At 63.7% G+C, this 57,671-nt stretch carries 52 protein-coding genes (1 of these 52 only partly in view); 16 read left to right on the forward strand and 36 right to left on the reverse strand.

Annotated features, from left to right (window positions below; all coding sequences use genetic code 11):
• On the reverse strand, positions 1-619 hold the 5' portion of the coding sequence (locus tag RN347_RS16165; protein WP_311958916.1) for a biotin--[acetyl-CoA-carboxylase] ligase. Its footprint begins 365 nt before the window's first position; the window shows 619 of its 984 coding nt (coding positions 1-619); its start codon is at positions 617-619; the stop codon falls past the left edge of the window.
• A 163-nt stretch (positions 620-782) separates the two neighbouring features.
• Between RN347_RS16165 and typA the strand changes: the two genes are divergently transcribed.
• From typA to RN347_RS16190, 5 genes are all read left to right on the forward strand, one after another.
• The gene (typA, locus tag RN347_RS16170) at positions 783-2,609 is read left to right on the forward strand and encodes a translational GTPase TypA (protein ID WP_263585827.1); all 1,827 of its coding nucleotides are present in this window, start codon (positions 783-785) and stop codon (positions 2,607-2,609) included.
• Positions 2,610-2,926: 317 nt separating this feature from the next.
• Positions 2,927-3,697 carry an ABC transporter ATP-binding protein gene (locus RN347_RS16175; protein WP_311958917.1) on the forward strand — a complete coding sequence of 257 codons (771 nt, stop codon included), beginning with the start codon at positions 2,927-2,929 and terminating at the stop codon, positions 3,695-3,697.
• 42 nt (positions 3,698-3,739) lie between these two features.
• Positions 3,740-4,486 carry an ABC transporter ATP-binding protein gene (locus RN347_RS16180; RefSeq protein WP_263585825.1) on the forward strand — a complete coding sequence of 249 codons (747 nt, stop codon included), beginning with the start codon at positions 3,740-3,742 and terminating at the stop codon, positions 4,484-4,486.
• Positions 4,487-4,502: 16 nt separating this feature from the next.
• Entirely contained in the window at positions 4,503-5,507 is a 1,005-nt protein-coding gene (locus RN347_RS16185) for a branched-chain amino acid ABC transporter permease (RefSeq protein ID WP_311958918.1), read from the forward strand.
• Positions 5,507-6,817, forward strand: coding sequence for a branched-chain amino acid ABC transporter permease (locus tag RN347_RS16190; protein WP_311958919.1), 1,311 nt, complete (start codon positions 5,507-5,509; stop codon positions 6,815-6,817). The genes RN347_RS16185 and RN347_RS16190 overlap by 1 nt, the downstream gene beginning before the upstream one ends.
• 75 nt (positions 6,818-6,892) lie before the next feature.
• Here RN347_RS16190 and RN347_RS16195 read toward each other — a convergent pair whose 3' ends face one another.
• The 3 genes from RN347_RS16195 to RN347_RS16205 form a co-directional block, all read right to left on the reverse strand.
• Positions 6,893-8,101 carry an ABC transporter substrate-binding protein gene (locus RN347_RS16195; protein WP_311958920.1) on the reverse strand — a complete coding sequence of 403 codons (1,209 nt, stop codon included), beginning with the start codon at positions 8,099-8,101 and terminating at the stop codon, positions 6,893-6,895.
• Positions 8,102-8,242: 141 nt separating this feature from the next.
• On the reverse strand, positions 8,243-9,790 hold the full coding sequence (locus tag RN347_RS16200; RefSeq protein ID WP_311958921.1) for a phospholipase D family protein: 1,548 nt from the start codon (positions 9,788-9,790) through the stop codon (positions 8,243-8,245).
• Positions 9,783-10,031: a hypothetical protein gene (locus tag RN347_RS16205; protein WP_311958922.1), complete on the reverse strand. Its 249-nt coding sequence runs from the start codon at positions 10,029-10,031 to the stop codon at positions 9,783-9,785. The genes RN347_RS16200 and RN347_RS16205 overlap by 8 nt, the downstream gene beginning before the upstream one ends.
• Before the next feature lie 66 nt (positions 10,032-10,097).
• On the opposite strand from RN347_RS16205, the gene RN347_RS16210 reads away from it, so the two are divergent.
• On the forward strand, positions 10,098-10,901 hold the full coding sequence (locus tag RN347_RS16210; protein ID WP_311958923.1) for a TlpA disulfide reductase family protein: 804 nt from the start codon (positions 10,098-10,100) through the stop codon (positions 10,899-10,901).
• A gap of 104 nt (positions 10,902-11,005) precedes the next feature.
• Positions 11,006-13,945: an RNA polymerase-associated protein RapA gene (gene rapA, locus RN347_RS16215; protein WP_311958924.1), complete on the forward strand. Its 2,940-nt coding sequence runs from the start codon at positions 11,006-11,008 to the stop codon at positions 13,943-13,945.
• 35 nt (positions 13,946-13,980) lie between these two features.
• Here rapA and RN347_RS16220 read toward each other — a convergent pair whose 3' ends face one another.
• Positions 13,981-14,889, reverse strand: a complete 909-nt coding sequence (locus RN347_RS16220; protein ID WP_263585817.1) for a TIGR01777 family oxidoreductase — start codon at positions 14,887-14,889, stop codon at positions 13,981-13,983.
• A gap of 198 nt (positions 14,890-15,087) precedes the next feature.
• On the opposite strand from RN347_RS16220, the gene RN347_RS16225 reads away from it, so the two are divergent.
• The 5 genes from RN347_RS16225 to fabB all read left to right on the forward strand — a co-directional run bounded on the left by RN347_RS16225 (position 15,088) and on the right by fabB (position 20,580).
• Positions 15,088-16,086, forward strand: coding sequence for an FAD-dependent oxidoreductase (locus RN347_RS16225; RefSeq protein ID WP_311960862.1), 999 nt, complete (start codon positions 15,088-15,090; stop codon positions 16,084-16,086).
• Positions 16,087-16,260: 174 nt separating this feature from the next.
• Positions 16,261-17,181 (forward strand): MerR family transcriptional regulator, encoded by a 921-nt coding sequence (locus RN347_RS16230; protein WP_263585815.1) that lies wholly within the window; start codon positions 16,261-16,263, stop codon positions 17,179-17,181.
• Positions 17,182-17,260: 79 nt separating this feature from the next.
• Positions 17,261-18,667 carry a deoxyribodipyrimidine photo-lyase gene (gene phrB, locus RN347_RS16235; protein ID WP_263585814.1) on the forward strand — a complete coding sequence of 469 codons (1,407 nt, stop codon included), beginning with the start codon at positions 17,261-17,263 and terminating at the stop codon, positions 18,665-18,667.
• A 167-nt stretch (positions 18,668-18,834) separates the two neighbouring features.
• The gene (gene fabA / locus RN347_RS16240; RefSeq protein ID WP_252105831.1) at positions 18,835-19,350 is read left to right on the forward strand and encodes a 3-hydroxyacyl-[acyl-carrier-protein] dehydratase FabA; all 516 of its coding nucleotides are present in this window, start codon (positions 18,835-18,837) and stop codon (positions 19,348-19,350) included.
• A 12-nt stretch (positions 19,351-19,362) separates the two neighbouring features.
• A complete protein-coding gene (fabB, locus tag RN347_RS16245; protein WP_263585813.1) occupies positions 19,363-20,580 on the forward strand; it encodes a beta-ketoacyl-ACP synthase I in 1,218 nt (405 codons plus the stop codon).
• 227 nt (positions 20,581-20,807) lie between these two features.
• Here fabB and RN347_RS16250 read toward each other — a convergent pair whose 3' ends face one another.
• The 4 genes from RN347_RS16250 to RN347_RS16265 all read right to left on the reverse strand — a co-directional run bounded on the left by RN347_RS16250 (position 20,808) and on the right by RN347_RS16265 (position 24,681).
• Entirely contained in the window at positions 20,808-21,569 is a 762-nt protein-coding gene (locus RN347_RS16250; protein ID WP_263585812.1) for a 1-acyl-sn-glycerol-3-phosphate acyltransferase, read from the reverse strand.
• Positions 21,566-22,465, reverse strand: coding sequence for a sugar nucleotide-binding protein (locus RN347_RS16255; RefSeq protein ID WP_311958925.1), 900 nt, complete (start codon positions 22,463-22,465; stop codon positions 21,566-21,568). Before RN347_RS16255 ends, RN347_RS16250 begins: the two co-directional genes overlap by 4 nt.
• Positions 22,466-22,520: 55 nt before the next feature.
• Complete coding sequence (locus RN347_RS16260; protein WP_311958926.1) at positions 22,521-23,141, reverse strand: single-stranded DNA-binding protein; 621 nt, start codon at positions 23,139-23,141, stop codon at positions 22,521-22,523.
• 157 nt (positions 23,142-23,298) lie between these two features.
• A complete protein-coding gene (locus RN347_RS16265) occupies positions 23,299-24,681 on the reverse strand; it encodes an MFS transporter (RefSeq protein WP_263585809.1) in 1,383 nt (460 codons plus the stop codon).
• A gap of 231 nt (positions 24,682-24,912) precedes the next feature.
• Here RN347_RS16265 and uvrA point away from each other — a divergent pair, with 231 nt between their 5' ends.
• From uvrA to RN347_RS16280, 3 genes are all read left to right on the forward strand, one after another.
• Positions 24,913-27,744, forward strand: a complete 2,832-nt coding sequence (gene uvrA, locus RN347_RS16270) for an excinuclease ABC subunit UvrA (RefSeq protein WP_311958927.1) — start codon at positions 24,913-24,915, stop codon at positions 27,742-27,744.
• Between the two features lie 123 nt (positions 27,745-27,867).
• Positions 27,868-28,611, forward strand: coding sequence for a Crp/Fnr family transcriptional regulator (locus tag RN347_RS16275; protein ID WP_311958928.1), 744 nt, complete (start codon positions 27,868-27,870; stop codon positions 28,609-28,611).
• Positions 28,612-28,652: 41 nt separating this feature from the next.
• Positions 28,653-29,201, forward strand: coding sequence for a hypothetical protein (locus RN347_RS16280; protein ID WP_311958929.1), 549 nt, complete (start codon positions 28,653-28,655; stop codon positions 29,199-29,201).
• On the opposite strand, the gene RN347_RS16285 is transcribed toward RN347_RS16280, so the two are convergent.
• The 26 genes from RN347_RS16285 to RN347_RS16410 all read right to left on the reverse strand — a co-directional run bounded on the left by RN347_RS16285 (position 29,198) and on the right by RN347_RS16410 (position 56,445).
• A complete protein-coding gene (locus RN347_RS16285) occupies positions 29,198-29,860 on the reverse strand; it encodes an OmpA family protein (RefSeq protein WP_311958930.1) in 663 nt (220 codons plus the stop codon). The two genes, RN347_RS16280 and RN347_RS16285, sit on opposite strands and share 4 nt — an antisense overlap.
• Before the next feature lie 4 nt (positions 29,861-29,864).
• Positions 29,865-30,680: a MotA/TolQ/ExbB proton channel family protein gene (locus tag RN347_RS16290; RefSeq protein WP_311958931.1), complete on the reverse strand. Its 816-nt coding sequence runs from the start codon at positions 30,678-30,680 to the stop codon at positions 29,865-29,867.
• A 40-nt stretch (positions 30,681-30,720) separates the two neighbouring features.
• A complete protein-coding gene (locus RN347_RS16295; protein WP_311958932.1) occupies positions 30,721-31,419 on the reverse strand; it encodes an RNA polymerase sigma factor FliA in 699 nt (232 codons plus the stop codon).
• A 25-nt stretch (positions 31,420-31,444) separates the two neighbouring features.
• Positions 31,445-31,849 carry a flagellar protein FlhE gene (locus RN347_RS16300; RefSeq protein WP_263585802.1) on the reverse strand — a complete coding sequence of 135 codons (405 nt, stop codon included), beginning with the start codon at positions 31,847-31,849 and terminating at the stop codon, positions 31,445-31,447.
• A gap of 37 nt (positions 31,850-31,886) precedes the next feature.
• Entirely contained in the window at positions 31,887-32,369 is a 483-nt protein-coding gene (locus tag RN347_RS16305) for a hypothetical protein (RefSeq protein WP_311958933.1), read from the reverse strand.
• Between the two features lie 83 nt (positions 32,370-32,452).
• Positions 32,453-34,690 (reverse strand): flagellar biosynthesis protein FlhF, encoded by a 2,238-nt coding sequence (flhF, locus tag RN347_RS16310; RefSeq protein ID WP_311958934.1) that lies wholly within the window; start codon positions 34,688-34,690, stop codon positions 32,453-32,455.
• Between the two features lie 40 nt (positions 34,691-34,730).
• Positions 34,731-36,815: a flagellar biosynthesis protein FlhA gene (gene flhA, locus RN347_RS16315; protein ID WP_311958935.1), complete on the reverse strand. Its 2,085-nt coding sequence runs from the start codon at positions 36,813-36,815 to the stop codon at positions 34,731-34,733.
• Positions 36,812-37,978, reverse strand: a complete 1,167-nt coding sequence (flhB, locus tag RN347_RS16320; RefSeq protein ID WP_311958936.1) for a flagellar biosynthesis protein FlhB — start codon at positions 37,976-37,978, stop codon at positions 36,812-36,814. The genes flhA and flhB overlap by 4 nt, the downstream gene beginning before the upstream one ends.
• A gap of 115 nt (positions 37,979-38,093) precedes the next feature.
• Positions 38,094-38,789 carry a protein phosphatase CheZ gene (gene cheZ / locus RN347_RS16325; RefSeq protein ID WP_311958937.1) on the reverse strand — a complete coding sequence of 232 codons (696 nt, stop codon included), beginning with the start codon at positions 38,787-38,789 and terminating at the stop codon, positions 38,094-38,096.
• A 39-nt stretch (positions 38,790-38,828) separates the two neighbouring features.
• A complete protein-coding gene (gene cheY / locus RN347_RS16330) occupies positions 38,829-39,218 on the reverse strand; it encodes a chemotaxis response regulator CheY (protein WP_263585796.1) in 390 nt (129 codons plus the stop codon).
• A gap of 57 nt (positions 39,219-39,275) precedes the next feature.
• The gene (locus RN347_RS16335; protein ID WP_311958938.1) at positions 39,276-40,976 is read right to left on the reverse strand and encodes a methyl-accepting chemotaxis protein; all 1,701 of its coding nucleotides are present in this window, start codon (positions 40,974-40,976) and stop codon (positions 39,276-39,278) included.
• Positions 40,977-41,001: 25 nt separating this feature from the next.
• The gene (locus tag RN347_RS16340) at positions 41,002-42,060 is read right to left on the reverse strand and encodes a chemotaxis response regulator protein-glutamate methylesterase (protein ID WP_263585794.1); all 1,059 of its coding nucleotides are present in this window, start codon (positions 42,058-42,060) and stop codon (positions 41,002-41,004) included.
• 63 nt (positions 42,061-42,123) lie between these two features.
• Positions 42,124-42,996: a CheR family methyltransferase gene (locus RN347_RS16345; RefSeq protein ID WP_311958939.1), complete on the reverse strand. Its 873-nt coding sequence runs from the start codon at positions 42,994-42,996 to the stop codon at positions 42,124-42,126.
• On the reverse strand, positions 42,993-45,155 hold the full coding sequence (locus RN347_RS16350; RefSeq protein WP_311958940.1) for a methyl-accepting chemotaxis protein: 2,163 nt from the start codon (positions 45,153-45,155) through the stop codon (positions 42,993-42,995). The genes RN347_RS16345 and RN347_RS16350 overlap by 4 nt, the downstream gene beginning before the upstream one ends.
• A 96-nt stretch (positions 45,156-45,251) precedes the next feature.
• Positions 45,252-46,535, reverse strand: a complete 1,284-nt coding sequence (locus tag RN347_RS16355; RefSeq protein ID WP_263585791.1) for a methyl-accepting chemotaxis protein — start codon at positions 46,533-46,535, stop codon at positions 45,252-45,254.
• Between the two features lie 90 nt (positions 46,536-46,625).
• A complete protein-coding gene (cheW, locus tag RN347_RS16360) occupies positions 46,626-47,126 on the reverse strand; it encodes a chemotaxis protein CheW (protein ID WP_263585790.1) in 501 nt (166 codons plus the stop codon).
• Complete coding sequence (cheA, locus tag RN347_RS16365) at positions 47,123-49,201, reverse strand: chemotaxis protein CheA (RefSeq protein ID WP_311958941.1); 2,079 nt, start codon at positions 49,199-49,201, stop codon at positions 47,123-47,125. The genes cheW and cheA overlap by 4 nt, the downstream gene beginning before the upstream one ends.
• 44 nt (positions 49,202-49,245) lie before the next feature.
• Complete coding sequence (motB, locus tag RN347_RS16370) at positions 49,246-50,163, reverse strand: flagellar motor protein MotB (RefSeq protein ID WP_263585788.1); 918 nt, start codon at positions 50,161-50,163, stop codon at positions 49,246-49,248.
• Positions 50,160-51,029 carry a flagellar motor stator protein MotA gene (gene motA, locus RN347_RS16375; RefSeq protein WP_263585787.1) on the reverse strand — a complete coding sequence of 290 codons (870 nt, stop codon included), beginning with the start codon at positions 51,027-51,029 and terminating at the stop codon, positions 50,160-50,162. Before motA ends, motB begins: the two co-directional genes overlap by 4 nt.
• 215 nt (positions 51,030-51,244) lie before the next feature.
• Entirely contained in the window at positions 51,245-51,769 is a 525-nt protein-coding gene (flhC, locus tag RN347_RS16380) for a flagellar transcriptional regulator FlhC (protein WP_263585786.1), read from the reverse strand.
• Positions 51,766-52,098, reverse strand: a complete 333-nt coding sequence (gene flhD, locus RN347_RS16385; protein WP_263587271.1) for a flagellar transcriptional regulator FlhD — start codon at positions 52,096-52,098, stop codon at positions 51,766-51,768. Before flhD ends, flhC begins: the two co-directional genes overlap by 4 nt.
• A gap of 102 nt (positions 52,099-52,200) precedes the next feature.
• Complete coding sequence (locus tag RN347_RS16390; RefSeq protein ID WP_263585785.1) at positions 52,201-52,494, reverse strand: EscU/YscU/HrcU family type III secretion system export apparatus switch protein; 294 nt, start codon at positions 52,492-52,494, stop codon at positions 52,201-52,203.
• A complete protein-coding gene (locus RN347_RS16395) occupies positions 52,494-53,798 on the reverse strand; it encodes a flagellar hook-length control protein FliK (protein WP_311958942.1) in 1,305 nt (434 codons plus the stop codon). Before RN347_RS16395 ends, RN347_RS16390 begins: the two co-directional genes overlap by 1 nt.
• A complete protein-coding gene (gene fliT / locus RN347_RS16400; protein ID WP_311958943.1) occupies positions 53,795-54,181 on the reverse strand; it encodes a flagellar protein FliT in 387 nt (128 codons plus the stop codon). Before fliT ends, RN347_RS16395 begins: the two co-directional genes overlap by 4 nt.
• A gap of 7 nt (positions 54,182-54,188) precedes the next feature.
• On the reverse strand, positions 54,189-54,605 hold the full coding sequence (gene fliS, locus RN347_RS16405; protein WP_263585782.1) for a flagellar export chaperone FliS: 417 nt from the start codon (positions 54,603-54,605) through the stop codon (positions 54,189-54,191).
• A gap of 145 nt (positions 54,606-54,750) precedes the next feature.
• Entirely contained in the window at positions 54,751-56,445 is a 1,695-nt protein-coding gene (locus tag RN347_RS16410; protein WP_311958944.1) for a PilZ domain-containing protein, read from the reverse strand.
• Between the two features lie 272 nt (positions 56,446-56,717).
• Between RN347_RS16410 and RN347_RS16415 the strand changes: the two genes are divergently transcribed.
• Positions 56,718-57,065 (forward strand): flagellar protein FlaG, encoded by a 348-nt coding sequence (locus RN347_RS16415; protein WP_311958945.1) that lies wholly within the window; start codon positions 56,718-56,720, stop codon positions 57,063-57,065.
• Between the two features lie 140 nt (positions 57,066-57,205).
• Here RN347_RS16415 and fliE read toward each other — a convergent pair whose 3' ends face one another.
• Positions 57,206-57,541, reverse strand: a complete 336-nt coding sequence (gene fliE, locus RN347_RS16420; RefSeq protein ID WP_263585779.1) for a flagellar hook-basal body complex protein FliE — start codon at positions 57,539-57,541, stop codon at positions 57,206-57,208.
• Between the last annotated feature and the right edge of the window lie 130 nt (positions 57,542-57,671).

Consider the following 57,671-nt stretch of genomic DNA (forward strand, 5'->3'; position numbering starts at 1 on the left):
CGCAGGGGCCGGCGGCGTCGCCGGTCACCTCGATCAGAATACCGGCGAGCTTACCGAGCTCGCCGCCTTTATCAGAAAGCAGGACGTCGTTGGGCCATTTGAGTTTGGGCGTTACCCCGTGGCGCTCGAGCACCTGAGCCACCACCACGCCCACCGCCAGGCTCAGCCCCTCAAGCGAGGCCACCCCGGCCTCGAAGCGCCAGCCAAGCGAGAGCATCAGACTCTGCCCCCAGGGCGTGGACCATACCCGCCCGCGCCGCCCACGCCCGGCGGTTTGCAGCTCGACCAGGCACACCTCGCCGTGGCCGGCACCCTGATCGAAGCGCGCGCGCAGATACTCGTTGCTCGAGGCAAGCTGGTCCTCGACGAACAGGCGCGCCAGCAGATGGCGCGCCTCGGCGGGAAGCTCCGATACCACCCGCTTGCCGTCCAGCGGCTCCAGCGGCTGGGCCAGGCGGTACCCGCGGCCTTTCACTGCGACCAGCTCTACCCCCATGGCGTCGAGCTTCTTGAGCTGTTTCCATACCGCGGCGCGGGAAACGCCCAGCGCCTGGCCGAGCGCCTCACCGGAATGGACGTCGCCATCGCTTAACAAACGCATCAGGTTACCGATGGTCATGTCCTTGCCCTGGTTGGGAAAACGCCTATCTTACCGGATGCGCCCAGGCAGCGAAAACTGCCGCCATTGGGTTATTGACTTGCCTCTTTATTTAAGACAGCGCTGGTAGTCGCCCCACCCCAGACCCTATAATGCCGCCCTATTTTTCCAGCAGGATCGCGTCGTGATCGAGAATCTTCGTAACATTGCCATTATCGCCCACGTTGACCACGGTAAGACTACCCTGGTCGACAAGCTGTTGAGTCAATCCGGTACGCTTGATCGTAAGGCCGAAGGCCAGGAGCGTATCATGGATTCGAACGACCAGGAGAAGGAGCGCGGTATCACCATCCTGGCCAAGAACACCGCTATCAAGTGGCAGGATGACAAGGGTACGGACTACCACATCAACATCGTCGACACCCCCGGGCACGCCGACTTCGGTGGCGAAGTCGAGCGCGTCATGTCGATGGTGGACTCGGTCCTGCTGCTGGTCGACGCCGTCGACGGCCCGATGCCGCAAACCCGCTTCGTGACCCAGAAGGCCTTCGCCCAGGGCCTGAAGCCGATCGTCGTGGTCAACAAGATCGACCGCCCCGGCGCGCGCCCGGACTGGGTCATCGACCAGATCTTCGATCTGTTCGACAACCTCGGCGCCTCGGACGAGCAGCTCGACTTCCCGATCATCTACTGCTCGGCGCTCAACGGCATCGCCGGCATGGAGCCGGACGCGCTCGAAGAGAGCATGGACCCGATGTTCAAGTCGATCGTCAACATCGTTGAGCCGCCCAAGGTCGAAATCGACGGTCCGTTCCAGATGCAGATCTCCGCGCTCGACTACAACAGCTACGTTGGCGTCATCGGTCTTGGCCGCATCAAGCGCGGTAGCGTCAAGCCCGGCCAGCAGATCAGCGTGATCACCAAGGAAGGCAATACCCGTAAGGGCAAGATCGGCCAGGTGATGACCCACATGGGTCTCGAGCGCGTGCAGACCGACGAAGCCACCGCTGGCGACATCGTCTGCATCACCGGTATCGAAAATCTGGCGATCTCCGATACGCTGTGCGACCAGAACGCCGTCGAAGCGCTGCCGCCGCTGACCGTCGACGAGCCGACCGTCTCCATGACCTTCCAGGTCAACGATTCGCCGTTTGCCGGCAAGGACGGCAAGTACGTTACCAGCCGCAACATTCGTGACCGCCTCGAGCAGGAGCTGATCCACAACGTGGCGCTGCGCGTCGAGCAGGGCGAAACCCCGGAGAAGTTCAAGGTCTCCGGTCGTGGCGAGCTGCACCTGTCGGTACTCATCGAGTCCATGCGCCGTGAAGGCTTCGAGCTGGCCGTTGGCCGCCCCGAGGTCATCATCAAGGAGATCGACGGCGAGAAGCAGGAGCCCTACGAAGAAGTCATCATCGACTGCGAAGAGCAGCATCAGGGCGCGATCATGGAAGAGCTCGGCTACCGCAAGGGCGAGCTCTCCAACATGAACCCGGACGGCAAGGGCCGTGTGCGCCTGGACTTCATCATCCCGGCGCGTGGCCTGATCGGCTTCCGCGGTCAGTTTCTGACCCTGACCTCCGGCACCGGCATCCTGACCAGCCGCTTCGATCACTACGGTCCGCTCAAGCCTGACGCGTCCATCGAGCGTCGCAACGGCGTGCTGGTCTCCATGGTCGGCGGCAAGGCGCTTTCTTATGCGCTTTACACCCTGCAGGAGCGCGGCAAGCTGATCATCGATCACGCCACCGAAGTTTACGAAGGCATGCTGATCGGTATCAACAACCGTGCCAACGACATGGTCGTGAACCCGACCAAGGGTAAGAAGCTCGACAACATGCGCTCTACCGGTAACGATGAAAACATCGTGCTGACGCCGCCGATCAAGTTCACCCTGGAGCAGGCGATCGAATTCCTCGACTCCGACGAGCTGGTGGAAGTGACCCCGTCGCATATCCGTCTGCGCAAGAAGCACCTGACCGAAAACGAGCGTAAGCGCGCCGGCAAGAAATAAGCCCGCCGCTCGTCTGAAAAGCCCGCCACCGCGCGGGCTTTTTTGTGCCCGGCGTTTGGGCTCGCGCGCATTTAACGCCCTGATTAACGCAGCCTAAACGCAAGGGGGCTGGAAAGCGGACCCGTTCTGTCGCAAAGTAGGATGCGAACCGCGCCCAAGAACGCGGCTATCCTACAATTCATACAGGTGTTTGGATCGCGATCCGAGCCGACACCCACAGGGACGCTCCCGCACACAAGCCGTGTCGCCGCGCCGGCGCCGCCCTTTCAAGGGCCAGGCAATGGCCGGGCAGCTGCCTTCCCTGGCAAGAGGACACCATGACCCCGATTATCGAAGTACAACACGTCAACAAGGCCTTCGGCGGGCTACACGTCATCAACGACTGCTCGATCAAGGTCGAAAAAGGCTCCATCACCGGCATGATCGGCCCCAACGGGGCGGGCAAATCGACGCTTTTCAACCTGATCGCGGGCTCTCTCGTCCCGGACAGTGGCCGTATCCTGCTCGACGGCGAAGAGATCACCCCGCTTCCCGCCGACGCCCGCTTTCACAAGGGATTACTGCGCACCTTCCAGATCGCCCACGAGTTCAGCCAGATGAGCGCGCTGGAGAACCTGATGATGGTGCCGCCGCGCCAGGCCGGCGAGCGTTTGTTCAACACCTGGTTCAAGCCGGGGCTGGTGCGCCACGAGGAGGACGAGGTGCGCCGCCGGGCGCTGGAGGTGATCGACTTCGTGGGCCTGCATCACGTGAGAAACGAGCTGGCGGGCAACCTTTCCGGCGGGCAGAAAAAGCTTCTCGAGCTTGGCCGCACCATGATGACCGACGCGAAAGTGGTGCTGCTCGACGAGATCGCCGCCGGGGTCAACCGCACGCTCCTGGGCGATCTGATGGGCAACATCGAGCGGCTCAACCGCGAAATGGGCTACACCTTTTTGGTCATCGAGCACGACATGGAGATGATCAGCCGGCTGTGCGACCCGGTCATCGTGCTGGCCCAGGGCAGCGTCATGGTCGAGGGTTCGATCGAGGCGATCCAGCAAAATCCCGAGGTGATCGAGGCCTATTTCGGCAGCGATGCCGCTTAGCGCGGTGCCAACAACAACACACTCTTTCGAGACTTTTCGATCATGTCCAACGATGCGTCACCCCCCTCGCCGGCGGCCAGCGCCGCGCCGCTTCTGGACGCGCGCGACGTGCACGGCGGCTACGGCAGTATGAACATCTTGAACGGGGTCGACATGACCCTCTACGCCGATGAGGTCGGCGTGATCGTCGGCCCCAACGGCGCCGGCAAGTCCACCATGTTGAAGGCGGTGTTCGGCCTTTTGAACGTCAACCAGGGCGAGATCCTGCTGGGCGGCGAGCCGATCCAGAATCTGGCGCCGAACCAGCTGGTCAAGCGCGGCATGGGCTTCGTCCCCCAGGAGAAGAACGTCTTCCCGAGCCTCTCGGTGCAGGAGAACCTGGAGATGGGCGCGTATTTGAAGCCGCACAACGTCAAGCGCATGCTCGAGCAGGTCTATGAGTTCTTCCCACCGCTCAAGGACAAGCGCCGCCAACCCGCCGGCGAGCTCTCCGGTGGCCAGCGCCAGATGGTCGCCATGGGCCGCGCGCTGATGGCCGAGCCCACACTCCTGCTGCTCGACGAGCCCACCGCCGGGCTCTCACCGCTCTACATGAACGAGATCTTCGATCGGGTAAAGAAGATCAACGCCGCCGGCGTCGGCATTTTGATGGTCGAGCAGAACGCCAAGCAGGCGCTCGCCATCGCCGACAAGGGCTTCGTGCTGGCCGCCGGCCAGAACCGCTTTACCGATACGGGGGCGGCGCTTTTGGCCGACCCGGATGTCGCCAAGAGCTTTTTGGGCGGCTAGCCCGGGGGAGATACTCGTGAACGAACTGGTCTTTTTCATCAATAACGTCCTGATCGCCGGCAGCGTCACCGGGTCGATCTACGCCATTGGGGCGATCGGCGTGACGCTGATTTTCAGCATCATGCGCTTCGCTCACTTCGCCCACGCCGACATGATGACCTTCGGCGCCTTCATGGTGCTGCTGCTCGCGTCGGCCTTTCCCGCCGCGGGCGCCAGCATCGGCGTGCCCACCGCGCTGATCATGCTGCCGCTGGCCATGGCGCTCACTGCCCTGCTCGCCGTCGGTATCGATAAGGCGTTCTACAAGCCACTGCGCGCTCACGGGGTCAAGCCTATCGTCATGGTCATCGGCTCCCTCGGGGTGACGCTGATGCTGCAGGGGTTGATTCGCCTGTTCGCCGGCACCGGCGGCCAGAGCCTTTATGTCGATGACCGTAAGGAGATTTTCCGGCTGGGGCTGCCTTTCGAAGGCGCCCGAGCCCCCATCGTGGTGACCGAACCGCAGCTCTATCTGTTCGTGATCACGGTGGTGGCGGTCGTGGCGCTGGCGGTGTTCTTGAACCGCTCGCGGCTGGGCAAGGCGATGCGCGCCATGTCGGACAACCCGGAACTCGCTCAGGCCTCGGGTATCAACACCAACACCATCGTGGCGGTCACCTGGATAATCGCCGGCGGCCTGGCCGCCATTGCGGGTACGCTTTTGTCACTGGATGTGACCTTCAAGCCGGATCTGAGCTTCTTTCTGCTGCTGCCGATCTTCGCCGCCGCCATCGTCGGCGGGGTGGGCCATCCCTACGGGGCGATCGCCGGCGGTTTCGTGGTGGGCTTTGCAGAGACCCTGGCGGTGTTCAATTGGAACGTGCTGCTGCGCCCGTTTCAGGAGCGCCTGCCCGAGTGGCTGGAGCTTCCGTCGAATCTCGCCTTCGTGGGCACTGAGTACAAGATCGTGGTGCCGTTTTTCATTCTCGTGGCGATTCTGATCTGGCGCCCCACGGGGCTCTTCAAGGGCAAGGTGATCTAATGAACGATAAAACCTCCTCCTATACGCCCCGCGATGCCACCGTCACGCGGCGCTTCCCGCTGCGCGAGGTGGTGCTGTTCGCCGCGCTTTTGGTCGCGGTGCTCGGCGTCTACGCGCTGATGGGCGCGGCCTACAGTACGCGCATGCTGGTCGAGGCGGCCTGCTACGCCATTCTGGCGCTCGGCCTGACCATTCAGTGGGGCTACGCCGGGCAGTTCAACGCCGGCGTCATGGGCTTCGTGGCCCTTGGCGGCTTTAGCGCCATGCTCTTTAGCGTACCGGTCAACGACGCTTTCTGGGGCACGGAGCTTCCCTTCGAGCTTGGCCGCGTGCTGCTTTACGGCATCGCCGCGGTGCTATTGGTGGTCGGCGTGAGCCGGCTCGACCGTTTCGGCATGCCCAAACGGCTGCGCACCGTGGTCACCGTGGTGGTGGCGGTAGTGCTTTATCTCACCGTGATCAGCATGCTTCGTGAGGTGACCGGCGAGATTCAGGCCCGCGCCGGCTTCGTCGGCGGTTTCGGCCTGCCGCCCTGGACGGGTTGGATCGTCGGCGGCGCGCTTGCCGGCGGCGTGGGCTACTTCATCGGCCATATTTGTCTCGGGCTTCGAAGCGACTACCTGGCGATCGCCACCCTCGGTATCGCCGAGATCATCAAGGCGTTTTTGAAAAACTCCGACTGGCTGACCCGCGGCACCGCCACGGTCTCGCCGCTGCCCTGGCCGACGCCGGGGCCTGCCGAGCTCGGCTTCACGCTGTCGCGGGCGATCTATCTATCGCTGACCGCGGTGATCATCGCGGCGATCTTCTTTTTGCTCCACCGCGCCTACCACGCCCCCTGGGGACGGATGATTCGCGCCATTCGTGACAACGAAGTCTCCGCGGCGGCCATGGGCAAGGACATCAACAAACGCCGCCTCGAAATCTTCGTGCTGGGCTGCATTCTGATGGGCCTGGGCGGCGGCGTGCTGGGCACCTTCAACAGCCTCTTCGACCCCCAGGGGTATCTGCCGCTGAATCACACCTTTCTGGTGCTGGTAATGGTGATTCTCGGCGGGCCCGGCAACAACCTGGGCACGATCTTCGGCGCCGTAGCGGTGTACATCATCTGGATCATGTCCGAGCCGCTGGCGCTCTACGTCATGGAGCTGGTGACGAGTATCGGCGAAGGTGCGGGTTGGGAGATGCCCAGCAACCTGGACAGCCGCGCGCTGCAGGCCCGCGTACTGGTGATTGGCATGCTGATCACGATCGTGCTGCGCTTCGCCCCCAAGGGGCTGCTGCCGGAGAACATCAAGACCCACGGCTAAGCACCGGCCACCACGAAAAACGCCCCGGACTTTCGGTCCGGGGCGTTTTTTTACAAGGCTTCCACGCCTTGCAGCTTACAAATCGAGCTGGCCCTTGGTCACGAAGCTACCGTCTTCCACCGCCATTTCGACCACCACGCCAGGGACGTCGCCGTTATCGTCGAACTCGTGCGAGCCGGAGGCGCCTTCGTAGTTGATCTCGGTGCCCGCGGCGATCAGCTCCACGGCCTTCTCCCACTCGCCGGGCAGGATGACCTCGCCAGGGGCGCTCGAGACGCTGCGCAGCGCCTCACTCAAACCTTCGCGCTCGGCGCTTCCGTTCTGCTCGATGGCCAGCGCCAGCAGGAAGGCGGCGTCGTAGGCCTGGGCGGCAAATACGGCGCTGGGGTCGAAGCCAGCATCATTAGCGGCGCTCTCGAAGATCTCGGTGCCGGGGAGATCCGGGCTGCCCGGGCGCGTGGCGATCATGCCATCCAGCACGTCGGCACCGATCGCTTCCACCAGACTATCGCCGACCATGCCGTCGGCGCCCACGTACTGGGTAAACATGCCGCTTTCATACGCCTGGCGCAGTACGGTCTGGCCCGAGGTATCGGCATAGGCCAGCACGACCAGCGTGTCGGCGCCGCCGGCGGAAAGCGCACCGAGCTCAGAGCGGTAGTCGGCGCGGTTGTCTTCGTGGGCGAGGTTGTCGGTGATCTCGCCGCCGCCAGCTTCGAACGCCGTGCTGAAGGCGTCGGACAGCCCCTGGCCGTAGTCGTTGTTGACGAAGGTGACCGCGACCACGTCGATGCCCTTGTCGAGCAGCAGCTTGGCGAGCATTTCACCCTGGAAGGCGTCCGAGGGCACGGTACGGAACACCAGATCGTTGTCGTCGAGCTCGGTGACCGCCGGCGCCGTGGAGGCCGGCGAGACCATCACCACCCCACCCGGGATCGCGGCGTTGTTGGCCGCGGCGATGGTCGCGCCGGTGCAAAGCGCGCCGACGATCGCCGTGACGTTTTCGGAGTTGACCATGCGGTCGGCGGCGTTGGAGGCCGCCGAGGCGTCAGAACAGGTGGTATCGCCGGACGGCATTGAAAGCGTTTCGCCATCCAGAATGCCGCCCTGCTCGTTGATCTGGGCCACGGCCAGCTGTGCGCCTTCGAAGATCGGCGGCGTCAGGCTTTCGATACCGCCGGTGAAACCGCCCAGAAAGCCGATTTTGACCTCGGCCTGAGCGGTGGCGGTCAAGGCAAGAGAGGACGCCGCGATGGCGGCGGCGAGTGTGCGTTTTTTGATCATGTTATTCGTCGCTCCCGGTATTTGAATCGCGCAGGCTGTCGCTCGCGCTGGTATCAATTTGAAACCGCCGGGTCGAAAATACAAGCTCCTTTTCTAACGCTTCTTAACGGCGCGGGCCTGGCGCATGTACAGGCGCTGGCGCTACAGCAAGGGTTCCAGATGGAAGGTTCGACTGAACCAGGCGTTGGCGTGACGCCACCAGCTGCCGGGCTCCTCCACAGCGCGCCGGCGTTCGCCTTCGTGCTCGTACGCCCACCCCAGCGCGCCATCCTCGAGGGTGACGCGGTAGCTGATCGTTGGCTGCTGCCCAATCTCGACCAGTTCGTCGAAAGCCTCTCGTAGCCCGTCGCTTTCGACCAGCACGCCCACCTCGGTATTCCAGAACACCGAGCGGGGGTCGACGTTGAACGAGCCGATAAACACCTGATCATCGAAACCCAGCGCCTTGATGTGCAGCGCCGAGGCGGAGGCGCCGGGTACGCGCATCTCCTCCGCGGTGGCATTGCCGCTCGCCTCCTGCTCCGGGCGCAGCTCGAAAAGGCGCACGCCGCTCTCGATGAGCCGCGCCCGCCAGGGCATGTAAGCGCCGTGCACCACGGCGGCATCCGTGGACGCAAGCGAATTGGTGATGATATCGATGGCCACGCCCTGGCCCGCCAGCGCCTCCAGCCGCTCAACGCCGGCCTCGGTGGGCACGAAGTAGGCCGAGATCATCACCAGCCGCTCGCGGCTTTCGGCGTGGCGCAAAAGCTCGCCCAAGAGCGTTGCCTGCCAGTGGGGCGCGCCGTCGGAGTGGATCTTGTCCGGGCTGTCCCAGAACGCCTGGGCGCTGCCCCAGAAAAGCGTGCGCCAGGGCGGCGCCTCGGAGGGCGACTCGCGCAGCCGGACGAGGTAGTCGGCCTCGGCGTTGTCGTCGAGCCAGCGGTCGAGCTCATCGGCGAAGGGCTGCCAGGCGCTCGCCTCAACCGAATGGTAGCGTGCGATCGGCTGGGCGAGAGCGTGATTCCAGTAGTCGTCGAAGCTTTGCGAAAGCTCGGGCACCACCTGGCCGATCGTGACCAGGTCCAGATCGGCGAAGTTGAGCGACTCGTTGGCGTCGAAGTATTCGTCGCCCAGGTTGCGCCCGCCGACGATGCCCACGGTGTTGTCGGCGATCCAGAGCTTGTTGTGCATGCGCCGGTGCTGGGTTTTGGGCGCGGTGAACGAGGCCAGCACCCGAGTGGCGAGATGGCCGCGGCCGAAGGCCACCGGGTTGAACACCCGCACCTCGATACGAGGATGGCTCGACAGTGCGGCCAGCCGCTCGCCCTGGCCGATCGCCCCCATGTCGTCGAGCAGCAGGCGCACCCGCACGCCGCGCTCGGCGGCCTCGATCAGCTCTTCCATGACCAGCCGCGTGGTCTGGCCGTCGCCGAACAGGTAGGTCTGGATATCCAGCGAGCGCTCGGCGCGGTGGATGAGTTCCACCCGGGTCTCGAACGCCTGCTGGCCGTTGGCCAGAAGCGCAAAGCCGTCCGGCGCGCTCTGCCCCTTTAGCGCGCGGGCGACCCGCTCGCCAAGCCAGGTATCCTCGGCCTGGGCGCGCTCGACCGCTACCTGCGCCTCGCGGGGAACGTCCTCGTCGACGCAGCCGGCAAGCGTCAGCGCCGCCACCAAAAGCGCGGCCAGCCACGGCCGGCGGCTAGCCATCGTCAGTGCCCGCCTCCAGGCGCGCGCGGCGCGCATCCGCCTCTTTACGCTGGCGGTTGCGCCGGTAGAGCCTGGCCAGCGCAATCAACAGCGCGGAAACGAGCATGAGGGCCAGCACCACGCCTTGCCAGGGGCGGGCGGCGTTGCCCATGACGGTTTCCAGCGCGATGATCAGCGTAAGCCCCAGCGCCTGGGAGCCGATCGCCAGCGCCCGCAGTACGTCGATGCCGGACGGGTACATGGAGTTCTCCGTAAACAGTGGCGTGCATGATATGGTGCCCCAGTGTAACTGCTCAACGGGAAAACCATGAACGCGATTGCCCTCGGCCCGCTCCTTCTTTCGCTGCCTCGCCTGTTCGCCCTGGGCGCCGCCCTTCTGCTGCTGCTGACGAGCCGCTACTGTCTGCCGCTTCCCGCGCGACAAAAAAGCCGCTGGTTCAGCGGGCTAATCCTTTGCTGGCTGGTGGGCGCGCGGGTGGGCTACGTGCTGCTCAATATCGAAAGCTTCATGGCGGCCCCGCTCGAGGCGCTCAAACTCTGGCAGCCGGGCTATCACCCGCTGGGCGGCTTTCTGGCCGGGCTCTTGTGGTGCGCCTGGTCGCTGCGCAACAGCCTCAAGGCGCTAGGCATCGCCGTCATCCTGCTGATTCTCAGCTCGGCGCTCTGGCTGGTGGCGGTCATGGTGAGCGTGGACGAGCAGCGCTTTGCAGTGAGCGCGCTACCCGAGGTGACGCTTGAAAACCTCGACGGCGAACCGGTTTACCTGCCGGACCTGGCCGCGCGCGGCGACCGGCTGATCGTCAATCTATGGGCGACCTGGTGCCCGCCGTGCCGGCGCGAAATGCCGCTTCTCGAGCAGGCCGACGGCCTGGAGGGAGTGAGCGTCGTCATCGTCAATCAGGGCGAGGATCTGCTGCCGGTGGTGCGCTATCTCGACGAGCAGGCGCTCTCCTTCGAGGTGGCGCTGCGCGACCCGAGCCAAACGCTGATGGCGCGTTTCGAAGCCCCGGGCCTGCCCACCACCGTGCTGTTCGACGCCGATGGCCGCACCCAGGAAGTCCACGTCGGCGAGCTGACCCGCGCCGAGCTCGACCGCTGGCTCGATAATTAAGCGACTCGGCGCTTAATACCGCCCCGCCTTTGCGTTAGAATCCCCCGCCCTATCGCCGCCTGAACGCAGGCGGCTCGCCCCGTTTTGAACTTCCTTGAGGCATCATGAGCGATTTTACCCCCGGCCAGCGCTTTATCAGCGACGGTGAGGCCGAGCTTGGGCTGGGCACCGTACTCAACTGCGACGCCCGCAGCGTGACCATCTTGTTCAGTGCCAGTCAGGAAACCCGCACCTACAACACCCGTCAGGCGCCGCTGACCCGGGTGGTATTCGGTAGCGGTGACCGGGTGATCGCCGCCGATGGCTGGCAGATCACCGTCAGCGAAAGCAGCGAGCGCCAGGGGTTGATCATTTACCAGGGCCTGGACGACGACGGCGTCGCCCGCGAGCTTCCCGAAACGCGCCTGGCCGACACCATGCAGTTCAACCAGGCCCGCGACCGTCTCTTGACCGGCCAGGTGGATCGCAACGACTGGTTCGACCTGCGCTTTCGCACGCTGCACCACCATCAGCGTATCGAGCAGCACGAAGCCCTCGGCTTTAGCGGCCCGCGCATCGACCTGATCCCTCACCAGCTCTATATCGCCGACGAAGTCGCGCGCCGCCACGCCCCTCGGGTACTGCTCGCCGACGAGGTGGGCCTTGGCAAGACCATCGAAGCCGGATTGATTCTGCACCGGCTATTGCTGGCCGGGCGCGTTTCCCGCGCGCTGGTGCTGGTGCCGGATAGCCTCACCCACCAGTGGCTGGTGGAGCTTCTGCGCCGCTTCTCGCTCAGCGTCACGCTGCTCGACGAAACCCAGAGCCAGGCCCAGGCCGGCGCCAACCCGTTCGAGAGCGCCCAGTTGATTCTGGCAAGCCAGGGGTGGCTATTCGCCAACGAGGCGCGCCAGGCCCAGGCGCTTGAGAGCGACTTCGATCTGTTGATCGTCGACGAAGCGCACCACCTGGACTGGCACGCCGACGGCGAAAGCGGCCCGGGCTATCGCTGCGTCGAGCAGCTCGCCGGCCAGATTCCCGGCCTTCTGCTGTTGACCGCCACCCCGGAGCAGATGGGCCTGGAGAGCCACTTTGCTCGCCTGCGCCTGTTGGACCCGGAGCGCTACCACGATATCGCGCGCTTCAAGCAGGAGGAGGCGCACTACGTCGAGGTGGCCGGTGCCATCGGGGCGCTCGACGCCCTGCCTTCCGAACGCGAGCGGGTGGCGGCGGTGGTCGATGACGCCGACGGCCAGGCGCTGCTGGACACATTGTGCCGCGAAAGCGAAAGCGACGACGCCAAGGCAGAGGTCAAAACGAAGCTTCGCGACGCGCTGCTCGACCGGCACGGCACCGGCCGGGTGATGTTTCGCAACAGCCGCCGCCACGTGGGCGGCTTTCCCGAGCGGCGTCTGCACCAGAGCACGCTGGAGTTGCCCTCGGCCTACCGGCGCGTGCTGCGCCGGGTCGAGCGCGACGAGGACTACTTCGACGAGCTTCTGATCGAAACCGGCATGGATCACCCGGACGTGCTGATCTACCCGGACGCCACCTACCGCGCGCTCTCCGATGACCCGCTCAATGGCGAGCCCTGGTGGCAGATCGACCCGCGGGTGAACTGGCTGCTCGAGAAGCTCGCCGACACCAGCGAGGAAGGCCTGGCCGGGGACAAGGTGCTGGTGATCGCGCACCACCGCGAAACCGCCGAAGGCCTTTCCGAGGCGCTGCGCGTGCTCGGCGGCTATCAGGCGCCGGTGTTCCACGAGGATCTCTCACTGATCGAGCGCGACCGCGCCGCGGCGGCCTTCGCCGACGAGGAAGAGGGCTGCCAGGTGCTGGTGTGCTCGGAGATCGGCTCCGAGGGGCGTAACTTCCAGTTCTGCCGGCATCTGGTGATGTTCGACATGCCCCAGCATCCGGATCAGCTCGAACAGCGTATCGGGCGCCTCGACCGGATCGGCCAGCGCCACGCCATCGAGCTGCACGTGCCCGCCTTCAGCGCCTCGCCCGGCGAGCGGCTTTTACGCTGGTACCACGAAGGCATGAGTGCCTTCGCTGCCCCCCACGGCGTCGGCAGCGAGCTGTTCGATACCTTCGGCGATGCGCTGGCCGATGCGCTTCTGGACGACGAGGCGCTCGACGAGATCATCGCTGACACACGCGCCTTCTTCACCGAGAAGATGGCCGAGCGCGAAGCCGGGCGTAACCGCCTGCTGGAACTCAACGCCTGCCGGAGTGAGCGCGCCGAGCAGGTGGTCGAGGCCGTGCGCGAGCTCGACGAGGATACTGCCCTGCCGCGCTATGTCGAACGGGCGCTGGACGTGTTCGGCGTCGACAGCCAGGAGATCGGCAACGACCTGCTTTATCTGGCGCCAGGCTCGCACATGCTCGACGGCCTGCCGGGACTGGTGAAAGGCGAGGAAGGGTTTTCCGCCACCTACCGGCGCGACGTAGCGCTGGCCCGCGACGACGTGCACCGGCTTGGCTGGGAGCACCCGCTGGTGCGCGAAATGATGGGCCGGGTGATCGACGGCACCATGGGCAACACCGCGCTTGCGCTGCTGCGCCACCCCGCCATCCCCAGCGGGCGGCTGATGGCGGAGCTGGTGTTCTGCACCCACTGCCCAGCGCCGAAGGCGCTGCACCTCAATCGCTTTTTGCCGCCCACGGCGGTGCGCGTACTGATGGACGAATCCGGTGCCAACCTGACCGCCAACATCTCCTTCACCGGGCTCTCGAAGAACGTCCAGAAGGTCAACAAGTCGATGGCCCGCGACCTGATCAAGAGCCGGGTGAGTGAGCTGCGCACGCTGTTGAGCCAGGGCGAAGCGGAGGCGGAAAAAGCGCTGCCGGGACTTTTAGAGCAGGCGCGCGAGAAGATGCGCGCCCAATTGGACGGCGAACTCGACCGGCTGCGCTCGCTCTCTCAGCACAACCCGGCGGTGCGCGACGAAGAGCTAGCGGCACTTGAGCGCGAGCGCGACGCGCTGATGGAAGCGATCGACGCCACCCGGCTGCGTCTGGACGCGGTGCGGGTGGTGATCACCGTCGACCCCAACGCCTGATCGGCGCCGGGCAGACCTCACCGTGGGTGGTGCGGTCAGTCGTCGAGGATATCGGCCAGCGCTTTGTCGAGGGTCGGGTAGCCGAAGTTGAAGCCCGCGGCGTGCAGGCGCTCCGGGCGCATGTCCGCCCCGGTCAGCAACAGCCGTGACATCTCTCCAAGCCCCGCCTTCAGTACGAAGGCGGGCACCGGAAAAATCGCCGGGCGGTTGAGGTGCCGCGCCAGGGTCTGGCTGAACTCGCGGTTGGTGACCGGGTGCGGGGCGCCGGCGTTGAACGGCCCTTCGAGCCCGGACTTGTTGATCAAGTACAGAATCGCCTCGACGAGGTCTTCCCGGTGCACCCAGGGCATGAACTGGCGGCCATCGCCGAAACGCCCGCCCAGGCCCAGCTTGAACGGCGGCAGCATTTTGGCGAGCGTGCCGCCACCTTCGTCGAGCACCAGGCCAATGCGCAGGATCGCAAGCCTTACCCCGAGCGCCTTGATGGGCTCGGCGGCCGCCTCCCACTGGGCGCAGAGCCGATGGGCGAATTCAGGGTGCGGCGGCGTCTCTTCGTCCACCTTCTTTTGGCCCTGATCGCCGTAGTACCCCATGGCCGAGCCGCTGACCATCACCGCAGGCAGCGGCTTGTCCGCTTTTTGCAGCGCCTTGCAGAACTCGACCAGCGCCGTAGTGGCCTCGACCCGCGAACTGATCAGGCGTTTTTTCTGCGCATCGCTCCAGCGCTTGCCGGCAATTGGCTCGCCGGCCAGATTGACGATGGCGTCCGGCGGGGTATCGATGAACGCCATCGCGCTCTTGCCGGTGTTGCACGCCCGCGGTAGCCCGCGAGCCGCCTGAGAGGGCGAGCGCGATACGACGTCGACCTGGTGGCCGCCGTCGATCAGCTTTTCACACAGACGCTTGCCGACAAAGCCCGTGCCGCCGGTGACGAGTATTCGCATCCAGAACCTCCTTTCGTCCGCAGGCTCAGCCCGCAGACGGTTAGTTACACAAATGCTGTACTAAAATGCTACGATAAGTATATTGAGTGTCATCCATTCACGCGAGGATTTATGCCCGAAAAAGCGCGCCGAGCCGCTCGCCCTGAACGCGTTGCCGTGATCGGCGCCGGCATATCAGGCCTTGCCTGCGCTCAAACGATGGCCGAACGAGGCATCAACGTGACTCTGTTCGACAAGGCGCGCGGCCCGGGCGGGCGCATGGCCAGCAAGCGCCGCCCGAGCGCCACGCTTGATCTGGGCGCCCAGACCTTTACCGCGCGCGACGCGCGGTTTTTGCAGCTGATCGAATCCCTCAAAAACCAGGGTGTCGTCGCCCGCTGGCCCGGCGTCAGTTTCGAGGCTGGCAACGCCGGCTGGACGAGGCTGGATGACGACCAGCGCCGCTATACAGGCGCTCCACGCATGAGCGCGATCACCCGCGAACTCGCCAACCGCCTTACGCGTTTTAAACACGTGAAGACCCACTTCGACACTCGCGTTCAGGCGCTGACGAAACCAGGCGATGGCCAGCACGGCTGGGCGCTTTGTGCTGATCACCATCAGCCGCTCGGCACCTTCGATACGGTCGTGATCACCGCTCCGCCCCCCCAAGCCGAGGCGCTGATCGGCGAGTGGGATCCTGTGCTGGCACAAGCGTGCAGCGCGCGCGCTCAGCGAAGCTGCTGGGCCGGTTACGTGGTGTTCAAGACGCCGCTGCCGCCGATCGATAGCGTCATCCATTGGGAATCGCTGCACGCGCGCCACGCAGCGCTCAGACTGGTATCGCGCAACCACACCAAGCCCGGCCGCGAGCACCAGCCGGAAAGCCTCAGCCTGCTCGCCCAGCTCGACTGGAGCGAGCAGATGCTCGAGCGCCCGGCGGGCGAAGTCGCCTGCGCGCTCTACGCCGCCTTTCGCTCGCTTTTACCGCGCGACATTGAGCTGCCCGACATCGTCGAGCTGGGCGCTCACCGCTGGCGCTACGCTCAGGCAAACGCGCCCGGTCACGAGTCATACTTGTACAGTGAACAGGGCCTTGCGCTATGTGGTGAGAGCTTTCGCGGCAGCCGTGTCGAGGATGCCTGGCTCTCCGGGCGGGAGCTTGGAAATGCATTGGCAGAGCTACCAGAGAGTTACCGAAATCAAACGTCCGTATAACGTTAGCCTGCGCAAGGTTGTACCCAACGTCAAAAAGTTGTACAAAGTACGCTACCAAAAAAGGCTTTAACGTTATACCAGACGGCGAGCAGACACATCTTTGCTGCGCGCCGCCGCCATTCATGAAAGATCCCTGGGGCATCGGCCCGAGGCAACCAAGAGGCAATGGCGCCCATGAGCAAGAAGGCGACCCACCCACCCGATACGCCACTTTACCCGATTCGGGAAGTTTCCCGACTGACGGGAGTAAACTCGGTCACCCTGCGCGCCTGGGAGCGCCGTTACGGGCTGATCTGCCCGCAGCGCACACCCAAGGGCCACAGGCTCTACGCCCAGGACGACATCATCCGCATCGAGCGGATCTTGCAGTGGCTCAATCGCGGGGTGCCGGTCAGCCAAGTGGCGGATCTGCTCGACCAGCCGGAAACCGTCGAGACCCCAGCCCCGGATGCCGGCGACTGGGCCAGCCAGCGCCAGCAGCTGTTGGCCACTATCGAGGCGATCGATCTGGCCAAACTCGAGTCGCTCTATCAGCAAAGCCTGGCGCTCTATCCGCTGAGCACCGCGGTCAACGAGCTGTGGCAGCCGGTGATCTCAACGTTGGAGGCGAAGTGGGCGATCGAACCGGATGACCTGGTGCGCCGCTCGCTGGAGGCGTTTCTGCGAAGCCAGGTCGGCATTCGCCTTCACTACGCCAACCAGGCCACCCGCGGTCCGCTGATTCTGCTCAACGCCATGCCCGACGACCCGGGTCCGCTTTGGGTGCTGATGACGGCGCTGATGGCGAGCGAACAGGGCTATCGGGTTCAGCTTCTCGACCATTCGCTTGCGCTCGAGGACCTGCCCCAGGCGGTAACGCGGCTGCACTGCTCGATGGTGCTATTGACCAGCGGCCAGCGCGAAAACGATGACTTCATCCGCCAGGCACTGCCGCGCGCCGCCACGTCGCTGAGCGTGCCGATTGGCGTGTGCGGCGAAGTCGCCCGCCAGCGCGATGTCGATCTGCGCGACAGCGATGTTCATATGCTCGGCGACGACCTGCCTCAGGCAATCGCCCGGCTGCGCCCGCTGCTGCGCGAATCCGGCATTCTGTAACGCCCTGCCATTCGGGTTTACTACTTTGTTGACGCCGGCTTTTCACCGCCGGCGTTTTTGACGCTCCAGGGAGGGAGTCATGGCGCTTCAGCTTGTCTGGTTTCGAACCGACCTTCGCACCTTCGATCACTCGGCGCTGGCGTCCGCCGCCGAGAAGGGCCCGGTGGTGGCGGTGTTTTTGCGCAGTGTCGAGCAGTGGCGCGAACACGGCCACGGCGCCAACAAGATCGACTTTTGGCACAGAAGCGTTCGCGCGCTGAAAGAGAGCCTGAACGCGCTCAATATTCCGCTGCTGCACCGCGATATCGGCCGCTATGACGAGGCGGCCGAGGCGCTTTTAGAGATCGCTCGCGAGCACGGTATCGAGCGGCTTCACTTCAACCGCCAGTACCCACTCAACGAGCATCGCCGCGACGCCCAGGTACTCGAGGCGTTCAAGCACGAAGGCATTCCCGCCCACAGCTACCACGACGCCGTTGCGTTTGCACCGGGTACGCTTTTGACCGGCAAGAACGAGTACTACAGCGTGTTCACCCCGTTCTCGAAGGCCTGGCACAAGAACCTGAAGGATTCGCAGCTGCACGTGCTGGACGCGCCGAAAAAGCAGGCCGCGCTCTCCATTGGCAACAACGCGATCCCGGCGCTGCCCGAACTCGATCAGACGCCGGTGAATCAGACGGCGTGGCCCCCCGGTGAAGACGCGGCGAGCGACGCGCTCGCGCGCTTTTTGCAAAAACGCGCCAAGCGCTATAACGAGCAGCGCGACTTCCCCGCCGTCGCCGGTACCAGCGAGCTCTCGCCCTATCTCGCCCTCGGGGTACTGTCGTATCGCCAGTGCATGCAGGCGGTGATGAGCCACAACGGCGGCCATCTCGCCGATGGTGACAAGGGCCTGACCACCTGGGTCAACGAGCTGGTCTGGCGTGAGTTTTATCAGCACGTGGCCTATGGCTTTCCCCGGGTGGTACGCCACGAGCCGTTTCAGGAACACACTAAAGCGCTTGAGTGGCGCGACGACGACGAGGGCTTCAAGGCCTGGTGCGAAGGGCGTACCGGCTACCCGATCGTCGATGCCGCCATGCGTCAGCTGGTCAATACCGGCTGGATGCACAACCGCCTGCGCATGGTCACCGCGATGTTTCTAAGCAAGCACCTGTTGATCGACTGGCGCCGAGGCGAGCGGTTTTTCCTTGAACACCTGGTGGACGGCGAGTTCTGCTCCAACAACGGCGGCTGGCAGTGGGCGGCCTCCACCGGCACCGACGCCGCGCCCTACTTTCGCATCTTCAACCCCACCACCCAATCGACGCGCTTCGACCCGGACGGCGAGTTCATCGCCGAGTGGCTGCCCGAGCTTTCCGAGCTTCCCGCCAAGGCGCGCCACGCCCCGCCGAGCGACATGCTAACGAAGCTCGACTATCCCGAGCCGATCGTCGATCACAAGGCGGCGCGCCAGCGGGCGCTGGAGGCGTTCAAGGCGCTTTGAACGCCCGACAGCCCGCGCCGACTCAACGATAGATCGACGATGGCGTGCATTCAGCGGTTTCCGGAAGTAGACTAGGCATGGCCTTGCCAGCCGTTCGTCGCGATCCCCGGCGCGTAACGCCGGTGCGACGGACGGCCAACGTCCACCTTGAACCTCGGAACGATTCAGTGACCAAGCAACATTCCTTTGATCGCGAAGAACTGCTGGCGTGCTCGCGCGGCGAGCTGTTCGGCCCCGGCAATGCGCAGCTGCCGGCACCCAACATGCTGATGCTCGATCGCATCACGCACATTCACGAAGAAGGCGGTGAGCATGGCAAGGGCGAGCTGATCGCCGAGCTCGACATCACCCCGGATCTCTGGTTCTTCGACTGCCATTTCCCAGGGGATCCGGTCATGCCGGGCTGTCTGGGACTGGACGCCATGTGGCAGCTGGTCGGTTTTCATTTGGGCTGGCTGGGTCATCCCGGGCGCGGTCGAGCGCTGGGCTGCGGCGAAGTGAAGTTCAGCGGGCAGATCCTGCCCGATGCGAAACTGGTCACGTACCGTATCAATATCAAGCGGGTCATCACGCGCCGGCTGATTCTCGGCATCGCCGATGGCACGGTGTCCGTGGACGGACGCGACATCTACCAGGCGAACGACTTGCGCGTTGGCCTATTCACCTCCACTGCGAATTTTTAACAGGAGGCTCCCATGCGACGAGTGGTAGTCACCGGCCTGGGCATCGTATCTTGTCTTGGCAATGACCAGCACCAGGTTCTGGACGCGCTGAAAAACGGGCGCAGCGGCATTCGCTTTAAAGAGGAGTATGCCGAGCGCGGTTTTCGTAGCCACGTGGCCGGAAGCGTACAGATCGATCTTGAAGCGCTGATCGACCGTAAGCTTCTGCGCTTCATGGGCGACGCCGCGGCCTACGCCTATGTGTCGATGGCGCAGGCCATAGAGGACGCGGGGCTAACGCCAGAGCAGGTCTCCAACGAGCGTACCGGGCTGATCGCAGGCTCCGGCGGCGCCTCCAGCGCCAACCAGGTCGAAGCCGCCGATGTGCTGCGCGACAAGGGGCTGCGTCGCGTCGGGCCGTACCGCGTCACCCGCACCATGGGCAGCACCGTCTCCGCGTGCCTGGCCACGCCCTTTCAGATCAAGGGCGTGAACTACTCGATCTCCTCGGCCTGCGCGACCTCGGCGCACTGCATCGGCAGCGCCATGGAGCAGATCCAGCTGGGCAAGCAGGATGTCGTGTTCGCCGGCGGCGGTGAAGAGGAGCACTGGACACTGTCGTGCCTGTTCGACGCCATGGGGGCGCTCTCGACCCACTACAACGATACCCCGGAAACCGCCTCGCGGCCTTATGACCAGACCCGCGATGGTTTCGTCATCGCCGGCGGCGGCGGCATGGTCGTGCTCGAAGAGCTCGAGCACGCGAAAGCGCGCGGTGCGAAGATCTACGGCGAAGTCGTGGGTTACGGCGCCACGTCCGACGGCGTCGATATGGTCGCCCCCTCGGGTGAAGGCGCCACGCGCTGCATGCGCCAGGCGATGGCCACGGTGGATGGCGATATCGACTACATCAACACCCACGGCACCTCGACGCCGGTTGGCGATGTCGCCGAGCTGAAAGCGATTCGCGAAGTCTTCGGCGACTCGACCCCGGCGATGAGTTCGACCAAGTCGCTGACCGGGCACTCGCTGGGCGCCACCGGCGTGCAGGAAGCGATCTACTCGCTGTTGATGATGCAGCATGGCTTCGTCGCCGCCTCGGCCAACGTCACCAAGCTCGACGAGCAGGCCGACGGCTTCGACATCGTCACCGAGCGGCGCGATAACGTCGCCATCGAGCGGGCGCTCTCCAACAGCTTCGGCTTTGGCGGCACCAACGCCTGTCTGGTGTTCCAGCGCTACGCCGACTAGTAGTGATACGCAGCAACAAAAACGGCGCCTGAAGGCGCCGTTTTTGTTGGTCTGTTCTGTGGGATGCCGGGTAACCCTACGCGAGGGCGCCGTACGCGGGCCGCTGTGAATACCTCCCTGTACGCTACTTTCGCCCTCCCTGGCGAAAGACCCACCCGGCAGCGCCAGCCTCAGCCGCCGCTAACTTAAAGCACACCAGGGCCGCGCAAAAGCTGGGCTCGAGTGTATTACCGAGCCCGAGGCGCGACGCTCATGGCCACGGGGTCGCCGCGGGGCACGTCAGAAATCTCCTCGAGGGTAGACTCGATCCAGCGCTCCACCTCGGCGAGCACCTCGTCCGGGGTGCGCCCGGCGGTTTCGATCGGCTCGCCGATGCGGACCCGCAGCTCGCCGGGCTGTTTGACCCAGTGGCGCCCGGGCCAGCGCTCGCCGGCGTTGTGCGCCACCGGCAGCACCGGCACGCCAGCCCGACACGCCACCACCGTGCCGCTCTTGTTGTAGCGCTTGCGGCGCCCCGGATCGACCCGAGTGCCCTCGGGAAAGATCAACACCGATAGCCCGCCTTGCAGCCGCGCCACGCCCTGGGTCAGCACCTGCTTCATCGCCCGCGCGGGTTTGGAGCGGTCGAGCCCGATCGGGCGTAACAAACGAAGCGCCCAGCCAAATATCGGAATGCGTAAAAGCTCCTGCTTGAGCACGGTACAGACCGGCGGCTTCATCACCTGCAGAAAAACGGTTTCCCATTCGCTCTGGTGATTGGCCTGAATGACGCAGGGCCCGTCAGGGATATGTTCGCGCCCCTGGATGTCGTAGCGCACATCGCACACGCACTGGAACCAGAAGATGACGAAGTAGTTGTACAGATTGAGCAGCCGATAGCGCCAGGCCAGCGGTAGAAACGGCGTGAGTGGCAAGAACAGCACGCCGCAGGCGAGCATCACCGTAAAGTAGCCCAGATAAAAGACCAGGCTGCGCAACACGTTGGTCAAGCCGACTCTCCTTGTTCGAGGCCTTGCTCAGGAGGGCTCTGGTCGCGGGTCAGGCACCAGGCGTCCAGCATTCGACCGACTTCCAGCCGCCAGGGCTTTTGATGAACGCCGAACACGTCCAGCACTCGGCGGCAGTTGAGCACGCGTCTGAGCTTGGCGTCGTGATGATGATTCAGCGCCGTGACCTCGCCCAGCGCCACCGCCTCGCCGCGCCCTTCCAGGTGCGTGACGAGCTGTGTGCGCACCATCGAGGTAAAGGTGAACGCGCTGACCGGCTCGATGCCCGCCAGGTGGTACGCCCCCCAGGCCTCGGCACCGCACCCCTGCTGAGCGAGCATGCCGATCAGCGCCATGGCGACGGAGTCCGCCGAGGTCGGGCAGCAGATCACGTCCTCGGCGGCGCGCACGCTCTGGCCCGCTACCAGACTATCGATGATGTCGCCAAGCCAGGCGTGGCTGCCGTCGAGCGCGAACAGCGGCCCCAGCCGCACGATCAAGTGGCGGTGGTACTCGGCGCGAATCCGATTGCCGGTGGCGACCAGACGCCGCAGGCTTTCGTCACGCGGCGCAGGCACCACGTGCTCGTCGATCGGAATCTCGAAGCCCTCTTCGTAGAGCTGATCCGATACGCACCAGACCAGCGCCACGCCGTGCGCCTTGCACGCCTGCATGCACGCATCGACCGCATCGGCGTAGGCCTTCACGTCGGCCGGGGGCATGGTGTGAGGCTCGGCCAGCGGCGGAATGATCACCGCATGAGGCGCGATCGCCCCAAGCTCCTGGGCGTCCACGCCCATGCCCTGCTCGATGACCAGCTCGGTATCCGCCCGGCGGCTGGCCTCGCGGGCCAGCGCCAGGCTCAAGCAGTGCCCGGCATCCAGTATCAAAAGCTTCAAGGCAGACGCTCTCCTCTCTCACTGCGCCAAACGTGGATCACATGAGCGACGGGGTTCAGAACGGAATTTCGTCGTCGAAATCGTCGAAGTTACCCGGGTCCGGCGCGCCGAAGCGGCCGTTTTGATCGTTCGGCGCGCTTTGGCCGCCGCGATTGGGTGCGCCTTGACCGCCCTGCGGGGGAGCACTCTGCTGACCGCCGCCGTACTGATTGCCCTGGGGCGGCGCGTTCTGATGGCTGGGCTGGTTGTTGGGCTGATTGCCAGGATAGCTCTGGCCACCCTGCGGGGCGCCGTTCTGATAGTTCTGCTGCGGCGCGCCGCCGCCCTGGAAATCGCCGCCGCGGCTATCGAGCATCTGCATGTCGTTGGCCACGATCTCGGTGCTGTAGCGGTCCTGGCCGTTCTGGTCCTGCCACTTGCGGGTTTGCAGGCGCCCTTCGACGTAGACCTTGGAGCCTTTTTTCAGGTACTGCTGGGCGATCTCGGCGGTCTTGTTGAACAGCACGACGCGGTGCCACTCGGTGCGCTCCTGGCGCTGGCCGCTTTGGCGGTCGGTCCAGGTATCCGAGGTTGCCAGATTCAGGTTCGCTACCGCCGTGCCCGACGGCGTGAAACGTACTTCCGGGTCCTGACCCAGGTTACCGATCAAAATGACTTTGTTAATCCCGCGCGCCATGGCTCGCTCCTATCTGGTAAGTCCGTACTGGTAAGTCCGTACTGGTAGTTCGGTTCTCGTATCCGTCGACCGCCCATCGGCGATCGCGCAGTGTCCTCGCAGGCGTTAAGGGTATCACCAATCCCGCCGCGACGATGTCTCTGTTTGTGTGTGCCGCTCAGGGCTTGTCCGTGGGAATCAGCTTGTCCAGCGCCCCGCGATCGAGCGCCTTGCGATTGACCTTGAGATACATCAGCCGCTCCTCCGGCACCACCATCACATCCTCCACGCCGACCACATCGGCGAGGCGCTGCATCAAAAGCTCCAGCGTATCCGGATGGGTGTCGTCGCCCAGCGCCACCACTTCGCTTGAAAGCGGCGGCGGCGAGGGCAGGCGCCACATGAACAGCCACCAGCCAAGCGCCAGCACCGCGCAGCCCACGAACACCGCGTCCAGACCGAAGGCGCTGGAAAGCGCCCCGCCCAGCGTGCCGCCCAGAAAGGCGCCGAGAAACTGGCTGGTGGAGTAAACCCCCATGGCGGTGCCCTTGGCGCCCGCCGGGGCGAGCTTGCTCAGCATCGACGGCAGCGTCGCCTCGAGCAAATTGAAGCCGGTGAAATAGACGAAGAGTCCAGCAAACAGCGCGTGGCCGTGGGAGATCGGCAGCGCCAGCGCCACCAAACTCAGACCGATCGCGCCGATCGCCACCAGACACACCGCCTTTATCTGCTGGCGCTTCTCGGCCAGGATCATCAGCGGCACCATGGCGACGAACGACAGCGCCATGATCGACAGATAAGCAAGGCCGTGGTACTCGATGGACACGCCCGCCTCGACGAGGCGAAACGGAATCGCGACGAAAATCGCCATCAGGATCAGGTGCAGCGAGAAGATCGACGCGTTCAAACGCCACAGATCCCACCGGGCCGCCACGCTCTTGAACTGGGCACGGTCCATGCCCACGTCCTTGTGGCGCAGCCGGCGCGGCGCCGGCGGCACCCAGCGCCACAGCACGAAGAGCCCGAGCAGCGTCAGCGCCGCCGTGACCCAGAATACCCCGGCAAGCCCGGCCTGGCTTGCAAGCCAGGGGCCGAGCACCATGGCGATGGCAAACGACACGCCGATCGAAAGCCCAATGGTAGCCATGGCGGCGGTGCGCACCTGTTCGCGGGTTTGATCCGCCAACAGCGCCATGATCGCCGCAGCCACGGCGCCGGCCCCCTGTAGTGCCCGGCCGGCGATGATGCCGCCAATGGAGTCGGCGCTGGCGGCCACGATACTGCCAAGCGCAAAAATCAAAAGCCCAAGGGCGATGATGCGTTTGCGCCCGAAACGGTCCGACAGCAGGCCGAAGGGGATTTGCAGTGTGGCCTGGGTGAGCCCGTAGACCCCCAGCGCCACGCCGACCAGCAACGGCGTGGCGCCGGACAGCGTGTCGGCGTAGAGCGCCAGCACCGGCAGCACCATGAAAAGCCCGAGCATGCGGGAGGCATAGAGCCCGGCCAGCCCACTGATTGCGCGGCGCTCGGAAGCCAGCAGCAGTGTGGAGAGGTTGCGCATAGTGCCCTTTGAAGTAGAACCAGGTGAACGAGCGGTACCCGTCGAGGCGCCTTTGAAACGCGCGCCTTCAAGACAACCGACGATGAAATGCCGATTTGGAAAAGCCCTCCATTCTAGCGCTTCGCGCCGGCGCTGGAAACGCTCGCCTTGCGACAAAGCGTCCCGCCCGCTTTGCTGTAATGGGGCATAAGTACTTATAATTACGCTTTTGCCACGCGATTCGAGGTGTTGATGGACAGCATTCTGGTCAGAGGTGCACGCACTCACAACCTCAAGCAGATCGATGTGGAGCTGCCGCGCGACAAGCTGATCGTGATTACCGGCCTTTCCGGCTCGGGGAAATCCTCGCTTGCATTCGATACGCTATACGCCGAAGGGCAGCGCCGCTACGTGGAGTCGCTCTCCACCTACGCGCGCCAGTTTCTTTCCATGATGGAAAAGCCCGATGTCGACCACATCGAGGGGCTCTCCCCGGCCATTTCCATCGAGCAGAAGTCGACCTCTCACAACCCGCGCTCCACCGTCGGCACGATCACCGAAATCTACGACTACCTGCGCCTGCTGTTCGCCCGCGCCGGCACGCCGCGCTGCCCGGAGCACGGCGAGGACCTGGAAGCGCAGACCATCTCGCAAATGGTCGACCAGGTGATGAACCTGGAGGAAGGCACCAAACTGATGCTGCTGGCGCCGGTGGTGAAGGGCCGCAAGGGCGAGCATCTGCAGCTTCTGGCCGAGCTTCGCGCCCAGGGCTTCGTGCGCGTGCAGATCGACGGCCAGATCCTCGAACTCGACGACATCGCCCCGCTCGACAAGCGTAAAAAACACGACATCAGCGTGGTCGTGGATCGCTTCAAGGTGCGCGACGATATCGCTCAGCGCTTGGCCGAGTCCTTCGAGACCGCGCTGAACCTGGCCGACGGCACGGCGATGATCCACTTCATGGACGGCGACCGGGAGGACCTGGCGTTCTCCTCGCGCTTCGCCTGCCCGGTGTGCGGCTACTCGCTCTCCGAGCTCGAGCCGCGCATGTTCTCGTTCAACAACCCCGCCGGCGCCTGCCCCACCTGCGACGGTCTCGGCATCCAGCAGTATTTCGACCCGGAGAAGCTGATCAGCCACGACGAGCTGTCGCTTGCCGAAGGCGTGATCAAGGGCTGGGACCGGCGCAATATCTACTACTTCACCCAGCTTCAGGCGCTGGCCAGCCACTTCGATTTCGCCCTCGAAACGCCCTGGAACGAGCTCTCCAAACGCCAGCGCGACATCATTCTCAACGGCAGCGGCAACGAACCCGTGCCGTTTAGCTACGTCAGCGACCGCGGGCGCAAGGTGACCCGCGAGCACGCCTTCGAAGGCGTGCTGCCCAACATGCAGCGCCGCTATCGGGAAACCGAATCGAACATGGTGCGCGACGATCTGGCCAAGTACATCGCCATGAAGCCCTGTACCGACTGTAACGGCACGCGCTTGCGTCGCGAGTCGCGCCACGTCTTCGTCGACGATCGCAACATCGCCGACATCGTGCGCACGCCGATCGGCGAGGCCTGGGACTACTTTGCCAACCTCGCGCTTCCCGGGCGCAAGGGCGAGATCGCCGAGAAGATCGTCAACGAGATCCACTCACGCCTGGAGTTTCTGGTCAACGTCGGGCTCGACTACCTGAACCTCGAGCGCAGCGCCGACACGCTCTCCGGCGGCGAGGCGCAGCGTATCCGTTTGGCGAGCCAGATCGGCGCGGGGCTGGTCGGGGTCATGTACATTCTCGATGAACCCTCGATCGGCCTGCACCAGCGCGACAATGATCGCCTGTTAAAGACGCTGGAGCGACTTCGCGACCTGGGCAACACCGTGATCGTCGTCGAGCACGACGAGGACGCGATCCGCGCCGCCGATCACGTCCTCGATATCGGTCCGGGTGCCGGCGTGCACGGTGGTGAGATCGTCGCCCAGGGCACGCCCCAGGACATCATGGACAACAAGAACTCGTTGACCGGGCAGTACCTTTGCGGCACTCGCGAAATCGCCGTGCCGCCGTATCGCATTCCCGGCAATCCGGAAAAGCAGCTGGTGGTGCGCGGGGCGACGGGCAACAACCTGCAAAACGTCACGCTTACGCTGCCGCTGGGGCTGTTCATCGCCATCACCGGGGTATCGGGTTCGGGCAAGTCGACGCTGATCAACGGCACCCTGATGCCGATCGCCGCCCGCGATCTCAACCGGGCCACCACCATGACACCGGCGCCCTACAGCGCCATCGAAGGGCTCGACCAGCTCGACAAGGTCATCGACATCGATCAAAGCCCGATCGGGCGCACGCCGCGCTCCAACCCGGCAACCTACACGGGCATCTTTACCCCGATCCGCGAGCTGTTCGCCGGCACCCAGGAGGCGCGCTCGCGAGGCTACAAGCCCGGGCGTTTCAGCTTCAACGTCAAGGGCGGACGCTGCGAAGCGTGCCAGGGCGAGGGCATGATCAAGGTAGAAATGCACTTTCTGCCGGACATCTACGTGCCTTGCGACGTGTGCAAGGGCAAGCGCTACAACCGCGAAACCCTGGATATTCATTACAAGGGCAAGAACATTCACGACGTGCTGGAAATGACCGTCGAGGAGGGCCTCGAGTTCTTCAGCCCGGTGCCGGCCATCGCCCGGCGCCTGCAGACGCTTCTGGACGTCGGGCTCTCCTACATTCGCCTGGGTCAGAGCGCGACCACGCTTTCCGGCGGCGAAGCCCAGCGGGTGAAGCTTGCCCGCGAGCTTGCCAAACGCGATACCGGCCAGACGCTCTACATTCTGGATGAGCCGACCACCGGTCTACACTTCGAGGATATTCGCCAGCTCTTGACGGTGCTCCATCGCCTGCGCGATCACGGCAACACCATCGTGGTCATCGAGCACAATCTCGATGTGATCAAGACTGCGGACTGGATCGTCGATCTGGGCCCGGAAGGCGGCTCCGGCGGCGGGCGGATCATCGCCGAGGGCACCCCGGAGCAGCTGGTGAAGAAAAAAGGCTCGCATACCGGGCAATTTTTGGCGCCGCTATTGCAAAAAAAGAAGTGAAAAAATAAAAAAACGATAAGGCAATGTCAGGCAAGCCGCCGTATCGTTCCCCTTTGGCCGTCACCGCCGGCCCTGAGCGGCGGCACAGCCCGGGCACGCAGTCAAGAGAAGGAGACACCGAGCATGAGTCAGGAAAAGAGCTGTATTGTTCGCCACTTCAACCATTATTACTCGTTGTCAAAAGACGAAGAGCAGCTGCTTGATTCGCTCGAAGAGAGCCCGCTCGATCAAAAGGCGGGGTCACTTCTGTGGGAGATGAAGGACCCCGCTCAGGAGTTTTGCACGCTGCGAAGCGGCTGGGCCTACTCCTATCGCCATTTGGAAAACGGCGATCGCCACATCATGGAGGTGTACCTGCCCGGTGACATCATCGGCCTGCGCGAATTCGCCTTCTCCCAGCGGCTGGAAAACGTGCGCTTCATCACCGACGCTGTGGTGTGCCGTTTTCCGCACAAGCGGATGATCGATCTGTTCAGCCAGTCGCTGCCGCTGACCTCGGTCATGTTCGCCATCAGCAGCCGCCAGCAGTCGCTTCTGACCGAGCGGCTGGTGAACCTGGCAAGACGCACCGCCCGCCAAAAAATGGCCCATTTCATCCACGAGATGTACGTCCGCCTGAGCCAGACCAACCCGGATTTGACCGGGCAGTTTCGCCTGCCGCTCTCCCAGGAGCAGCTCGCCGACGTACTGGGACTCAGCCCGGTGCACGTCAGCCGCACGTTCACCGCGCTTAGCGAGGCGGGGCTCATTTATCGCGACCGCCATCACATCAACATACCGGACCTGGCGGCGCTTGCCGCCGAAGGCGAGTTCGACGACTGTTACTTAAGCGACAACGTGCGGCCGCTGCTCGGCCAGTCGGAGTGATGCGTATCTTTTCTCGACATCAATACTCGGCGCACCGTCCCATGACGTCTCACACTGTTGCCGCGGCAGCGCTCGGCGTCGCCGGGCTCTTCGTTTTCGCCACCGCCGCCCAGGCGGCGCGCTATCCGGTCAGCGATGACACCGCCTTCGGCGCCTGGCACGCCGCGACGACCACCGATGCCGGCCAGCGTCACTTTCGCGCGCTGGAGGCCGAAAGCTATTCGGACGCCATTTTGAGCGTGAACGCTACCGAAGGTGTGTGCCACCTGCCCTGGCTCGAACTACGCGTGACCCTAAAAGAGACGCAGTCCGAGAGCCGCGCGGTGAACCTGGTCCCGGCGCGGCTGCGCGTCGACCAGACGCCGATCATGGAGACCATGGCGGAGTTCATCGTCGAAGAGGGGGATGACGGCTTCTACAGCCACTTCTACCTGGGCGAGCTCGACGCGCTACTGGCGCGCATGAGTGAAGGCGAGCAGCTGTTCATCGGCTTCGAGCAGGGGAGTGCCACGCCCTGGACCATGACGTTTGATCTCGACGGCGCCGGCAAGGCGATTCAGGAGATGCAGCGACGCTGCGCCGGGGCTTAAGGCGTAACCCGCGCCGGCTCCGGGGCGGGAGTTCGCAGCACGAATTCGACGCGGCGGTTGGCGGCGCGCCCTTCCCGCGTGTCGTTGCCGGCGAGCGGGCGCGTGTCGGCGTAGCCCACGGCGCGTAGCCGCTGCCGCGCCACGCCCTCCTGCTCGAGATGGCGCACCACCGCGATCGCCCGCCCGGTCGAAAGCTCCCAGTTGGAGGCGAACGCCGCGGTCGAAATCGGCACGTTATCGGTATGGCCTTCCACCGACACCTCGCCCTCGAAGGTGTCGATCACCTCGCTCAATCGCTCGAGCACGCCTTCGCCCTGGGGGGTCAACTCGGCGGCGCCGCTGGCGAACAGCAAGCTGTCGTCGATGCGCAGGGTCACGCCTTCGCGCCCCTGGCTGACGCTTACGCCCTGAATGTCGAGCGCGGCCATGGCCGGCGATAGACCGCTGTCGCGCGGCAAGATTCCCGAGGAGAGCGGCTGAAGGCCTTGGCCTTCGTTTGATGCCTCGCCGCCGCTACCCGCCGGCGTCAGTGCCAGCAGCAGCACGAACAGCGTGATCAGAAGCGTCAACACGTCGAGGTAGCTGGTCAGCCACCCCTCCTCGCCGTCGCCGCCGGTGAAGGGCGATTCCAGCGCGTGGCGGGCGTCACAATTGAGCATGGCGCTAGCCTTTCGCCGCGACGCCGCTGCCTGGGCGCGGCTTCACATGGGGGTCGTTGATCTCATCGTGGTAGTTGGCCACGAACGAGTTCAGCGTCTCTTCGATGAACGACGGCAGCCGGCGCTTGGTGATCAGCGAAATGCCTTCGAGCACCATGTTCATGGTGATCAGGCGCTCCTCGGTGCGCCGCTCGAGCTTCACCGCCACCGGTTTGAACACCAGATTCGCCAGTAGGATGCCGTAGAAGGTGGTGAGAAGCGCCACCGCCATGCGCGGCCCGATCACCTCGAGATCCCCCGCGTCCATGACTTCGAGCATGTTGACCAGCCCGACCAGGGTGCCGATCATGCCAAACGCCGGGGCATAGGTCGCCATGGTGCGAAAGATCTGCGCCTCGGCGTGCTCGCGCGCCTTGAGCCTGGCGATGCGCCAGCGCAGCATGTCAAAGATCTCGTCTTCCTTGGTGTTGGCGATGACGAGCTGGATGCCGGTGCGCAAGAACGGGTTGCGGGTGTGTTCGAGCTCGCGCTCTACCGCGCGCACGTCGCCCTTGAACCAGAGCCTGGCCATGGAGACCAGCTCGTCGATGTCGTCGCGCACGAAGGTATTCTCGCGGCGAAATACCAGCCCCACCAGGCGGACCACGCGCACCACCTCCTTGAGCGGATAGCTGATGAAGGTCGCCGCCAGCGTGCCGGTGATGACGATGGCAAGCCCGGGCAGGTTGATAAAGCTTGCCGCGGACTCCGCGGTAAAGAACAGTACGCTCACCAGCAACAGGATGCTGGCGCCTATTCCAATCAGGGTAGAGGGGTTCATCGACGGCTCCTCGCCGGTAGGGATTAACGGTGAAAACGGCTCAGTCCGGCTCGTGCAGACGCGCCCGTAAACGGCTGATGGCCTGGCTGTGCAGCTGCGATACGCGCGACTCGGTGACGCCCAGTACCGCGCCCACCTCCTTGAGGTTGAGCTCTTCCTGGTAGTAGAGCGCCATCAACAGCTTTTCGCGCTCCGGCAGCGCTTCGATCGCGGCAATCAGAGTGTCGCGCTGCTGGCCGTCCAGCAGCTCCTCGAAAGGCGCGTTCAGCGACTCCTGAAGCGGCTCGCTGCCCTCTTCCAGAAGCTCCTCGAAGGGCAGCAGGTGGCCGCTGTTGGTGTCCGCCAGCAGCTGCTGATACTCATCGAGCGGGATGTCCAGGTCGCGGGCGATCTCGCTCTCTTCCGGGGCGCGCCCCAGGCTTTGCTCCAGCCGGCGCACGGACTCGTCCATGGCCCGGGCCGAGCGGCGTACGCTGCGCGGCAGCCAGTCCCGGGTGCGCAGCTCGTCGACCATCGCCCCGCGAATTCGCTGGCTAGCAAAGGTGGCGAAGCTCGCCCCCTGGGCGGCATCAAAACGCCCCAGCGCCTCTAAAAGCCCTACCATGCCGGCCTGGATCAGATCGTCGAGCTCGATGCTGGCCGGCAAACGAACTTGCAACGCCAGCGCCTGGCGACGCACCAGCGGCATGTGCTGGTTGACCATATCGCTGTGTTGGATTCTTCCCTTTGCTGTATACATCGGCGTGCCCCTGGCTAATCGCTGGTCACTGATAGTTCACAATCACTTGAAGCCCTCTCACCCTCACCGGCGGCTGGCCACGCCCCAACGCGAAACGAAACTCGAGCGGCGCGCCGGCATTGAGCCCGGCAAGGCCGGTGGCACTGCCGCGCTGGCCGTCGAGGGCGACGCAGCGCTCCGGGTGGCAAAGCCAGGCATGGATATCGGCCCCCGGCGGCGCTTCGAAGCGCCAGTTGACGCGCTCGATGCGCCCCTGATGAATCTCGGCACTGGGCGGCGGCGCGAGCGCCTGGCTGGCACTTGCCCGGTCGCTCATCGCGACCATCAGCCCGGTCGTATCGACACTCCAGCTGCCCCCGCCCGCCAGGGCCGACAGCGAAAGCCCGCTGGCCACCACCCCACTCAGCGCTGCGAGAATGACGTTTCTCATTAGCATAACCTAACCATAGTGGCTCACTCAGTATGGCCTACCTGGCCAAAAGCAGCAGTTCGATCCCCAGGTACGCCGCCGCCGCCGCGCGCAGATTCTCGAGCAGCCCGGCGCGGGGCAGGCCCGGCTCATGCAGCGCCAACAGCCGTTTGGGCCCCTGGTGTTCGCTGACCAGGCGCAGCGTGCGGTACATGGCGGCGAACGCCTCGGCGTCGCTTCGCACCCACAGCGCCCAGCGCGAGTAGCGCGCGCAGAGCGCCTGGAGCGGCGCATCGGCGTCCACCGGCACGACCTCCCAGCTCTCTGGCGTTGCCGCCCAGCGCCGGCCAAGCCGCGACCACTCGTCGAGGCGCGCGATCACCGGCTCGCGCTGCTTCGACCCAAGCCCGACCACGGCGAGCGGTATTTTGGCGACATGCGCGTCTGCGACGTGCGCGTTGGCGACATGCGCGTCCGCGACGGGCGCATCGACAGCGCGTGCATCGGCTTCGCTCGCCTCCAACGCCTGAGCCTGCCGCACATCGTCGTCGCCTTGCGCGCCGGCCGACTGGCCGGTGCGCAGGTTCGCCCACTGGCGCAGCCCCGCGGCCTGGTCCTGGCCGCTCATGCAAAGGTCTCGCGGCTGACGCTGCCAAACTGACGGATCGCGTCGCGGGTCATTAGAAAGTGCATGATCGCGTCCGCCAGCGCGCTATCGCGGCGCTTGCGCGGGCTACCCAAAAGGCGCAGTAAATCCTGCTGCAACGCCTGGGCCTCTTCGTCCTCGGCGCTGTCCAGGTGGGTGGCCACGCACGCTACGCCGCTGGCCATCAAGAGCCGTAGCTCAGCGCTGACCTCGCCGCCGTCCGACTCCTTAAGTGCGCGCCAAACGCGTTTGGTCAGCGCTACCGTGCCTTCACTTTGCAGCTGGGTGATCAAAAGCGACAGCGCCTCGCTCCCCAGCCGCGCCGGCGTGAGCCAATAGCGCTTGGCGACCCGCCGCGATGTTTCCGGGTCGCGCAGTTCGCCGCGCCAGGCGAGCAGCCGCTGGCCCGCGACGTCGGTGACCTCGGCGTGGGCGCTGTAGAGCGAAAGCGACTGACCGCGAAAGCGCACGGGCACCTGGTGGCCCAGGGTCGCCTCGTCAAACAGCGCGGCCATGGCGTAGCGTTCGCCCTGCCAGTATACCCGCTGGCTTCCGCTGACCCGGCTGACCCAGGTCAAGCGCTCGGCTTCCAGCGCGTTAAGCGTTTCGCCCTCGACCAGGGTGGGCAGCAGGTGCACGGCGGCCTGGCGCTGCGCGTCGATGCGCGCCTGCCAGCCGGCGCTCTGGCGGTGCTGTAAAAGCGTCAGCGCACAGAGGCGTCCGTCGGCATCGAGATTCAGATCCGGCATCGACCACTCCATGCCGCGCTCGGCGCGCCGGGGCGACCACACCACCCCCAGCGCGCGCTGCTCATGATAGCGATCTGCAAGCGCTGCCAAACGCTGGTCGTGGAGCACGCCGGGCAGCGCGGCGATATCCCAGCTCGCCTCCAGCAGAGAGAAGCCGGCAACGCGCTCGCGAAGGCTCGCCATCAGCAGGCCAAGGCGCCGCCCCTGGCCCAGCACTTCCCGCGACCAACGCGGCGCCAGCGCCTCGCTCGACCAGGCCGGGCGGGCGGGTTCGCGCTCGCGCACGTCGGTCATGGCGTGGGTGAGCGCCTGGTCCACCAGCGCCGTCGGCTCGGCCAGCTGCATGTCCTCCGGTACGCGCTGGCCGTTGGAGCAGAAAAGCACGCGCAGGCCAAAGCGCATGACGATATCCAGAAGCGGCGCCAGCCGGCCCGCCTCGTCCTGCTTGGTAATGATGCAGTCGTCGAGCTCCGCCCCGGCCGCCCGCGCCGCCTGGCGGTAGCGCAGCACCACCTCTTCCAGGGTTTCCGGCTGGCTGGCGGCGTTGAGCACCAGCACCAGGCGCACCTTCGAGCCGCCGCCCTGCAGCTGGTCGATCTGGGTGATGACTCGCTGATCGCGCTGGCTCATGCCGACGGTGTCGATGATCACCCACTGCTTGCCGCCAAGGCGTCCGAGCAGGTCGTCGATCGGCTGTTCGTGATCGAGGGCGTACATCGGCGTGTCGAGCAGGCGGGCGTAGATCCGCAGCTGTTCGTGGGCGCCGATACGAAAGCTGTCGGTGGTCACCAGTGCCACCGGGCGCGTGCCGTGGCGCATGACGAAGCGCGCGGCGAGCTTGGCGGTGGTGGTGGTCTTGCCCACGCCGGTCGGGCCGACCAGCGCCACGATGCCGGTCTGGTCGAAAAACGCCTCTTCCCTGTCGAGTACCTCGAGCCGCGCGACGAGCTGGCGGTGCAGCCACGCGAGAACCCGCTCGTCCTGGGGCGACAGTGCGCCGAGCGATTCGGGCAGTGCCGCGCTGATCTCCTCGCAAAGCTCGTTGCCAAACCCCACGCGGGCGAGCAGCGTGTTGAGCGTTTGCGCCGTCGACGGCGCCGGCGCACTCGCCACGTGAGTGCGGGCGAGCAGCGCGCGCATGTCCTGCATCTCCTGCAAGAGACGCTCGCTGACCGCCTCGAAAGGCTGGCTCGCGCTTGCCGGCGCGGTGGAGGGCGCCTCGAGCGCCGCGGCAACGTGCGCGTAGGGGCGATCGACGTCGGCTAAACGCTCCCTTGAAGGCTCGATGTCCGGTTGAGGCGCCGGCGGCGCGGTATGATCCAGCGCGGCGTCCTCGGCCATGGCCAGGATTTCGACACCGGTGTCCGTGCGCCGGTTGGCGACGATCAGCGCCTCGTCGCCCAGCGCCGCGCGCACCTGGCGCATGACATCGCGGCTGTTGGCACCGATAAAGCGTCTTACGCTCATGGCTCTCCCCCTTCGTTATTCAAAGCGCGCCCGCAACGTCTCATCGCGACCCGCCCACCAGCGTGGTGATTCTGAGCGTGCGGTCGTCGGGAATTTCGGCCTGGGACATCACCACCAGGTGGCGCAGCCGGCGGCGCAAAAAGCGCGCGACGATGGGGCGCAGCGAGTGCTGAACCACCAGCACCGGCGGCTCGCCGCTGGCTTCCTGGCGCTCCAGCGCCTGCTGGGTCTGGTTCATCAGCGTATCGGCCAGCCCCGGCTCCATGGCGCCGTTGCCGTTCATGGCCTGGATCAACACCTGCTCGAGCTGGGCGTCCAGGCCGATCACGTGAAGCGCCTCCTGGCCTGCGAACCACTGCTGGGTAATCGAGCGCCCCAAACTGATGCGCACCTGAGCGGTCAGCTCGCCCACGTCCTTCTGCTGGCCGGCGACGTCGGCCAGGGTATCCAGAATCGTGCGCATGTCGCGAATCGAAACGTCCTCTTCGAGTAGGTTCTGCAGGATGCGCTGGAGCGTGGTGAGCGAAATCGCCTTGGGCACGACCTCTTCGACCAGGGATTTCTGCTCGTCGCCGAGCTTGTCGAGCAGCTTCTGCACTTCCTGGCGGCCGAGCATTTCCGGCGAGTGGCGGTGCAAGAGGTGGTTCAAGTGCGTGGCGATCACGGTGCTGGCATCGACCACCGTGTAGCCAAATACCTGGGCGTGCTCGCGCTGGCTGGCATCGATCCACACCGCCGGCAGGCCGAAGGCGGGGTCCTCGGTGGGCGTACCCGACAGCTCGCCGGAGACCTGGCCCGGGTTGATCGCCAGCCACTTGCCCGGCTGCGCCTCGGCGCGGCCGATCTCGGCGCCCTTGAGCGAGAGCACGTAGGCACTCGAGGAGAGTTCGAGGTTGTCGCGAATGTGCACCACCGGCGGCAGAAAGCCGACCTCCTGGGCAAACTTCTTGCGCACGCTCTTGATTCGCGCCAAAAGCTCGCCCTTCTGGCGCGAGTCGACCAGCGGGATCAAGCGGTGGCCAACCTCGAGCCCCAGCGTGTCGACCAGCTGCACGTCCTCCCAGCTCGCCTCCGGCGTTTCCTGCATTGGCACCGGCGCCTGGGCCATGTCCTCGCTTACCAGCACCTTCTCCTGGTGGCGCTTCAGATACCAGGCGAGACCGCCGAGCAGCGCGGTGAAGATCAAGAACACCAGGTTGGGCATGCCGGGCACCATGCCCAGAAGTCCCATCACCGCGGCGGCGAGAATCATCACCTGCGGATTGACGAAGAGCTGGCTGAGCATCTGCTGGCCCACGTCCTGCTCGGTGTTGACGCGCGATACCGTCACGCCAGCGGCGGTGGAGATCACCAGCGCGGGGATCTGCGCGACCAGACCGTCGCCGATGGTCAAAAGCGTATAGGTGCGCCCGGCGTCGGCGAAGCTCATGCCGTGCTGCATCATGCCGATGACCAGCCCGCCGATGATGTTGACCACCATGATGACCAGCCCCGCCATGGCGTCACCGCGCACGAACTTGCTGGCACCGTCCATGGAGCCGTAGAAGTCGGCCTCCTGAGCGACCTCGGCGCGGCGCTTCTTGGCGTCCTCCTCGCCGATCAGGCCCGCATTCAAATCGGCGTCGATCGCCATCTGCTTGCCGGGCATGGCGTCCAGAGTGAAGCGCGCGCCGACCTCGGCGATGCGCCCGGCGCCCTTGGTGATGACCATGAAGTTGATGATCACCAGGATCAGAAACACCACCAGGCCCACGGCGAAGTTGCCGCCGACCAGAAACGTGCCGAAAGCCTCGATCACCTTGCCCGCCGAGGCGCCGCCCTGGTGGCCCTCCATCAGCACCACGCGGGTCGAGGCGACGTTGAGCGATAGCCGGAGCAGCGTGGTGAACAACAGCACCGCGGGAAACGCGGCGAAATCGAGCGGCTTTTCGGCGAACATGCTCACCAACAGCACCATGATGGACAGCGCGATATTGAAGGTGAACAGCAGATCCAGCGCAAACGGCGGCAGCGGCACGATCATCATGCCAAGGATCATGAGAATCAGCAGCGGGCCGGCCAACAGCTTGATCGGCACATCGCCAAAGGGGTTGCGTCGACTGATCAACTGGCTAAACGCCTTCATGAGCGTGCCTCAAAAGCACCAGGGCCTCGGGAGGGATGAGTCATCTCGTCGGGAACCGGTAAGTTATCGGGGGTTGGCGGCGTTTCGCCACCGTCTTGCGCCACGCTTTTCAAGCGGTACGCCCAGGCCATGACCTCGGCCACGGCGGTATAGAGCTCTGCCGGCACTTCGCCGTCGAGATCAACGTGGTGATAGAGCGCCCGCGCCAGCGGCGCGGCCTCCAGCCGCGGCACGCTCGCCTCCTGGGCAATATCGCGAATGCGCGCGGCCACCGCGTCGGCGCCTTTCGCCACCACGCGCGGTGCGCCCATCTGGCCCTCCTGATAGGAGAGCGCGACGGCGTAGTGCGTGGGGTTGGTGATGATGACGTCGGCCTCGGGCACCTTGCTCATCATGCGCCCGCGCGCCATGGCCTGCTGCTGCTGGCGAATGCGCCCTTTCACGTGCGGGTCGCCTTCGGACTCCTTGTGCTCGCGCTTGACCTCTTCCTGGCTCATGCGAAGCTTCTTGGCGTTGCTCCAAAGCTGAAAAGGCACGTCGATCAGAATCACCACCACCAGCGACGCGATCGCTAAAGCCGCCGCCAGCGCCGATAGATTCAGGGCACTGGCCAGCGCCTGCTGCACCGGCTGGTCGGCCAGACCCAAAAGCCGGTCGATGTTGAAATAGATGAACGCGCTGGCGATGCCGCCGACCAGAATCGATTTGGCGATCGCCTTGGCAAGCTCGATCAGCGCCTGGCTCGAGAAAATACGTTTGACGCCCGAAATCGGGTTGAGCTTGGAAAACTTCGGCTGCATCGATTTGGCCGAGACCAGCCAGCCGCCCAGCAGCGCGGGTGCGACCAGCGCCACGGCGCCGAGCAGTACGAACAGTGGGATCATCGCGATCAGCGTGCGCTCACCGAGATCGAGCGCGTTGGTCAGCATTGGCATGGGGTCGAAGGCCTGGTGGCGGTCGAACAAGAATGCCCGCTCCATCACCATGCCGAGCTGGTCGTAGAGCATCTGGCCCATGCCCCAAAGCCCGATGACGCCGGCCATCAGCAGTAGAAAAGTCGTGAGCTCACGCGAGCGGGGAACCTGCCCCTCTTCACGGGCTTTCTCCTTTCGCCTGGGCGTGGCCTCTTCGGTTTTTTCCTGATCGCTATCGTTGTCTGCCATGAGTCATCCGGCTCATCCTGGACGGCGCACCAAAAGTCAGCCGCCCCGAAGGACGGCTGAGTAAGGTGCCTAGTGTGCCAGATGAGACGTTTAACAATGTCTCAATAACAAGGTATTAAAAGCCTAATTCGTCCAATAAGTCGTCCACCTGATCCTGGCCGGTCACGATATCCGGGGCGTTATCGCGGATCTGTGGGCCGTTGAGCAGCTCTTCCTTGCGCCGTACGCTGTCGTTTTCCCACTGATCCTGGGCCTTGCGCTGCATGCTTTCGCGCGCCTCGGCGCCGGGCACGTTGTCGATCAGTACCTGCACGAGCTGGTGCTCGATTTCGCGGATTACATCCATCATCTTCTTGATGACCTGGCCGGTCAGGTCCTGAAAGTCCTGGGCCATCATGATGTCCATCAGCTCCTTGTTGGTGGCCGCGGTCATCGCGGGTACGTCACCCAGGTAGCCACGCGTCTGCTTGACCAGCTCCTTCGCCTCATCGAGCTCCTGAGGCGCTTCGAACCAGGCCGCCCAGCGCTTGTCGAGCGCCTCGGCCCGCTCGGCGAGCTGATCCTGCAGCGGCTGGGCGCGGTCGATGGCGTTGAGCGCGCGATCGGCCGCCTGCTCGGTCATGGTGGCGACATAGTGCAGCCGGTCGCGAGCGTCGGGAATGGCCACCGCTGCTTTTTCGATCTCCTTGTCGAGCCCGAGTTCGCGCATGTTGTCGCGCAGCATACGGGTGAGCTTGCCGATCCGATGAATCAAATCATCGGCGGCGTCGTCGGGCAGCGTCTTGTTGTCTGCCTGCTCGTTATGACTCATGGCACTCTCCTCGTGCGCCAGGCGCAAAGCCCGACCACTTTATTTGCCCATTTTTTCAAAGATTTTATTGAGTTTTTCCTCAAGGGTCGCGGCGGTGAACGGCTTGACCACGTAGCCGTTGGCGCCGGCCTGGGCGGCCGCGATGATGTTTTCCTTTTTCGCCTCGGCGGTCACCATCAGTACCGGCAGCTCCTTGAGCGCGGCATCCTGGCGAATCTCCTTGAGCATCTCGAGCCCATCCAGATTCGGCATGTTCCAGTCGGAGACGACGAACTCGAAGCTACCCGCGCGCAGCTTGTTGAGGGCATCCTGACCATCCTCGGCCTCCTCGACGTTGGTGAAGCCCAGCTCCTTCAACAAACTGCGCACGATGCGACGCATGGTCGGAAAATCGTCCACGACCAGAAAGCTCATGTTCTTGTCGGCCATTGCTCGTTCTCTCTCTATAGGGGGCATTGGCCCCCGACCGGCGTCGGGGGCGTTGAATTAAAAGGATTCCCACTCTTCGACCTGGCTTTCACGCGCTCGCGCGGGCTCGGGTCGTTGAGCGATCTGCTTGGCGGGCTGGGGTGCTACGGCCGGTTTGGGGCGCGCACTGGCGGTGGCAGCCGATGTGTAGCCGCGCCCGCCGTCCAGCACCTTGAACACCGCGACCGCCTCTTCGAGGCGGCTGGCCTGCTCTTCGAGCGAGGCCGCGGCGGCGGCGGCCTGCTGCACCAGCGCCGCGTTTTGCTGGGTGACTTCGTCCATCTGGCCGACCGCCTGGCTGACCTGCTCGATGCCGTCGCTCTGCTCCTGAGAAGCGGCGGAAATTTCGTCCATGATGTCTGCGACCCGGCGCACGGCGCTGACCACGTCGGTCATGGTGGCGCCTGCCTGCTCGACCAGGGTCGAGCCTTCGCTGATCTGCTTGACGGAGCTGTCGATCAGCGTCTTGATCTCCTTGGCGGCGTCGGCGCTGCGGCTCGCCAGGTTGCGCACTTCACCCGCGACCACGGCGAAGCCGCGGCCCTGCTCACCGGCCCGCGCCGCTTCCACCGAGGCGTTCAAGGCCAGGATATTGGTTTGAAAGGCGATCGAGTCGATTACGCTGGTGATGTCCGCGACCTTCTGCGAGCTTTGCGAGATGCCGTGCATGGTTTGGACCACCTGCTCGACGACCTGGCCGCCATGCTCCGCCGTGGTAGACGCTTCACCGGCCAGGGTGCTGGCCTGGCGCGCGTTGTCCGCGTTCTGCTTCACGGTGGCGGTCATCTCTTCCATGCTCGCCGCGGTTTCCTCGATGGAGGCCGCCTGCTGCTCGGTGCGCGAAGAGAGTTCGGTGTTGCCCTGGCTAATTTCACGGGTGCCGTGGTGGATCTCACTACTGCCGCCGCGTACGCGCTCGACCAGCCCGGTCAGGTTTTGCTGCATGGTGCCCATGGCCGCGAACAGGCGACCGATTTCATTCTTGCCCGAGGGGGGTACCGGCTCGGTCAGATCCGCCTCGGCGATTTTGTTGAGCCGGCGCACGGCGTCGTTGAGCGGCAAGGTCACGGTGCGACGCAGGCCGATGTAAATCACGACGATGAGAATGAGCGAGATGATCACCGCCGCGACGTAGAGCATGTTGAACAGATGGCGCTGCGACTCAAGCTCATCGTGAATCGCATCTACCCGTGAAAAGCCGTACTGGGTGAACGCGGTGATACTCTCTGCCATCGTGGCCAGCGGCGCTTTCATTTCGGTGCGTAGCTGGTTGAAAGTCGCCATGTCACGGTTTAGCAACGCCTCTTGCTGGCGTCTAACGACCGGCATCAGGCGTTGATAGTCTGCGATCATTTCTCGTGCCAGCTCCTCGCCCTGAGGGGTTCGCGGCGTCGCGATGAAGTTGTTAAAGCGCGCTTCGGCGCGCTCGATGCGGTCGAGCGCCGTGTTGAGCGACTCAGTGGCGAGCGCGCTCTGGTTCCCTGTGAGGTAGTTGGACGCGGTTTCGAGCGATAACAGTGCCTGGTTGAGCAGCGAATCACCCCGGTTGAGTTCGTTGAGCTGCGCCCGGCTGATGGTGGTCAGCGTATTCACGCTCTTTGCGGTAGAACGATCCGTCATCACGTTGAGTGCGATCAACGCCAGTATCAACACCGTAAAGCCGCCAAGCGCTGCGATGACGGCCGCGTGGATACTAAAATTACGCCCGATATGCTTCATGACCTATCAACCCCCTTATATAAAGTTATACCCGCTGCGCGCGACCGGACGCTGCCACCAGCGCCATGAGACGTTCAGGAATGTCATCCAGCGCCAGCACCTCACAGGCGCCGCCTACTGCAATCGCTTCGCGGGGCATACCGAACACCACGCAGCTCTGCTCGTTTTGGGCGATCGTCGGTGCGCCGGCCTGGCGCATCTTCAAAAGCCCGTTGGCTCCATCCTTGCCCATGCCGGTCAAAATGACGCCGATGGCGTTCTTGCCGGCATACTTCGAGGCGGAGTCAAACAGTACGTCGACCGAGGGGCGGTGTCGGTTGACCGGCTCGCCATCGTGCAGGCGCACCACGTAGTTGGCACCGCTGCGGGCCAGTTCCAAATGCTGGCCGCCGGGGGCGATATAGGCGTGCCCGGGAAGCACGCGCTCGCCTTCCGAGGCTTCCTTCACGGTGATACGGCAAAGCCTGTTCAGGCGCTCGGCAAACGACCGGGTAAAGCCGCCGGGCATGTGCTGGGTAATCAAAATGGCCGGTGAATTGGCGGGTAGCGGCTCGAGCACGGCGCGAATCGCTTCGGTGCCACCGGTCGAGGCGCCGATGATGATCAGCTTTTCGCTGGTGATCATTGGCGCGCTCAGCGCCGCCGGCGCCGACGTGGGCTTACGCGCCTGACGCGGGCGCGAGCGCGCGGCGGCGCGAATCTTTTCGGCGATTTCGTTGGCGTACTCCATCATGCCGCTGCGCACCCCGATGCTCGGTTTGGCGACGAAATCAAGCGCCCCAAGCTCCAGCGCGCGCAGGGTGATTTCCGAGCCGCTTTGGGTCAGCGACGACACCATTAGCACCGGCATTGGGCGCAAGCGCATCAGCCGGTCGAGAAAATCGAGCCCGTCCATGCGCGGCATTTCGACATCGAGGGTCAGCACGTCCGGATTGTGCTGCTTGATCAAATCGCGAGCCACGAGTGGGTCCGGGGCGGTGGCGACCACCTGCATATCCGGCTGTTCGTTGATGATCGTGGTGAGCAGATCACGGATCAGCGCCGAGTCGTCGACGCACAGCACTTTGATTTTGGCAGTACTCAAGGTCCGCCTCCTGTTAGTGAATTCATCGCTACACGCCTTTCCAGCAGGGTCTCGGCTCGGCGCTCACCGCACGGCCCGGGTGTAGACCGTTTGGCCACGCAGCTTGAAAGCGTCGCTGATGTAGGAAAAATTCTCCGAGTGGCCGGCGAACAACAGACCGTCGCTTTTCATCACCGGGGCGAAGCGGGCCAAAATTCGGGACTGTGTCTCTTTATCGAAATAGATCATGATGTTGCGACAAAAAATGGCGTCAAAAGGCCCCTTTACCGACCAGGAGGGCGCCAGCAAGTTGAGCGGCTGAAACTCCACCAGCGCCGCCACTTCCGGGCGCACCCGGGCAAGGCCCTCGTGGCTGCCCGTTCCCTTCTGGAAAAAGCGCTTTACGCGCGCTTCGTCGAGCTTGCGCACCTGCTCCTGGGGGTAGATCCCCGCGCGCGCCTTCGCCAGCGCATCGGTGTCGATATCGGTGGCGATCACCTTGGCGTTCGACACCCGGGAACCGAGCACTTCCAGCAGCGTCATGGCGATCGAGTAGGGCTCCTCACCGGTGGAGGCCGCCGCGCACCAGATGGTGATGGGGCCGGTGCGGTCCTTCAGGTGCTGGGCCAGCAGCGGAAAATGGTGCGCCTCACGAAAGAACGCGGTCAGGTTGGTCGTGAGCGCGTTGGTGAACGCCTCCCACTCACTCGCGTCCGGCTGACGCTCGAGGCGCGTCAGATAATCGGTGAAGCGCGTCAGGCCGTGATGACGCAGTCGCCGTGCCAGCCGGCTATAAACCATCTCCCGCTTGTGTTCGGCCAGCACGATGCCGGCCCGCTGATAGATCAGCTCCCTAACGCGCAAAAAGTCGGCGTCCGTGAGAATCAGGTCGCGCTCGACCTGACCGCCCGTCGTCCAGGGGCTTTTTTCTCCCGACTCAACGCATGATTCGTTCAAAATTCCTGCCACTCCTCTGCAACCGCGACCTGCCGCTTAGCGGGGCTGGCAGCCGGCGGTAGGGAAGATGACTTCCCGGTGGAAAGCGTCGGCGAAGGCGTCTTATAAGTCGCGCTCGCGTGGGCTTGTTGGGTTTGCCGCTGCAGTCGAAACGCCTCGACCGACATCGACAGAAGGCTTGCCTGGTGCTCGAGCGCAAGAGCGGCCTGCGCCGTTTGCTGCACACGCTCGGCGTTTTGCTGCGTGGCCTGATCCATTTCGGTCACCGACTGGTTGACCTCACTGATGCCGCTGCTCTGCTCTTCTGATGCCGACGAAATCTGGTGCATGATGTCGGTCACGCTGCGCGCGGCGTCGACCACCTCGTTGATCGCACCTTCGGCCTGCTCGACCAGCGAGGCGCCGGTGGTGACATCCTGGTGCGAGCTGTCGATCAGACCGCGAATTTCCTGAGCGGCGGCGGACGAACGGCCGGCGAGATTTCTCACCTCTTCGGCCACCACGGCGAAACCGCGACCGTGCTCGCCGGCCCGCGCCGCCTCCACGGAAGCATTCAGCGCCAGAATGTTGGTCTGAAACGCGATACCGTCGATGACATCGATGATGTCGGTCATCTTTTGCGAGCTTTGCGTAATGCGCTGCATGTTGCTGACAAGCTCGGTCATCAGGTCGCCGGTTTGACTGACCCGCTCGGCATTGTTATCGGCCAGACGGCGCGCTTTTTGAGCGTTGTCGCTGTTTTGCCGTACGGTCGCGGTCATCTGCTCCATGCTGGAGGCGGTTTGAGCCAGCGACGCCGCCTGCTGTTCGGTGCGCGCCGAGAGCTCTTCATTGCCGCTGGCGATATTGCGCGCCGCCGGCGTGACCACGTCGATCCCCTCCTTGACGTCGCCAATGATGCTGCCAAGGCTCTTGCGCATGGTGTTCAGCGAGCCCAGCAGATGGCCGATCTCGTCGCGCCGCGTCGAGGGCGCGCGGGCTGCGAGGTTGCCGCCGGCGATTTGCAGGGTGAAGCGCGAGGCGTCATTGAGCGGCCTGACGATCGAGCGCAGAATCATGACACCCAGCAGAATCAGTGCAAGCAGCCCAACGACCATGACGATGGCCTGGGTGGTCAGCATGCTCGCCTGCGCCCGTTCGCCTTCGGCGGCCATCGCCTCGGCGGCGCGCTGCTCCTGACCGATCAGCTCGTTCACCATCAGCGACAGCGCCCGCCCTTCTTCGTTGATTTGGGTGGTGATATCGCCCAGCTGGGTAAACACGTCCAGCGCGTCGTCGGACTGCAGTACCCGAACGGCGCTCGTCACGCCGCCTTCGAAAAACGTTTCAAGCTGCGCGTCGAACTCGGTGGCAAGCCCGGTCGCGTTCTCCTCTCGATCGAAAAAGGCCTGCCAGGTCGCACTGATCTCCTCGGCACGCTGAGTGATCTCATCACCGATATCGAAGCGGCGATCGACCAGCTCCATCCGATCGGACTCGACCAGCGACTGACGCGTCAACGCGATGCCCTGGTCGATCTGCTGCAAGCGAATAACGTCACGCAAACCGTTTTGATGAAGCTGCGTCAGCCGATCGCCGGCGGCGTTGATACCAAAAAGCCCAAGCCCGCCGCCCAACAGCAACAGCGCGCTGCCGATCACCACCATGCCGACGAGCTTTGCGCGAATGGTCGTCAGGCGCAGGCGCTTTAGCCGCTGGAGCGCGCCGCGCCGGCGAATACGGCCCTTGTCGAGATAGATCGCCTTGCCTCCCCCGGCGTTGACCTCGGCGTAAACGCGCTGGGCGCGGTCGATCGCCTCGCGGCTCGCCTGGATGCGCACCGAGGTGTAGCCCACCACCTCGTCGTTTTCGATGATCGGCGTGACGCTGGCCTCGACCCAGTAGTGATCGCCGTTTTTGCAGCGGTTCTTGACCAGCCCACGCCAGGTCTTTTGCGCTCTGGCGGTTTGCCACAGATCCTTGAACGCCACGGGCGGCATGTCCGGGTGGCGAATGATGTTGTGCGGCGCGCCGATCAGCTCATCGCGCGTATAGCCGCTGATCGCGACGAACGCCGGGTTGGCATAAGTAATGTTGCCCTCAAGATCCGTTCGCGAGACCAGAAAATCGTCGCTTCCCAGTTCGATTTCGCGCTGCGTGACGGGTTGGTTATTGCGCATGCTCTACCTTGTTCTTTTTTTGAAAATGATCCCGATGCAGAGCACGGCGAAACCGTGTTCTCCAGGGGTACTGATGACGGCCCGAACGATGCCGGTTTAAAACGCCTCCCACTCTTCGACGGCCGGCGCCGAGCGTACCGGCCTGGCGCGCTCGACGGGCGCGGCGGGCAGCGCCGGCCTGGCTACCGGCGCCGACGCGCCTTGAGTCGCTCCCCCGGCGACCTTGAAGCGCTCGACCGCGTCACGCAGGCGCGCCGCATCGCCTTCGAGCTCCCTTGCGCGTTCGGCGGCCTGCTGCACGAGCCGTGCGTTTTGCTGCACGACGTCGTCCATTTGAGTCACCGCCTGGTTGACTTGGCCGATCCCATTGCTCTGTTCAGACGAGGCCGATGCGATTTCGTCCATGATGTCACTCACCCGTTGCACTGCGCTGACCAGCCCCTGCATGGTCTGCCCGGCCTGATTGACCCGCGCTGTGCCGCTGTCAACCTTGGCAAGCGAGGTATCGATCAACGTGCGGATCTCCTGGGCGGCAGAGGCGGAGCGGCTGGCCAGGCTACGCACTTCCTGGGCGACCACGGCGAAACCGCGGCCATGCTCGCCGGCGCGCGCCGCTTCGACGGAGGCGTTGAGCGCCAGAATGTTGGTTTGAAAGGCGATGGTGTCGATGAGCGTGATAATGTCGGCCACTCGATGCGAGCTCGAGCTGATCTCTTCCATGGTCTCGACGATGCGGCTCACCTCCTCGCCGCTTTGACGCGCGGTGAGCGTGGCGTCGCTGGCAAGCTTACTGGCCTGGCGGGCGTTGTCCGCGTTGTGGTTCACCGTCGAGGCGAGCTCCTCCATGCTGGAGGCGGTCTCCTCGAGCGACGAGGCCTGCTGCTCGGTGCGCGCGGACAGGTCACCGTTGCTGCTGGCGATGTCGTGGGCACGCTCGACAATGAGCACCCCGCTTCGGCGCACCACCCCCACGGTTTGCGAAAGCGACCCTTGCATTGCCGCCATGGCGAGATAGAGCCGCCCGATTTCGTTATTGCCGGGCGCGGTGATCGACTGGTTCAAATCGCCCTCGGCCATGCGTTCGAAGTAGCCCACCAAACGGCTCAGCGGGCGCAACACGTTGGCGCTCACGCCCCAGGCCACGACCGCCACGGTCAGCGCCGTGATCACCAAAATGGCGATCAGGGCCCAGCGCGCAAGGTCGGCGAAGGCGTCGAAACGCTGTTGAGCGGCGCTATCGGCCGCGCTGGCCACCAGCACACCGCTTTTATCCAGCGCGTAGAGCCCGGTGGCACAGGCGGCAACGGTCAGAGCGGAAAAGGTGACCAGCACCAGCGTCCAGCTCAGCCGAACGGTCATGTTGCTCAACAGGGTATGCATCGACAGTCGCCCCTTTTACGCCCGCAGCACTCGCCGCGTCGGCGCTTTCAATATCCAGGTCGTGACCGAGCGCTCTCGCGCCGGCGGTTATCAGGCGTGACGGGTAGTATCAACCAGTGCCATCTCTTCGCTGGTCAAAAGCTTGTCGATGTCCACCAGCACCAGCATGCGATCCTCGAGGCTGCCAAGCCCGCTCAAGAAATCCGAGGAGAGCGTGACGCCGAACTCCGGTGCCGGCTTGATCTGATCCGGCGTCAGCGTCATCACGTCCGACACGCCGTCCACCACGATGCCCACCACGCGATCGGCCACGTTGACGACGATGACCACCGTCTGGCCGCCGTACTCGACGTTATCGAGATGAAACTTGATGCGCAGATCGACGATCGGCACGATCACACCGCGCAAATTGGTCACGCCCTTGATGAAGTCCGGCGCGTTGGCGATGCGGGTGACGTTTTCGTAACCGCGGATCTCCTGAACCTTCAGGATGTCGATGGCGTACTCTTCCTCGCCTAGCGAGAACACCAGAAATTCGCTGTTGTCCGCTTCGGCGGCGGCCAGCACCGCATCACTATTGGCTTGGGTCATGACAGTTCGATCTCCTTGTCATACGAGAGGTGTTGGGCGTAAGCGGGCTTTCCCGCTTCCTTTTTGGCGCGGCTCAGGCGATGCAGCCCGGTAATGTCCAGAATCAGCGCGACGCTTCCGTCGCCCAGAATCGTGGCAGCGGAAACGCCTGGCACCTTGCGGTAGTTGTCTTCCAGGTTCTTGACCACCACCTGCTGCTGACCGACCAGCTCGTCGACCAGCAGCGCATAGCGCCGGCCTTCGCCCTGTACGATCACGGCGATACTGCGGGTCGGGTCAGTGATGGCGTCCGCCACGTCGAGCGCTTCGTGAATGGCGATCACCGGCAGATACTCGTCGCGCACCTTGAGCACGACATCGTCACCGGCCATGGCGTACATGTCGCCTTTCGCGGGCTGAAGCGACTCGAGCACCGTGGAAAGCGGCAGAATGAAGGTTTCGCTGCCCACCTTGATCGACATACCATCGAGAATCGCCAGCGTCAGCGGCAGCACGATCCGCGTATTGGTGCCCTCACCCAGCTTCGACTGGATCTCGACGCGCCCGCCCATGCCCTGAATGTTGCGCTTGACCACGTCCATGCCGACGCCGCGCCCGGAGACATCGGTCACCTCGGCGGCAGTGGAGAAGCCCGGCGCGAAAATGAGCTGATACACCTCTTCATCCGACATGGTGTCGGAGACGTTCAGGCCGTTTTCCCGCGCCTTGGCGAGCAGGCGCTCGCGGTCCATGCCGGCACCGTCGTCCTTCACTTCGATCAAAATGTTGCCACCCTGGTGACGCGCGGCCAGCGTCAGCTTGCCCTGGCGGGGTTTGCCCAGCGCTTCACGTTTGTCGGGCATCTCGATCCCGTGATCGAGGCTGTTGCGCACCAGGTGGGTCAGCGGGTCGGTGATCCGCTCGACCAGGCTCTTGTCGAGCTCGGTGGATTTGCCTTCGGTGATCAGCTCGATCTCTTTACCCAGCTTGCCGGCGGTGTCGCGCACCACGCGCGGGAAACGGCTAAAGACGAACTCCATGGGAATCATGCGGATCGACATCACCGCTTCCTGCAGGTCGCGGGCGTTGCGCTGCAGAAGACTCATGCCGTTTTGCAGCGAGCCGCTTGACGCCGACTGGTCGCTTAAATCGCTCACCGTTTGATCGAGCATGGACTGGGTGATGATCAGCTCGCCCACCAGGTTGATGATCTGGTCGACCTTGTCTACCGACACGCGAATCGAGCTCGACTCCGACGCGCTTTTCTTGCCGCCTTTCTCACCGCCTTTTTCGCCGGCGCTTTTCGGCGTATTCGGCTTACTGGCGGCGGGAGCTGGCGCAGCTGCGGGCTTTTCAGTCGGCGCCGACGGCTTGGGTGCCGGGGTGGCGGCGCTGTCCGGGGAGGCGGCACTGGAGGGAGCGGCGCTGATGCTGATTTGCTCGGGCTCGATGATGAAGCACATCACCGCCTCGATGTCGTCGGCGCTGACGCTTGCCGTCATCACGACCTCGAAGCGCTGCTCATCGCCAGACTGGCTTTTGATCTCACCGAGCTGCTCGAGCTCTTCGACCAGCAGCGTGCGATCCTTCTCCTTGACGTTCAAAAGCGCGACGAGAAGCTGGCCGCTTGCGGCCGGCTCGCTCGGCGCCTGCACGGGTTCAGTCGCGGGTTCGGGGGCGACGACCGGCGCAACCGCCAGCGGCTCGCCCATCTCTTCGAGCGCGATTTGCTGAAGCGTTTGGCAAATACGCTCGAAAGCCTGCTGATCGGGTTCTGACTCGCTGCGGTAGGCGTTGAGCTGTTCGTGCATGATGTCCTTGGCCTCTAAAAACGTATCCACGAGGTCGGCTCGCAGCGAAAGCTCGCCCTTGCGTGCAGAATCCAGCAGGTTTTCCAGCATGTGCGTGGTTTTCTGCAGCACGCTAAAGCCGAACGTGCCCGCCCCGCCCTTGATCGAGTGGGCGGCGCGAAAGATGGCGTTTAGCTGCTCGCTATCCGGATCATCGACATCCAGCTCCAGCAGGTGCTGTTCCATGTCCGCCAGGAGCTCTTCCGCCTCCTCGAAAAAGGTGTCAAAAAAATCCGCTATATCCATGCACTGCTCCACATTAGCGTCATAGTTGTTATGACAAGCCTTGCTTATTGGGCTGTATCGGCCTGCGGCAGATTTTCTAAAGTCTCTTCGAGGCTATTTTCGTTCGACACGGGCTCGCCCTGACTCAAAATGCTCGGATTGCGGATCGCCTCGGCGATTTCGGGCAGCAGCACGACCAGTTCGATCCGGCGGTTACGCGGGTCGACGGAGTCGGTATCCGGCAGCAGCACGCGGTCGGCAAAGCCGGAGACGCGCAGAAGCTGGTCCGGGTCGAGCCCTCCCGCGACGAGCTCGCGGCGCGAGGCGTTGGCACGGTCGTTGGAGAGCTCCCAGTTGCTGTAGCCACGATAGCCGCCGGCGTAGGGCACGCTGTCGGTATGGCCACTAATGCTGAGCTCGTTGGGTAATTCGTTCAAAAGCGGCGCCATGGTACGTAGAAGGCTTCGCATGTAGGAGGCGACCTGGTCGCTGCCGAGTTCGAACATCGGCCGCTGGTCGGTATCCAGAAGCTGAATACGCAGCCCCTCTCGGGTCAGGTCGAAGCGCATCTGGGAGCGCAGCTGACGAAGCTCCGGGTCCTGCTCGATGGCGCGCTCGATACGCGCCTGCAGGTCCTCGAAAAAGCGTCGCTCCTGCATGCTGGGGCGGGTGTGTTGGAGGGTATCGATACGCGCGCGTTCGCCGTCGGTATGGGTTGGGTCAGGGCCGCCGCCGGGAATGACGTTGGTGCTGCCGGAGCGATCGCCCCCGGTGATCGCGGTGGCCAGCGGCGCGCTAAAGTAGTCGGCTACCCCCTGGCGCTGCTCTTCACTGGCCACGCTCAAAATCCAGAGCACCAAAAAAAGCGCCATCAGCGCGGTCATGAAATCTGCCAAAGCGATTTTCCACGCACCGCCGTGGTGGGCGTGAACCACTTTTTTGCGCCGGATGACGATCGGGCGCTTGTCGGCCCCTTTACTCATGCAGCGCCACCCTTCTTGGCATCGCGGACGTACTCTTCAAGCTCGCTAAAGCTCGGGCGTTCGGCGGTGTGCAGCGCCTTGCGGCCAAACTCCACGGCCAACTGCGGTGCGTAGCCATGCAGGCTGGCCAACAGCGTTACGCGAATACACTGAAGCATCTTCTCGGCCTCGCGGGCCTGACGGTCGGCGTAGCTGGCGATCGGGCTAATGAAGCCGTAGCCCATCAAAATACCCAGAAAGGTACCGACCAGCGCGTGGGCGATCATTTCACCCATCTCGTCGGGGCTCGCATCGGCGTAGGTCAGCGCTTTGACCACGCCCATGACCGCGGCCACGATACCGAAGGCCGGCATGGCGTCGCCCACCTTGCTGATCGCATCGATCGGCACGTGCATTTCCTGCTCGAACACTTCGATTTCGTGCAGCATCAGCTCATCGATTTCCATGGGCTCCATGCCACCGCTGACCATCAGGCGCAGATAGTCGGTCAGAAAGTTCATGATATGCGGGTCGGCCAGCACCGTCGGATGTTCCTGAAACAGCGCACTCTCTGCGGGCGTGTCGATATCGCGCTCGATGCCGAGCATCCCTTCGCGACGAATCTTCGACAGAATCTTGAACTGCAGCGCCATGAGCTCCATGTAGAGCGCTTTGTCATACTTTTTGGCCCGCTTGAGCCGGGGCAGTATCTTGAACGTCGCCTTGATCGCTTTGCCGTTATTGGCCGCAATGAACGCGCCCACGCCAGCCCCCCCGATGATCAATAGCTCGAGAGGCTGATAGATCGGCCCAAGGCTTCCCCCCGCCAACATATACCCGCCGAATACCGACAGCAGTACCACCAGATAACCTAAGGCAATCAGCACGCGCACATTCCTTGCGATAACAGTGAGTAACTCGAGAAGCCAGCGTCGTCATCGATGATGAACGTAAGCGCTTCCCGCCTAAGCAACGCTTAGGGCTATCATACCCGGGCAATGGCGATTCTTAATGATAAAGTACCGCCGCCTTTTACCTTTATCCCAGGATTAAAACCGAATGGGCCGCGATAGCGGAAAACGTAAAAGGCGTGGTGGGCCGCTCAGGAGAGCGATTTTCGCGTCTTTCCGGCGCGTGAGGGCGGCTGGCAAATACCGCATACGTAGTCGCGAGTAGGGCTGTGAGCGTGGGCGACGAAATGGCCTTCGCAGCGAGTGCAGGGGGTAAGCTGTAAAAGATCGCTCTCGAAAAAACGTACCAACGTCCAGGCGCGGGTCAATCCCAACACCGGATCGACGTTTTCGATCTTGATCTGCTCTTCATAGATGCGGTATGCCTTAACGAAGGCATCGATGCGCTCGCAGTCAGTATTTTTTCTCAGGCTTTTATAGATGTTGTAGAAAAGCGACGAATGGACGTTGGGAAGCCAGGTGACGAACCAGTCCGTCGAAAAGGGCAGCATGCCCTTGGGCGGTGAAACACCCCGCACTTCCTTGTACAGTTTGATCAGTCGCGTGCGGCTGAGTTCGGTTTCCGTTTCCAGCACCTGCAGGCGGGCCCCGAGCTCGATGAGCTCGATCGCCAGCTGCACCTGGTGCATTTCATCGACCAGGCTTTTTTGGCTCACTCTTTTTCCCCCTCGGGTAGCGAATCGAACGGCTCGCTGGCCATCAGTAGCGACGCATGAAGCCCTGAAAGCCCTTGATCTCTGGGGTTTTCCATTACCTGACGCAGCTGGCCCGCGCTTATCTGGCTGAACCGGCACACCAATTGATTGGTACGCGCGAGTCTGGAGAGTTGCCGCGCGTTCATGGAGACGAGCAGATCGGCAAGCTCGTTATCTACCTTCAAACGCAGCATCGCCGCCTCACGATCTTCGCTCAAAAGCCTCTGGGCCAACAACAGATACGCGAGGTTAATTTCTTGTATTTCATCAAAGAAGCTTGTTTGACTCATAATGTTCCATCGAACGTCCAGGCGATAAAGAATTGTAATACTGACGTGAAAACATTGCGGATGTTTGACCATTATCATGGTTGCACACAACGTCGGTATTGGCTACTTGCGCCTTTCTATATGAGTCGGCTCATTCTCCGAGAGCTCGAATACCCATACCAGCAGTTCGGCGACCACTTGATACAGGCTAGCAGGAATTTCGCTGTCCAGGTTAAGTTGCATTAAAAGCGCGACGAGTTCGGGGGCGTCATGAACATAAATGCCCTGGCGCTCGGCCTCGGCCATGATCCGCTCGGCAAGCTCACCGTAGCCCTTGGCAACGACGCGCGGCGCCTGTTCGCCCTCCTGATAAGCCAGCGCAACCGCCTGACGGCGGCGCTCGTTCGAACCGTCCATCAGGCGTCGCCCGCCATTGCTTTAAGCGTTACGCGCACATGTTGGAAATCGAGCGCGCCAAGACGGGTACGGAGGTCCTCCACGGCAGGCGTCAGACGCTGATGAGTCTCCGCATTCTGGGCGGTCACATCGACCCCCAGCGTGGATTGAACGAGGGTGAGGGCGACGTCGAAGGCGCCGACCGCGGGGACATCGAGGTGCATTTGCGAATGCCACCGCTGATCGGCTTCCCCCTCTTCGCCGCCGGACTCCCCGAATTGGCCGCTACCGGGCAGCTTGATGACCAGCGCCATGAAGATGCCCGCCCAGACGTCCCCCTCCCAACGCAGAGCCGGCGTCGCCAGCATCTCCAGCTGCTGGCGTACCAGTGGCTGAAGACTTTCGTGAACGATCTCACGCTTGAACGTGGCGGCCGTATCGATATCGCGCAGCGCCTCGATGTCCTGCGGGGAGACGCCGTTTCCCCGTGCGCCCCCGGTGAGCGGGGCCGGCGTCGACGAGAGCGCGGTGGTCGGCCGCTCATAAACGCCGGGCTCACTGGTTGTCGCCGGGGCGCCGGACTGGACGGCGCCGGGCAGCGGCGCCATCGCCCCTGGCGTCAACGCCCCCTGTCGAGCCGGTGTTGCCAGCGGCGGCGCGGGGAGGAGTGACAGGCCGCTGGCCGCAGTGGGCGCCTGTACGAACAAAAGCGGTGTGTTGGGTAAAATGGCGCTGGAAGCAGAAGGCTGTGCGCCAGGGCCAGTAAAGGCCCCCATTGCTGGTGCCTGGCCGGCCGCCTGGGGCCTTGCAAGCTGCATCTGCGGCTCACGCATCAGCTGCAAACGGGGCACGTCGCCTTGAAACCAGCGCTTGAGATGCGCCTCGTAAAAAAGGCCGCTGTCGCGGATGCTGGCACTCAAGCGATTGGAGAGCGTATCGGCGCTAACCGGCTCACCGGGCTGCATCAAAGGGGCAGCTGGCCGCAGCGCGGCGGGCGAGGCGGGAAAACGCAGCAGCACGTCGGCGATACTGCGCGCGGCGGGGCTAAAATGCGTTTGTGTAGAGCCTGGCGGCGCGTCGCCGCGGGCATCAATCGCGCCGCGACCGCGCTGGTCGAGCGACGGCGGCAAGCGGCGCAGCTCGTCGATGAGCGGCTGTGCGGGAGGACGGCCATCCAGGCCTGCATCGCGCGAAAGCGCGCGGGGCCCATCGCCGTAAGTGACCGGCTGGACGGGCGCATTGATCGAACGCTGCAGCGATGACTCGCCCTGACGCCCCAACACCTGGTGCATCAGTGTGTCGATCAACGGCGTGATGCCGCTCACGGCGAGGGCTCATCCTGATAAGAGCCGCCTTGCTGAGGAGCGTAGGCGCGGTGCAGATCACGCTGTTTTTGCGACACGCCAATCAGCTTCCCGAGCTCGTCGCGCCGGGTGACCAGCCGCCGACGAATCTCGACATCGTGCTCGAGTATGCGCTCGAGAAGCTCGGCCTTGCGCGCCTTGCCGGTGTCGTCGAGCGTAACGCGTTCATCGAGCTCGCGCAGCTTGTCGACGAGCATGACGTAATGGGTACGCTCCTCGATAAGTTCCGCCCACTGCTCGCTGCTCGCCAGCACCTGCATTTGCGCGGCGCGGGTCAAAAGCTCGGTGTAGGTGTCGAGCAGAACTTGCTGGCTATCGTCGGATGCCGAATCGAAAGCAGACATGGGCGCCTCACGCACTTTGTTGTTGGCCGATTTCACGCCAGGCCGAGGCCACATCCTCTAGTAGGCGCTCCGCCTGGTTCAGGCTTTCTTCATCATTGCGCAAATTAGCGGTCAAAAGCAGCCGCGCAATGTAGTCGTAAAGCGACCCCAGTCGCTCGGCGATTTCGCCGCCCTTCTCCTGATCGAGCGCGGCGGCCAGGCCGTTATTGACGATATCCAGCGCTTTTGAAATCGCGCGGCCTTTTTCGTTCACGTTACCCGCCTGCATGTGAATGCGCGCGGCGCGAATCGAGGCCTGAGCGCCGTCGAACAGCATAACGATAAGCTGGTGGGGGTCGGCCGACATGACGCCACTCTCTACGCCGACGCGGGCGTAGGCATTCGCTCCCCGGCCGTAAGCGCTGGCGCTGCGAGAATATGTCATAAGTATGCTCCTGTATTGAAAAAATGCCCGCCGCCCGCGATCCGTTCGATGCTCTTGTAAAGGCTGTCGGGCCTATCCTTGTCTATCGGCGCCGCCAACGGCGACTTTAATCGTTAGCGTCCTTTTTAAACGCGAATGCGGCGCGTCAGGTAGACACCGCCAGCTCGCGTTTCGGCACGCCAAGGCGCTCGGTGACATCGCCGGAAACGCTGTACTTGAGCGTTCCTCTCAGCGGCGCGACGGCCTGCTCGGTCAGTACGACCTCGGCCGGCGCCCCCTCGCCGTCAAGACGAACGATCCAGCCAAGCTGTTCGCTCGAAAAACGCACCAGCGCGCCCACCGGCAGTGCCTTGAAATGGTCGATGTAGCGCTTGACCCAGCGCGCATCGAACTGCTCCGGGTGACTCAGCAGGTAGCGATAGATCTCCTGAGTCGTTTTGGCGGGCCGGTCGGGGCGGTCACGGCGCATCGCCTCCACCACGTCGATAATCGCACAGGCGCGCGCAAGCTCACCCAGCTCTGTGCCACCCAGCCGATCGGGGTAGCCACTGCCGTCCATACGCTCGTTGATACCCTTGATGACGGAGTGCGCCACGCTTTGGGAGAGCCACTGACAACTTTTGAGCCGCTCGAGCAAAAGCCCCGGGTGCTCACTCAGCGCCTCGAGGTGCGACGCCTCGAAGTGGGGCGCCGTATAGACCACCTGGGAGATCAGCGCCTTGCCAAGATCGTGCACCAGCGAGCTCGCCACCAATGCCTTGCGCACATCCGCCGGCAAATCGCCTCCGATCCAGTCGAGCAGGTGAATCGCCACCGCGATGCCGTGACGCACGAGTACCGGCTCGAGCGACAGGCAGCGAGAGGCGAACAAAAGCGCCTGTCGATCCTCTTCATGCAGACTTATGATGCGATCGGCGTTGAGCGATAGCTGACGCGAGTCGATATCACTGCCCTGAGTCAGCAGCAGAAGCTGGGCGTCCAGGTATGCCGCCACCTTGACCAGCCGCCGGGCAGCGGGCGTGGCGTAGTGCTTGAGATCACGCCGGCCGACCTGGTCCTGCTCGCTCTTGTCCATTCCCTCTGCGGTGAACAGCGGCGACGACTGGCGCGTGGCAACCTCGGATTCCTTGTCGTAGCGCGTCGCTTCGCGCTCGATTTCGCACACGAAATACCAGATCTTGCGTGACTGATCGACGGTATGATCGACCAGCTCGAAGCCCACGCGCAGCAGGTGGTGCTCGGCATCGGTTTGCTGGTGACGCGCTTCGGCGTCGACCGCGAAGTGCGTGCCGTCAGGAAAGGTGAACTCCAAACGCAGCGGCGAGCTGGACTGGGTTAAAAGGCCACTGGCGCTAAGCGGAAGCTCGACCTGGCAGCCGCTTTGTGACAAATCGCGAAGCTCACCTGAAACGTTATCGCCGCGCTCATCGATCACCCGTACCGCCACCGACATCCCCATACGCAGCTGCGCGCGAAACGATTCACGCCGCTGGAGCACCCAAAGCGCATCGGGATAGCTGCTGGTACAAAGAAAGCGCCCGCCGGAGTGGCGGGTCTCGATAAGCTTTAAGGGCGTGGTGCGAATGACCTTTCCCTGGGACTGCCCGCGCAGAAAAAAGGAGTCACCGTCCTGCAGTTGATGTAGAAGATGGCTCACTGCCGACAGGTCCATGACCAGCGCCTCGCCGGGATACTGCTCCATCAACACGATTGGCTCGGGGTCTGCCTCCGGCGTCGACAGACAGATCGACACACCTCCCGTTTCGATCATCGTATCCAGCAAAGCGCCCATCGCCGACTGATCGTCGACGCTTTCAAACCCGTCCTGCTCAACTTCCATTACCCACCTCGTCACGGTCGGCGCTAGCGGTTGGCGCCGGTCTCATTGCGGCTAGCATATCAAAGCTAATCAAGCGCTATTGCCTTATATGGCGCAGCGCTCATGGCTATTTTGGGCATTCAAGCAACGGCTAAGGTTAATCGTCTGAGGGCGCTAAAGTGATGCAATACATGGCCGATAGCTACTATCGAGGCCCGTGCGTATATGCCTGGGCTTCGGCTAGACGAAAGCGGACTTTTTAGCGCTTGGCAGCCCAACAAAAGGATCTACGTATGGACTCTTTACCACTGGATAGTTCCCTGATTGCCTCCAATAACGCCGCGACACCTTACACCCCACTCCCGCCACGTCAGCAGATCGTGGAAGGGCTCTCAAGAGCATCCGCCGTAAGCTCGCCGCCTTCCCGCGAAGAAATCGAGGAGCCGATGGCGCGGATCAACGAAATGCTGCGCCAACGCGGGCTGGAATTCGAGCTTAGCGAAGAGCCAACGCGGCTGATTACGAGAGTGATCGATCGAGAAACAGGGGATGTGATTCGCCAGATTCCCAACGAGGAAGTGCTGGCCGTATTTAGGCACATCGAGGAGATGCAGGGCGGGTTGATTTCGCTTGAGGCGTAAATCCAGGCTCAGAGAAAGAACAGCCGAACGGGCGATAAAACCAGCAACTGGCGCTTGATCAAGCCATTTGCATCGGCCTGCGCGGCTGTATTTAAAGCTGTAGTGAAAACAGGGCCAAAAAGGTGGCTATCCTGGCTGCACTATACCTGCATGTTCATGACATCGCGGTAGGCGCTGACCATGCGATTGCGCACCTGCATCCCCATTTGAAAGGCCACACTCGCCTTTTGCATATCGACCATGACGTCGTTAAGCTCGAGATTCGGTTCGCCGGCCTGAAATGCCATCGCCTTTGAGTTGGCGCTTTGCTGTAACTCATTGATACGCCGAATCGACGCCTGCAGCTCGCTACCGAAACCGCTTTGGCCGACGCCGTTGGCTCCCAGAGCCGCTGAATCGTTTTTCAAGGGCGCTGCGGCTTGCGAGGCCAGCCCTTGCATCTGCTGTAGCGCCGACTGAATGGCAGGTGAGCTCATACGCATACCTCATTGAGAAGTCGGTTAAAGTAATACCGACACCCTACCACCGGCAGTAAATCCCTCATACGAACAAATAAGTAATAAAAGCTGAGCTTTTCCTTCGTTCATGCTCGACCCGCCTAAGCAT

The sequence above is a fragment of the Halomonas sp. PAMB 3264 genome, from assembly GCF_031954245.1.
Taxonomy (GTDB): domain Bacteria; phylum Pseudomonadota; class Gammaproteobacteria; order Pseudomonadales; family Halomonadaceae; genus Vreelandella.

Bases quoted from the DNA above. Each gene is read 5' to 3' on its own strand.
- RN347_RS16175 (WP_311958917.1), top strand. From the start codon at position 2,927: ATGACCCCGATTATCGAAGTACAACACGTCAACAAGGCCTTCGGCGGG.
- RN347_RS16180 (WP_263585825.1), top strand. From the start codon at position 3,740: ATGTCCAACGATGCGTCACCCCCCTCGCCGGCGGCCAGCGCCGCGCCG.
- RN347_RS16190 (WP_311958919.1), top strand. From the start codon at position 5,507: ATGAACGATAAAACCTCCTCCTATACGCCCCGCGATGCCACCGTCACG.
- RN347_RS16195 (WP_311958920.1), bottom strand. From the start codon at position 8,101: ATGATCAAAAAACGCACACTCGCCGCCGCCATCGCGGCGTCCTCTCTT.
- RN347_RS16200 (WP_311958921.1), bottom strand. From the start codon at position 9,790: ATGGCTAGCCGCCGGCCGTGGCTGGCCGCGCTTTTGGTGGCGGCGCTG.
- RN347_RS16205 (WP_311958922.1), bottom strand. From the start codon at position 10,031: ATGTACCCGTCCGGCATCGACGTACTGCGGGCGCTGGCGATCGGCTCC.
- RN347_RS16210 (WP_311958923.1), top strand. From the start codon at position 10,098: ATGAACGCGATTGCCCTCGGCCCGCTCCTTCTTTCGCTGCCTCGCCTG.
- rapA (WP_311958924.1), top strand. From the start codon at position 11,006: ATGAGCGATTTTACCCCCGGCCAGCGCTTTATCAGCGACGGTGAGGCC.
- RN347_RS16220 (WP_263585817.1), bottom strand. From the start codon at position 14,889: ATGCGAATACTCGTCACCGGCGGCACGGGCTTTGTCGGCAAGCGTCTG.
- RN347_RS16225 (WP_311960862.1), top strand. From the start codon at position 15,088: ATGGCCGAACGAGGCATCAACGTGACTCTGTTCGACAAGGCGCGCGGC.
- RN347_RS16230 (WP_263585815.1), top strand. From the start codon at position 16,261: ATGAGCAAGAAGGCGACCCACCCACCCGATACGCCACTTTACCCGATT.
- phrB (WP_263585814.1), top strand. From the start codon at position 17,261: ATGGCGCTTCAGCTTGTCTGGTTTCGAACCGACCTTCGCACCTTCGAT.
- fabB (WP_263585813.1), top strand. From the start codon at position 19,363: ATGCGACGAGTGGTAGTCACCGGCCTGGGCATCGTATCTTGTCTTGGC.
- RN347_RS16260 (WP_311958926.1), bottom strand. From the start codon at position 23,141: ATGGCGCGCGGGATTAACAAAGTCATTTTGATCGGTAACCTGGGTCAG.
- RN347_RS16265 (WP_263585809.1), bottom strand. From the start codon at position 24,681: ATGCGCAACCTCTCCACACTGCTGCTGGCTTCCGAGCGCCGCGCAATC.
- uvrA (WP_311958927.1), top strand. From the start codon at position 24,913: ATGGACAGCATTCTGGTCAGAGGTGCACGCACTCACAACCTCAAGCAG.
- RN347_RS16275 (WP_311958928.1), top strand. From the start codon at position 27,868: ATGAGTCAGGAAAAGAGCTGTATTGTTCGCCACTTCAACCATTATTAC.
- RN347_RS16280 (WP_311958929.1), top strand. From the start codon at position 28,653: ATGACGTCTCACACTGTTGCCGCGGCAGCGCTCGGCGTCGCCGGGCTC.
- RN347_RS16285 (WP_311958930.1), bottom strand. From the start codon at position 29,860: ATGCTCAATTGTGACGCCCGCCACGCGCTGGAATCGCCCTTCACCGGC.
- RN347_RS16290 (WP_311958931.1), bottom strand. From the start codon at position 30,680: ATGAACCCCTCTACCCTGATTGGAATAGGCGCCAGCATCCTGTTGCTG.
- RN347_RS16295 (WP_311958932.1), bottom strand. From the start codon at position 31,419: ATGTATACAGCAAAGGGAAGAATCCAACACAGCGATATGGTCAACCAG.
- RN347_RS16300 (WP_263585802.1), bottom strand. From the start codon at position 31,849: ATGAGAAACGTCATTCTCGCAGCGCTGAGTGGGGTGGTGGCCAGCGGG.
- flhF (WP_311958934.1), bottom strand. From the start codon at position 34,690: ATGAGCGTAAGACGCTTTATCGGTGCCAACAGCCGCGATGTCATGCGC.
- flhA (WP_311958935.1), bottom strand. From the start codon at position 36,815: ATGAAGGCGTTTAGCCAGTTGATCAGTCGACGCAACCCCTTTGGCGAT.
- flhB (WP_311958936.1), bottom strand. From the start codon at position 37,978: ATGGCAGACAACGATAGCGATCAGGAAAAAACCGAAGAGGCCACGCCC.
- cheZ (WP_311958937.1), bottom strand. From the start codon at position 38,789: ATGAGTCATAACGAGCAGGCAGACAACAAGACGCTGCCCGACGACGCC.
- cheY (WP_263585796.1), bottom strand. From the start codon at position 39,218: ATGGCCGACAAGAACATGAGCTTTCTGGTCGTGGACGATTTTCCGACC.
- RN347_RS16335 (WP_311958938.1), bottom strand. From the start codon at position 40,976: ATGAAGCATATCGGGCGTAATTTTAGTATCCACGCGGCCGTCATCGCA.
- RN347_RS16350 (WP_311958940.1), bottom strand. From the start codon at position 45,155: ATGCGCAATAACCAACCCGTCACGCAGCGCGAAATCGAACTGGGAAGC.
- RN347_RS16355 (WP_263585791.1), bottom strand. From the start codon at position 46,535: ATGCATACCCTGTTGAGCAACATGACCGTTCGGCTGAGCTGGACGCTG.
- cheW (WP_263585790.1), bottom strand. From the start codon at position 47,126: ATGACCCAAGCCAATAGTGATGCGGTGCTGGCCGCCGCCGAAGCGGAC.
- cheA (WP_311958941.1), bottom strand. From the start codon at position 49,201: ATGGATATAGCGGATTTTTTTGACACCTTTTTCGAGGAGGCGGAAGAG.
- motB (WP_263585788.1), bottom strand. From the start codon at position 50,163: ATGAGTAAAGGGGCCGACAAGCGCCCGATCGTCATCCGGCGCAAAAAA.
- flhD (WP_263587271.1), bottom strand. From the start codon at position 52,098: ATGAGTCAAACAAGCTTCTTTGATGAAATACAAGAAATTAACCTCGCG.
- RN347_RS16390 (WP_263585785.1), bottom strand. From the start codon at position 52,494: ATGGACGGTTCGAACGAGCGCCGCCGTCAGGCGGTTGCGCTGGCTTAT.
- fliT (WP_311958943.1), bottom strand. From the start codon at position 54,181: ATGTCTGCTTTCGATTCGGCATCCGACGATAGCCAGCAAGTTCTGCTC.
- fliS (WP_263585782.1), bottom strand. From the start codon at position 54,605: ATGACATATTCTCGCAGCGCCAGCGCTTACGGCCGGGGAGCGAATGCC.
- RN347_RS16410 (WP_311958944.1), bottom strand. From the start codon at position 56,445: ATGGAAGTTGAGCAGGACGGGTTTGAAAGCGTCGACGATCAGTCGGCG.
- RN347_RS16415 (WP_311958945.1), top strand. From the start codon at position 56,718: ATGGACTCTTTACCACTGGATAGTTCCCTGATTGCCTCCAATAACGCC.
- fliE (WP_263585779.1), bottom strand. From the start codon at position 57,541: ATGAGCTCACCTGCCATTCAGTCGGCGCTACAGCAGATGCAAGGGCTG.